The 41,482-nt window shown below is 50.0% G+C and carries 43 protein-coding genes, 1 tRNA gene and 6 pseudogenes (1 of these 50 cut by a window edge); 19 read left to right on the top strand and 31 right to left on the bottom strand.

Going from position 1 to position 41,482, the window contains the following annotated elements; translation table 11 throughout:
* A pseudogene (locus tag G434_RS13590) lies at positions 1-325 on the bottom strand (transposase); the annotation flags it as partial.
* Between the two features lie 56 nt (positions 326-381).
* Between G434_RS13590 and G434_RS31100 the strand changes: the two are divergent.
* Positions 382-528, top strand: a pseudogene (locus tag G434_RS31100) (IS3 family transposase); the annotation flags it as partial.
* Positions 529-826: 298 nt separating this feature from the next.
* Here G434_RS31100 and G434_RS13595 read toward each other — a convergent pair.
* Complete coding sequence (locus G434_RS13595) at positions 827-1,168, bottom strand: FxLYD domain-containing protein (RefSeq protein WP_001049880.1); 342 nt, start codon at positions 1,166-1,168, stop codon at positions 827-829.
* A 305-nt stretch (positions 1,169-1,473) separates the two neighbouring features.
* On the opposite strand from G434_RS13595, the pseudogene G434_RS27505 reads away from it, so the two are divergent.
* Positions 1,474-1,711, top strand: a pseudogene (locus G434_RS27505) (winged helix-turn-helix domain-containing protein); the annotation flags it as partial.
* A 252-nt stretch (positions 1,712-1,963) separates the two neighbouring features.
* On the opposite strand, the pseudogene G434_RS0125285 reads toward G434_RS27505, so the two are convergent.
* Positions 1,964-2,343, bottom strand: a pseudogene (locus G434_RS0125285) (GTP-binding protein); the annotation flags it as partial.
* A gap of 733 nt (positions 2,344-3,076) precedes the next feature.
* Between G434_RS0125285 and G434_RS13605 the strand changes: the two are divergent.
* Both G434_RS13605 and G434_RS13610 read left to right on the top strand, forming a co-directional pair.
* Positions 3,077-3,334 (top strand): hypothetical protein, encoded by a 258-nt coding sequence (locus G434_RS13605; protein ID WP_000116006.1) that lies wholly within the window; start codon positions 3,077-3,079, stop codon positions 3,332-3,334.
* 188 nt (positions 3,335-3,522) lie between these two features.
* Positions 3,523-4,083, top strand: a pseudogene (locus tag G434_RS13610) (phosphoethanolamine transferase domain-containing protein); the annotation flags it as partial.
* Positions 4,084-4,088: 5 nt separating this feature from the next.
* On the opposite strand, the gene G434_RS13615 reads toward G434_RS13610, so the two are convergent.
* The 3 genes from G434_RS13615 to tnpA are packed head-to-tail and all read right to left on the bottom strand — an operon-like array spanning position 4,089 to position 6,424.
* Positions 4,089-5,627, bottom strand: coding sequence for an IS66-like element ISEc22 family transposase (locus G434_RS13615; RefSeq protein WP_001530845.1), 1,539 nt, complete (start codon positions 5,625-5,627; stop codon positions 4,089-4,091).
* A 48-nt stretch (positions 5,628-5,675) separates the two neighbouring features.
* Positions 5,676-6,023, bottom strand: coding sequence for an IS66 family insertion sequence element accessory protein TnpB (gene tnpB, locus G434_RS13620; RefSeq protein WP_000612626.1), 348 nt, complete (start codon positions 6,021-6,023; stop codon positions 5,676-5,678).
* Complete coding sequence (tnpA, locus tag G434_RS13625) at positions 6,020-6,424, bottom strand: IS66-like element accessory protein TnpA (RefSeq protein WP_000839179.1); 405 nt, start codon at positions 6,422-6,424, stop codon at positions 6,020-6,022. Before tnpA ends, tnpB begins: the two co-directional genes overlap by 4 nt.
* Before the next feature lie 82 nt (positions 6,425-6,506).
* Between tnpA and G434_RS13630 the strand changes: the two are divergent.
* Positions 6,507-7,487 (top strand): annotated as a pseudogene (locus G434_RS13630) (phosphoethanolamine transferase); the annotation flags it as partial.
* Here the strand turns inward: G434_RS13630 and G434_RS30965 are convergent.
* The 5 genes from G434_RS30965 to G434_RS13650 form a co-directional block, all read right to left on the bottom strand.
* Entirely contained in the window at positions 7,474-7,704 is a 231-nt protein-coding gene (locus G434_RS30965; protein ID WP_001333708.1) for a hypothetical protein, read from the bottom strand. The pseudogene G434_RS13630 and the gene G434_RS30965 sit on opposite strands and share 14 nt — an antisense overlap.
* A gap of 142 nt (positions 7,705-7,846) precedes the next feature.
* Positions 7,847-8,890, bottom strand: a complete 1,044-nt coding sequence (locus G434_RS13635) for a tetratricopeptide repeat protein (protein WP_000147018.1) — start codon at positions 8,888-8,890, stop codon at positions 7,847-7,849.
* A 255-nt stretch (positions 8,891-9,145) separates the two neighbouring features.
* Positions 9,146-10,411 carry a tyrosine-type recombinase/integrase gene (locus G434_RS13640; protein WP_001530842.1) on the bottom strand — a complete coding sequence of 422 codons (1,266 nt, stop codon included), beginning with the start codon at positions 10,409-10,411 and terminating at the stop codon, positions 9,146-9,148.
* Positions 10,412-10,608: 197 nt separating this feature from the next.
* Positions 10,609-10,684, bottom strand: a tRNA-Phe gene (locus G434_RS13645).
* A gap of 105 nt (positions 10,685-10,789) precedes the next feature.
* Complete coding sequence (locus tag G434_RS13650; RefSeq protein WP_001530841.1) at positions 10,790-11,488, bottom strand: DUF554 domain-containing protein; 699 nt, start codon at positions 11,486-11,488, stop codon at positions 10,790-10,792.
* Positions 11,489-11,640: 152 nt separating this feature from the next.
* Here G434_RS13650 and G434_RS30475 point away from each other — a divergent pair, with 152 nt between their 5' ends.
* The gene (locus G434_RS30475; protein WP_212734243.1) at positions 11,641-11,724 is read left to right on the top strand and encodes a hypothetical protein; all 84 of its coding nucleotides are present in this window, start codon (positions 11,641-11,643) and stop codon (positions 11,722-11,724) included.
* A 162-nt stretch (positions 11,725-11,886) separates the two neighbouring features.
* Entirely contained in the window at positions 11,887-14,022 is a 2,136-nt protein-coding gene (speC, locus tag G434_RS13655; protein WP_000839808.1) for an ornithine decarboxylase, read from the top strand.
* Between the two features lie 45 nt (positions 14,023-14,067).
* On the opposite strand, the gene nupG is transcribed toward speC, so the two are convergent.
* From nupG to mutY, 4 genes are all read right to left on the bottom strand, one after another.
* Positions 14,068-15,324, bottom strand: a complete 1,257-nt coding sequence (gene nupG / locus G434_RS13660; RefSeq protein WP_001049791.1) for a nucleoside permease NupG — start codon at positions 15,322-15,324, stop codon at positions 14,068-14,070.
* 201 nt (positions 15,325-15,525) lie between these two features.
* Positions 15,526-16,605, bottom strand: a complete 1,080-nt coding sequence (gene mltC, locus G434_RS13665) for a membrane-bound lytic murein transglycosylase MltC (RefSeq protein WP_001336290.1) — start codon at positions 16,603-16,605, stop codon at positions 15,526-15,528.
* Positions 16,606-16,669: 64 nt separating this feature from the next.
* Positions 16,670-16,945, bottom strand: coding sequence for an oxidative damage protection protein (locus G434_RS13670; RefSeq protein ID WP_000091700.1), 276 nt, complete (start codon positions 16,943-16,945; stop codon positions 16,670-16,672).
* A 27-nt stretch (positions 16,946-16,972) separates the two neighbouring features.
* Complete coding sequence (gene mutY / locus G434_RS13675; RefSeq protein ID WP_001309725.1) at positions 16,973-18,025, bottom strand: A/G-specific adenine glycosylase; 1,053 nt, start codon at positions 18,023-18,025, stop codon at positions 16,973-16,975.
* Between the two features lie 160 nt (positions 18,026-18,185).
* Between mutY and trmB the strand changes: the two genes are divergently transcribed.
* The 5 genes from trmB to G434_RS13700 all read left to right on the top strand — a co-directional run bounded on the left by trmB (position 18,186) and on the right by G434_RS13700 (position 22,533).
* Positions 18,186-18,905, top strand: coding sequence for a tRNA (guanosine(46)-N7)-methyltransferase TrmB (gene trmB, locus G434_RS13680; RefSeq protein WP_000786911.1), 720 nt, complete (start codon positions 18,186-18,188; stop codon positions 18,903-18,905).
* Entirely contained in the window at positions 18,905-19,231 is a 327-nt protein-coding gene (locus tag G434_RS13685; protein ID WP_001107566.1) for a YggL family protein, read from the top strand. Before trmB ends, G434_RS13685 begins: the two co-directional genes overlap by 1 nt.
* 236 nt (positions 19,232-19,467) lie before the next feature.
* Entirely contained in the window at positions 19,468-20,187 is a 720-nt protein-coding gene (locus tag G434_RS13690) for a YggN family protein (RefSeq protein WP_000984791.1), read from the top strand.
* Positions 20,188-20,362: 175 nt separating this feature from the next.
* The gene (gene ansB / locus G434_RS13695) at positions 20,363-21,409 is read left to right on the top strand and encodes an L-asparaginase 2 (protein WP_000394132.1); all 1,047 of its coding nucleotides are present in this window, start codon (positions 20,363-20,365) and stop codon (positions 21,407-21,409) included.
* Positions 21,410-21,525: 116 nt separating this feature from the next.
* Positions 21,526-22,533, top strand: a complete 1,008-nt coding sequence (locus tag G434_RS13700; protein ID WP_001521259.1) for a DUF1202 family protein — start codon at positions 21,526-21,528, stop codon at positions 22,531-22,533.
* Positions 22,534-22,588: 55 nt separating this feature from the next.
* Here G434_RS13700 and G434_RS13705 read toward each other — a convergent pair whose 3' ends face one another.
* The 8 genes from G434_RS13705 to yggS form a co-directional block, all read right to left on the bottom strand.
* Positions 22,589-23,890 carry a TRAP transporter large permease gene (locus G434_RS13705; protein ID WP_001530837.1) on the bottom strand — a complete coding sequence of 434 codons (1,302 nt, stop codon included), beginning with the start codon at positions 23,888-23,890 and terminating at the stop codon, positions 22,589-22,591.
* On the bottom strand, positions 23,890-24,393 hold the full coding sequence (locus tag G434_RS13710) for a TRAP transporter small permease (protein WP_000577029.1): 504 nt from the start codon (positions 24,391-24,393) through the stop codon (positions 23,890-23,892). The genes G434_RS13705 and G434_RS13710 overlap by 1 nt, the downstream gene beginning before the upstream one ends.
* Positions 24,394-24,437: 44 nt before the next feature.
* On the bottom strand, positions 24,438-25,424 hold the full coding sequence (locus tag G434_RS13715) for a TRAP transporter substrate-binding protein (RefSeq protein ID WP_001530835.1): 987 nt from the start codon (positions 25,422-25,424) through the stop codon (positions 24,438-24,440).
* A gap of 312 nt (positions 25,425-25,736) precedes the next feature.
* Positions 25,737-26,873 (bottom strand): radical SAM family heme chaperone HemW, encoded by a 1,137-nt coding sequence (hemW, locus tag G434_RS13720; protein ID WP_000239986.1) that lies wholly within the window; start codon positions 26,871-26,873, stop codon positions 25,737-25,739.
* A complete protein-coding gene (locus tag G434_RS13725) occupies positions 26,866-27,459 on the bottom strand; it encodes an XTP/dITP diphosphatase (protein WP_001174738.1) in 594 nt (197 codons plus the stop codon). The genes hemW and G434_RS13725 overlap by 8 nt, the downstream gene beginning before the upstream one ends.
* A 7-nt stretch (positions 27,460-27,466) precedes the next feature.
* Positions 27,467-27,757, bottom strand: coding sequence for a DUF167 family protein YggU (yggU, locus tag G434_RS13730; protein ID WP_001277222.1), 291 nt, complete (start codon positions 27,755-27,757; stop codon positions 27,467-27,469).
* Positions 27,754-28,320 carry an osmotic shock tolerance protein YggT gene (gene yggT / locus G434_RS13735; protein WP_001094831.1) on the bottom strand — a complete coding sequence of 189 codons (567 nt, stop codon included), beginning with the start codon at positions 28,318-28,320 and terminating at the stop codon, positions 27,754-27,756. The genes yggU and yggT overlap by 4 nt, the downstream gene beginning before the upstream one ends.
* A gap of 17 nt (positions 28,321-28,337) precedes the next feature.
* Entirely contained in the window at positions 28,338-29,042 is a 705-nt protein-coding gene (gene yggS / locus G434_RS13740; RefSeq protein ID WP_000997795.1) for a pyridoxal phosphate homeostasis protein, read from the bottom strand.
* A 17-nt stretch (positions 29,043-29,059) separates the two neighbouring features.
* Here yggS and G434_RS13745 point away from each other — a divergent pair, with 17 nt between their 5' ends.
* Positions 29,060-30,040, top strand: a complete 981-nt coding sequence (locus G434_RS13745) for a PilT/PilU family type 4a pilus ATPase (RefSeq protein ID WP_001055632.1) — start codon at positions 29,060-29,062, stop codon at positions 30,038-30,040.
* 212 nt (positions 30,041-30,252) lie between these two features.
* On the opposite strand, the gene ruvX is transcribed toward G434_RS13745, so the two are convergent.
* The 8 genes from ruvX to metK all read right to left on the bottom strand — a co-directional run bounded on the left by ruvX (position 30,253) and on the right by metK (position 37,475).
* Entirely contained in the window at positions 30,253-30,669 is a 417-nt protein-coding gene (ruvX, locus tag G434_RS13750; RefSeq protein WP_000017106.1) for a Holliday junction resolvase RuvX, read from the bottom strand.
* Positions 30,669-31,232 (bottom strand): YqgE/AlgH family protein, encoded by a 564-nt coding sequence (locus tag G434_RS13755; RefSeq protein WP_001053178.1) that lies wholly within the window; start codon positions 31,230-31,232, stop codon positions 30,669-30,671. The genes ruvX and G434_RS13755 overlap by 1 nt, the downstream gene beginning before the upstream one ends.
* Positions 31,233-31,340: 108 nt before the next feature.
* Positions 31,341-32,291 (bottom strand): glutathione synthase, encoded by a 951-nt coding sequence (gshB, locus tag G434_RS13760; RefSeq protein WP_000593273.1) that lies wholly within the window; start codon positions 32,289-32,291, stop codon positions 31,341-31,343.
* A 12-nt stretch (positions 32,292-32,303) separates the two neighbouring features.
* Positions 32,304-33,035 (bottom strand): 16S rRNA (uracil(1498)-N(3))-methyltransferase, encoded by a 732-nt coding sequence (rsmE, locus tag G434_RS13765; protein ID WP_001300912.1) that lies wholly within the window; start codon positions 33,033-33,035, stop codon positions 32,304-32,306.
* A gap of 79 nt (positions 33,036-33,114) precedes the next feature.
* Positions 33,115-33,822, bottom strand: coding sequence for a deoxyribonuclease I (endA, locus tag G434_RS13770; RefSeq protein ID WP_000286500.1), 708 nt, complete (start codon positions 33,820-33,822; stop codon positions 33,115-33,117).
* A 94-nt stretch (positions 33,823-33,916) separates the two neighbouring features.
* Positions 33,917-34,414 (bottom strand): SprT family zinc-dependent metalloprotease, encoded by a 498-nt coding sequence (locus G434_RS13775; protein ID WP_000858396.1) that lies wholly within the window; start codon positions 34,412-34,414, stop codon positions 33,917-33,919.
* A 76-nt stretch (positions 34,415-34,490) separates the two neighbouring features.
* Entirely contained in the window at positions 34,491-35,885 is a 1,395-nt protein-coding gene (gene galP, locus G434_RS13780) for a galactose/proton symporter (RefSeq protein WP_001112301.1), read from the bottom strand.
* Positions 35,886-36,320: 435 nt separating this feature from the next.
* Positions 36,321-37,475 carry a methionine adenosyltransferase gene (gene metK / locus G434_RS13785; RefSeq protein ID WP_001062128.1) on the bottom strand — a complete coding sequence of 385 codons (1,155 nt, stop codon included), beginning with the start codon at positions 37,473-37,475 and terminating at the stop codon, positions 36,321-36,323.
* A 55-nt stretch (positions 37,476-37,530) separates the two neighbouring features.
* On the opposite strand from metK, the gene yqgD reads away from it, so the two are divergent.
* The 6 genes from yqgD to speB all read left to right on the top strand — a co-directional run.
* Positions 37,531-37,782, top strand: a complete 252-nt coding sequence (gene yqgD / locus G434_RS30960) for a protein YqgD (protein WP_001305310.1) — start codon at positions 37,531-37,533, stop codon at positions 37,780-37,782.
* Between the two features lie 110 nt (positions 37,783-37,892).
* Positions 37,893-38,036 (top strand): protein YqgG, encoded by a 144-nt coding sequence (yqgG, locus tag G434_RS30955; protein WP_001297404.1) that lies wholly within the window; start codon positions 37,893-37,895, stop codon positions 38,034-38,036.
* Between the two features lie 93 nt (positions 38,037-38,129).
* The gene (gene yqgB, locus G434_RS0125275) at positions 38,130-38,261 is read left to right on the top strand and encodes an acid stress response protein YqgB (protein WP_001297406.1); all 132 of its coding nucleotides are present in this window, start codon (positions 38,130-38,132) and stop codon (positions 38,259-38,261) included.
* 8 nt (positions 38,262-38,269) lie between these two features.
* Positions 38,270-40,246, top strand: a complete 1,977-nt coding sequence (gene speA, locus G434_RS13795; RefSeq protein ID WP_001295380.1) for a biosynthetic arginine decarboxylase — start codon at positions 38,270-38,272, stop codon at positions 40,244-40,246.
* A 145-nt stretch (positions 40,247-40,391) separates the two neighbouring features.
* Positions 40,392-41,123 (top strand): hypothetical protein, encoded by a 732-nt coding sequence (locus G434_RS13800; protein ID WP_000758897.1) that lies wholly within the window; start codon positions 40,392-40,394, stop codon positions 41,121-41,123.
* Between the two features lie 135 nt (positions 41,124-41,258).
* On the top strand, positions 41,259-41,482 hold the 5' end (the start) of the coding sequence (gene speB / locus G434_RS13805; RefSeq protein WP_000105561.1) for an agmatinase. It continues 697 nt past the right edge of the window; only the first 224 of its 921 coding nucleotides appear in the window; its start codon is at positions 41,259-41,261; its stop codon lies off the right edge, out of view.

The raw sequence follows: 41,482 nt of genomic DNA, 5'->3' as shown, positions 1-41,482 counted from the left end.
ATTTTTTCCAGAGGCGGTCGAACTCCGCCTTCGCAAAATAAGCGGAAGCCTGGCGAAGGATATCGTTACTGCGGCGCAGTTCACGATTTTCACGTTCCAGCTCTTTCAGACGCTGACGTTCAGCGGTGGTGAGCCCTCCATCACCGCCCCCGGTATCCCGCTCATGCTGGCGAACCCAGACACGCAGAGTCTCCGGCGTACAGCCAATCTTTGGAGCAATGGAACAAATTGTCGCCCATTGTGAGTCATATTCGCTCTGACTTTCCAGAACCATACGGACTGCCCGTTGACGGACTTCGGGGGAAAAACGAGTATTTTTAGTCATCCTGTTTACCTCTTTCTCAGGAAGTTTAGTCTCCAGGATTCCCGGGGCGGTTCAACCAGATGGGACGCTGGTTTGCTGGCAGGCTCATGAAAGAGCTGGGGTTGGTCAGCTGTCAGCAGCCGACTCACCGGTATAAACGTGGTGGTCATGAACATGTTGCTATCCCTAAAAGCAACAGCAAACAGCGACCACTGGGGAGCCCTGCATTGCGGGATTGTATTGTTCAGCGGGCCATGCTGATGGCGATGGGGCCGAGGAGAGTGATTTTCATACGCTCTCATATGGTTTTCGACTTGTGCGAAATGTCCACTACGCGATCCGCACGGTGAAACTGCAACTCACCGACTTCAGGGGAAACTCGGGGCCGCTGGGTAATCTCACATAAAAGTTCTTCGGTGTCATAAACAACGAGAGTATTTGATTCCTTTATGGCGGCCTGGTGCAGAGCTGCCCTTTCCCAGGACCTCCATATAATTTTTGTAGCGGCAGTCAGTGGCACACTCAGTTAACTACTTTCACTTCAGTGACTTTGAATGAGTCAGGGCTGCCGTTAAAGGTGTTAATGAAGGCTTGTATTTTCCACTTCTGGCCTGGTTCAAGATTGGATGCTGTGTCGATTGTTTGACCGATAACGACTCCATCTTTTAAAAGATTAAATTTTACATAAGCATTTTTGACAACAGAGTTTGATTTATTTTCAGCATAACCCACAATTGCCTTCGTCCCACTTGGGGTGTTTTCCACATGAAGGTTAGATAGCGCTATTTGAGAATTACCTACAGCCAAGGCATGACAACTAGCGATTGATAAAACAGTACTTAAAATTATATTTTTTAAATTCATATTCACCTCAAGTTAGTCGTTAATCGAGCTGGTTATTTTAACGCCTCAGATAACCTTGTTGAATAGTTTTTCATCGTCAGAAAATTTTCAGCTTTGTAAATAGAGTTTATCGCCGCCCCGTCACCCTGTCTTACGTATCCTGTACGCACTGTCTAATTCTAAGGGAGGTGCGAATGCTTTCTGTTCCAGCATCATCCTGTCGTCTGGTCGGTACTGTGGGGATGCTGTTTCTTTTCACCCTTGCCATACCCGTTCAGGCGGCTGAACGCCGAGGCTTAGGTCGAGCAGGGTAGTAGAGTGGTTTTTTTAACGGCTGGACACTTGATCCCGGACCGTTACGTCCTGGTTGATGCTCATCAACAGCCTGTAGATTTCACTCAAGGTGAATATGGGTTACTGCTGGCGTTGGCTCAAAACTCCCGACGAGTCTTAATCTGTGAGCAATTGCTGGATTTGATCCACGGTGAGACCACTGAGGTATTTGATCGCACCATCGATGTATTGATAATGCGTCTGTGTCGCAAAATAGAGATCAATCCCCATTGGTGTTTTGCAAGTCCGATACAACGGTTAGCCAGCTTCTGGTCGAACTTGAGCTGAAGGATCTTAAAACAGGTATCCATAGTGCTCCTGGATATTCTCTTTTTGGACATTGACGTCTCCATTGGTTTAAACACGGCAATGGAGACTGCGGTGAAAAGAGTTAATTCCCGGAGTGACTGGCTGGATGCCAATCAATGATCGGAAGCATGCCAAACTGTGAACGGAGATGGATGCCGCCAAATCATGATCGATTCAGATGCCATATTTGCAATATCGCGTTAATCGTCTGTTCAGCCGGGATATATTAGCGGGCCAGGGATCCGGGAAAATGCCACCTGATTGCCACCAGACAATTTTTTCTTCAGAAAGAAAACAGTTAATTAAGGCGGAGGTAAAATCATGGGCTTTATCAGAACGTCCTATAATCGTTAAATGGCATCTCCTGTCTCCAAACCGCCCCAGAGTTTCTGCAAAGCAGAGCGCTCTTCGTGGGTCAGGTGATTATCAGGGGCTGCCAATACACCGGAATTCCAGTAGCTGATAAACTCCAGATTGATGCTTCCTGCGGCCTGGTTCCAGAGCAGAGCCATGTCAGGTCTTCCTGGTAGCCAGAAAAAGCCTTTATTACGATAATTACGTAGCGTTCAGTGATGATCTGCTAATAATATTCTGTCGATCCGCTAAGTGTCAGTGTATGCGGTAAGCCCGCCCTTGAGTCACTATTTGGCAACTGCTACATCTAAGGTGACGTTATTCGCTGGCGCCGATATTTTCTCAATGGGAGATAACCCTGCACACTATGCAGTGTAATACTCGAGCTACTGCAAGGTTACGCAATTCAGTCTTTACTGCCGTTCTTACATTCGATTTGGGTATGAAGGCTTTCATCGTTTTAACACCTTTCTGCAATTCCATTGTTCTGAGAGCTTTCCACCGCTGTTGTACAAGGTACATGGCACAGTTGTGTCATTAACTTCTGTATTTCGTCAGTGAGAACCCGGTGATTACGTAGTTCATCTTTTGTCCAATGGATTGGTTGCCGTATAAAGGATCTTATCAACAAAGCACAGTTCCTCTATGTCAGCGACGACGTAGTGCTATGGCTCTTTCCCAAACGCCCATTTCTGACTGTTCCTGCAACGCCGGTTAGCTGTCACTATTTTTATGGATTCGATAAAAAATCTTCATCATGTATGATCGATTTTGTCGATCGATTCGATCGAATTTTCTCCTTTTACCCTGCCTTTTGCATGGTTTTAAAATAGGCAAAATTACTTGTCATTCGTGGAAAGTGATGGCGGAGATAACTGAGCTTAAAACGTTTCTCTTGTCTCCGTCACTTGCCATACCAGCCAGGAAAAGAAGATGTCAGTACAAGAAAAAACAGTACAGATTGATTCTTTTGATGCGAAATTTTTAGATATAAATACATTAAGCAGGCTTATTTATGAACGTAAGAGTTTTGTGATTGAAAATGTTTCTGATGTTAGTGAAACGGTAAAAAGAGTGGAGCATGAAATAGAGAAAACGAAATTAAGTCGTCGTGTATATACTGAGTACAGGAGTACAGCTTTAGCTGGTTCTTTATGGTCACCAACCCATCATGCTTGGTATGACTTATAACTTCTGACGACACTGCTCCTGAACGATAATTGCGTATATTCTGTAATTAAGATAATTGAATATCTTCTGCAATTAAACAGAAATACCCTGCAGTCTATTACTGCAGAGTTGTCTGTTATTTGTTTTACAGATAATTTCTGATTTTTATTATCCTGTTCTCTTCATAATAATGTTGTCGATATACTCCGATGAATATCAGAAAACTGTTTTGTCCGGGCAACACACCCCGGATTTTATTGTTTTTATTCTTTTTTGTTGTTTCTGCAATAACCACAATTGCATGCGGATACACTGAGAAGAATGCAACAGGAAATGTGCTGCTTCTGTTTCTCCTTCTGCTCCTTGCACACAGAAATACCCTCACATCCATTACAGCGCTGTTATTTCTGTTCTGTTGTGCACTGTATGCGCCTGCCGGTATGACGTACGGTAAAATCAACAACAGCTTTATTGTCGCGTTGTTGCAGACCACAACTGATGAGGCAGCGGAGTTTACCGGGATGATTCCTGTTTATCATTTTCTGGTCAGTGCCGCGATTCTGGTATTCATGGTGATTTTCTGGCGAACACACCACCGCGGTCACCGTAACTGGCTGGCACTGCTGCTGTTCGTATGATGCTCAGTAAACAGCTGGCCTTTGCGGATGGTTAAAGGAACTGTTGTGGGGACAACTGACACATTGCGTGAAATGCAGCGTTATAAACAACTGAATCAGCGTAAGCGTGCAGCAAGAACCGTATTGACGGGGATGTGTTATTCAGTCGGCAGTGCTACGCGCCAGGGGAGCAGTTCGCCGACCCGGTTTATCGGCCAGTCGGCTATGACGTCAAGGACATAGCGGAGGTAGCTTTCTGGCTCCACTCCGTTCAGTTTGCACGTCCCGATCAGGCTGTACAGCAGCGCTCCCCGCTCTCCTCCATGATCCGAACCGAAGAACAGGTAGTTTTTGCGGCCCAGACTGACCATCCGCAACGCATTTTCAGCGATGTTATTGTCCGCCTCAGCCCAGCCATCATCTGCATAGTACGTCAGCGCCGGCCACTGGTTCAGGGCGTATGCGAACGCTTTCGCCAGTTCTGAGTGTCGCGACAGGGTTTTCATCTTTTCACGCAGCCAGCTTTCCAGGGATTTCAGCAGCGGTTTCGTTTTCAACTGACGTTCGGCAAGGCGCTGCTCCGCCGTCATTCCCCTTATCTCTGCCTCGATGGCGTACAGTTCGCCGATCCGTTTCAGCGCTTCCTCCGTCAGGGCTGACGGGGTGCGAACGTGCACATCGTGGGTTTTACGGCGGGCGTGAGCCCAACAGGCGGCTTCCGTTATCCGGCCATCCCGGTACAGCTCGTTGAACCCGGCGTATGCATCCGCCTGCAGTACACCACTGAACCCCGCAAGATGGGTCTGCGGATGGATGCCTTTTCTGTCCGGGCTGTAAGCGAACCACACCGCCGGCGCCAGCGTTGACCCGGCGTTACGGTCGTCACGAACGTAGGTCCATAACCGCCCGGTCTTCGTTTTCTTATTGCCTGGCAACAGCACCGGGACAGGCGTGTCATCAGCATGGAGCTTACCGTCAGTCAGCACATAGCCATGAAGCGCCTCTTCCAGCGGAGACAGCTGCCGGCAGCATGCATCCACCCAGCCCGACAGCAGTGAACGGCTCTGCTCCACACCTTGCCGGCCGTATATTTCTGACTGGCGATACAGCGGGGTGTGCTCTGCATACTTCGAGGTCAGCACGCGGGCCAGCAGCCCCGGTCCGGCGATACCCCGCTCGATGGGCCGTGAAGGCGCGGGGGCCTGCACGATGGCATCGCACTGAGTACAGGCATGCTTTTCACGTACAGTCCGGATAACCCGGAAGGCGCTGCGCATCAGCTCCAGCTGTTCGGCGGCATCCTCACCCAGATAGCTCAGCGAGCCTCCACATTCCGGGCAGCATGACGCTGCCGGCAGCAGCCGTTTTTCATCGCGGGGGAGTGATTCGGGGAACGGTTTGCGGGTGCGGGTTTGACGCAGCGGGCGCTGCACGGCCGGGTCGTCAACCCGACCGGTAAGGGTATCACTTTCTTTCTGAAGTGCCTTCAGGTCAGCTTCCATCTGTGCGATACGACGGGAGACTTTTTCGGAGCAGCTGCCGACGTTCATCCGGCGCAGCTTATCCAGCTGTGCCTGCAGATGGTCTATTTCGCGTTCACGCTCGTTCAGCTTTTCCAGCAGGGCACGGTTCAGCGCCTCCTGTTCGGCAAGGAGACGTTTCAGTGCATTGATATCGTCAGGAAGTGAGCTGCTCATACCGGGTATATTACCAGGCTCATTCAGCGTCGACCAGGATAAAGAGGCTTACAACATAGTCAGGGACGTAAGCAGTCTTTTAGGCTGCCGCCAGTCGATACCTTCCAGCAGCATCGCCAGCTGTGCCGGTGTGAGGAACACTTTGCCATCCCGGGCTGACGGCCAGGCGAAGCGGCCGCGCTCCAGCCGTTTGGTCAGCAGACACAGTCCATCGCCGGTAGACCAGAGGAGCTTTACCTGACTGCCATTACGCCCACGGAAGATAAAAACGTGACCTGACATCGGATCGTCTTTCAGCGTCGTCTGCACCTTTGCCGCCAGGCCGTTGAAGCCGTTTCTCATATCGGTGATGCCAGCGACCAGCCAGATCTTTGTCCCTGATGGTAATGGGATCAACGTTTGAGCTCCCGTATCAGCAGGTTCAGGATATTTTCGCTGATGGCACCATTCAGACGGAGTGATCCGTGCCGGAACGTCACTTCACAGCTGATATTGAGTGATTCAGGTGTCGCAGCAGCTACAGGTTGTGACCGGGGGGAGGTTGTAGGGACAACATCTTCGGCATCAAGAGTTATCGGGAGCAGCTCAGGCACGTTGTTTTCTGTTGTTGAAGGAGGACGTAGTTTTCCTTCGCGCCAGTACTGGCGCCACTTGAACAGCAAATTATCGTTGATCCCATGCTCACGAGCGAGTTGCGCTACGGAGATCTCTGGTCGATGCGAGAGTTCAACCATTTTGATTTTGAACTCAACGGGATAATTAGGGCTTTTTTTACGCACTGCGGTTAATGATTTCATGGATAGCGTCCACCATATTTGGTGTCCACTATTCTCTCAGGAATTTCAGGATCTGCCAGACGGTGCTGAGACGACGCTTACGAATCAGCACGGGGCTGACAACTGGAAAATCCTGCCGGGAGCACCATTATATGACACGATTGTTATTGTTACTGGTGAGAGTGTCCGCAGGGATTATATGTCGGTATATGGTTATCCCGAGCCAACCACACCATGGCTGAATACGGCTCCCGGTTTATTTATTGACGGTTATACATCGGCAGCAGCCAGCACCGTGCCTTCCCTGAGCCGGACACTGATTTATGACTATGAGCAGAACCCTGATTCCGGCAACAACGTGGTGGCGCTGGCAGCAAAAGCAGGATACAGCACATGGTGGATATCCAATCAGGGAAAACTGGGAGAGCATGACACACGCATCTCTGTTATTGCTTCTGATGCGGACCATACTGTTTTCCTCAAGAAAGGCAGCTTTGCTTCCCGTAAAACGGATGACATGTTGTTGTTACAGGAAACAGAACGTGCGCTGGCAGATACATCCACTCCGAAGGTGATTTTCCTGCACATGATGGGGTCTCATCCGAACCCGTGTGATCGGCTTCACTCCTGGCAGAATAATTACCTGGAGCAGTATTCCCGAAAAATTGCCTGTTATCTTGCCAGCATCAGTAAACTGGATAACTTTCTTGGTCAGCTTGATGGTATCCTTCGCCGACACTCACGTCATTTCGCCATGCTTTACTTTTCTGACCATGGGCTGTCGGTCAGCGACAGTGCTAATCCTGTTCATCATGATGGTCATGTGCAGGGAGGCTACAGCGTGCCCCTGATTATTACCGCCAGTGATATAACCTCTCATCAGTCCCTCAGCAGAAAAATCAGTGCCCGTCATTTCACAGGTATTTTTCAGTGGCTGACCGGCATTCGTACTGAAAATATACCGCCATTCAATCTGCTGACAGACGAAGATAATGAACCCGTTATGGTTTTTAACGGAGAGAGGAATGTACTGGCAGACAGTCTGAAACCACAGCCTCTGATTCTTCCGGTCAAGGGAAAATAAGCGTAATGTTCATCACCAGATTATGTACGATGAGTTTTCCACTGTTTATAGCAATTATCTTGCTAATAACCAGACAGGAGTAACCAGACCAACCGAAAACACCGGGAAGGTGATTACCCGCTGGCAGAGGAAATCCGGTTTTTTTTGATGTCAGCCATAACGTGTTTGACAATAAAGCATCATGAAAGGGTGTTAATGAGTCCATGGGATAATTCATAAAAATAATTTACTGTGTTATCCTTTTCAAAAGAAATATTCAGAAGATAACCCCTGGCTGACAACCAGGGGAAGGGGGCATTAACAGTGTTATTATTGGTGGATAAATTATTACTTGTGTGCAGGATACACTAATGCAATATCTACTGATACTGTATGCCAGTATGTTTCATGCCTGCCGCTGAAAACGGCAATATCCAGGGCCAGACATATTCACCATTCATATTTCTGCATTTCTGTACAATTTTCTCAGAAAGCGTCTCATCAATTCTTTCACGCAACTTCTCCTGCTGTCTTAAAATACTTTCGCATATTTCGAAATCATCTTCCTGCATCAGCATTTCGGCGCATTTAATGATTTCTGCCCGTTCATGCAGCACAGAGGAATGATTATAGAGCCAGTTTACAAACAGCAATGCTTCCGGATATTGCCCCCATAACGGGTGGTATGTGGCATAATAATCTTCGGCAGTATCCGGACCGCCTGAAAAGTTATGCCATACAGCAAGTGGAAATGGATGCAGATTTCCGCACAGTATTTCTGCGATGTAAGTATTTGCCGCAAAGCCGCGACGAAATGCAGTTGCAGCTTTTACCAGTTCCCCATTAAGAAAATGCAGAAGGCCGAGTTCATACCAGTAAGGTGAAAATTCATCTGCATGTTCCTGCAGTATATGGCGTGCCTGTTCATGAGCGCCAGTGCGTAACAGTTCCGGTCCCAGTAGCCAGCGTGCACCATGATTATCTTCGGGATTGTAATCCAGTATTTTTTCAATGAGCATGATGGCATCCTGATGACGCTGTAAATGTGCATTTGCCAGGATTGCCGCATAGAGGGCACGAAGAAAAGGTCGGTTGTCAGGATGTATCCAGATGATTCTGCCACTGAAACCTTCAGGGATAAGACGATTGCCAATTGCCAGCCCTTTAAGGGCAGCATTCAGCGCCTTACGCGGGGCATTCTGCTCCAGAAATACGTATGCCAAGTGAGCGTGTACATCAATAAAGTCATTCTCCTGTCGGGCAAGGCGCCTGAGTTTGTTGATGTAACTTGTTTCGCTGATTTCATCCGCATCGTATGCATCAATCAGTTCTTCAAACTCATCCAGCAACGAGCCAAACCAGGTTTCCGGAAATATGAAACAGCCCTGGTTATCGTTCACTTCAAAGCGTAATTTGCCAGTCATATTCTGAACCTGTAAAAAAGGATGGACCATAACCTGCAGGCTATAAAAATTGTGATGCCTGGCATCGGTGTCCTTTTATTGTCCGGGATTAACGTTGCCCATGATAATACAGTGAATTCTGTTCTGTGGTAAGACGTTGAGTTATTGAATGAGAACCTCAGCCTGGCTGATGGTTCCGCCGGCATAAAAAAGAAATTGATTGAGGCGGGTGCTCTTCCCCTTAAGAGGAAGAGCATGTGTGTAAATGGCGTTCAGTCACCTTTTCAGTGGATTGTTAACTTTTGCATATTCAAACGGACTGATACACTCCTCCCTGTTTGCATCCAGAAAATCTGCCCACCATTGCAGCATAAGCCGACGTTCTTCCAGATGTTCTGCTTTATGAATATACGCGGCACGTACTCCGTTGCGCTCCTGATGACTCATCTGACGTTCAACCGCATCTCTTGACCATAAGCCGGATTCAATCAATGCACTGCACGCCATCGCCCGGAATCCATGGCCACAGACTTCCTTGGTTGTGTCATACCCCATCACTCTGAGGGCCTTATTTACGGTATTTTCACTGATTGGTTTACGTGGGTCGTGTGCTCCCGTAAAGATCAGACCATTTTCACCTGCCCATGTCTGAAGTTCTGCCAGTATGGCTACAGCCTGTTGGCTGAGTGGCACAAGATGTGGTGTTCGCATCTTGGAGCCCCGGTATGAAAATTTTACGCCTGGCAGAGGTTCGAGTTCGGCTGGAATAGTCCACATGGCATTGTCAATATCAATTTCAGACCAGCGGGCATATCTGAGTTCACTGGAACGAATAAAAACCAGTAAATTCAGCATAACTGCCAGTCGGGTGACAGGCTGGCCTTTATAACCGTCAATACGCGACAGAAGTTCAGGCAGGCGTGAAAGATCCAGAGCAGGGCGATGCTGGCGTTTTACCGTGGTCAATGCACCAGCCATATCCAGAGCCGGGTTATATCTGATGATGCCAGACTGTACGGCATAACGCATTACAGCAGATATTCTTTGCTGCAGACGACTGGCGATTTCATAAATTTGTTTAACTTCTGCAGCACGAACAGGGATAAGCAGATCCGGGGTACTGAGTGTTGTGATATCCCGGTTGCCGATAAAGGGGAAAACGTGAGTCTCGAGGCTTTTGAGTACTTTATCGCTGTGTGATTGTGCCCATTGTTTATTACTGGCATGCCAGCGTCGTGCAATATGTTCAAAAGAGAGCTGTAAATCAGGGACTACTTTTTTAGCTCTTTTCTGTTCGCAAGGGTCAACCCCCTCCGAAATCAGTTTTCGGGCCTCATCCCGTTTTGTACGAGCTTCGGAGAGAGAAACTTCCTGATACACACCAAGTGCCAGGGTTTTCTCCTTACCCAGAATACGATAATGGAGACGCCAGTAACGGGAACCATTAGGATGTACCAGCAGGAACATGCCAGCCCCGTCAGTGAGTTTATAAGCCTTGTCAGTGGGCTTTGCAGCCCGGATTTTTGCGTCAGTCAGTGCCATAGTTCAGCCTTCTGAATGCGTTAAAGAGGGTACAAATTCTGTCGAACTGGGGTATACCCGCAATTATACCCACACAATGGGGTTGATGTGGGGGGAATCTGGTTGAGTTCGGTAGAATTGATTTGGAGGCAGAACGCTTAAATTGTGGCGTTCTGAAACGAAAAACGGACCTCCGTGGAGGTCCGTTGATATGAATTTGGTGCCCGGACTCGGAATCGAACCAAGGACACGGGGATTTTCAATCCCCTGCTCTACCGACTGAGCTATCCGGGCAACGGGGCGCATTAAACCTGATTCGCCTCGTCTCGTCAATCAAATTTCTTCAATTTAGTGCAGACTGCACAATCTATCATCACTTTGCCGCTATTGCACGCATTGTCAGGCAAACCAGGCGGCGGAAAGCGGCATTGCCAGAAGGAGTGCTGGAAGCATGTTGACCACCGGGAACATTTTAATGCCACAGATGCGTAATCCGGTTGCCATCAGCAATAAACCGCCTACGGCGCTGAAGTCTGCCATCATCGACGGTGTGGTCAGCGGTAATATCAGCGCGGCAGCCCACGCCAGCGTTAACTGGATGATCAGTAATGGGATACTAATTACCGACACCGCAATACCCAGCGAGCAGGCGAAGATCATCGCCGTAAAGAAATCGAGAAATGACTTGGCGATTAAAATACTCGGATCGCCGGTCATCCCTTCGTTCATCGCCCCGAAGATCCCGGTGCCGCTGGCGCAAAACAGGACAATAATCGCGACATAATTCTGAATAAAAGATTCATGCGCTGGCTTCTTACGTGAGTGACGAAACAGATTTTGTGCTTTGGCGACCGCTGTATTGACGCCTTTTTCCAGCAGACAAATTTCGCCGATTAAAGCTCCGAGTAAGGTTGCTAAAACCATCGCCGGAAGGTTGGCGCATTTCACCACCAGTAAAATACCAATCCCCAGCGATGCCAGACCAAAAATTGATGTCATGGAGACGCGGATACGTTCCGGTAAGCGTTGGCTAAGGAGTGCGCCGAAAACGCCACCCAGTAAGACTGCACTTGCGTTGATAAAAGGGCCGATGACCACAAGAGTTCCTGTTAGCTGTATTGTTTGATTTTCTTATTATGAACTTTTGGCGCCGTCGATGGCTTGTTTGTTCGCAAAGTCCTGGCTTGCACGCTTTAGCGAAAGGTGCCATGATTGCGCGAATTTTCTCCTCTCTGTACGGAGTTTGCCCGATGCACGCCACCTCCTTACATTCTCTCGCTTATCGCCGTTTCGCGCGAAACTCTTCTCTTTTTATGCTACTGCTCATGCGGTGAAGTTAACGCACGCTCACTGCAGGACAACAGTAAAATCAGAGCGTTTCTGCTTTTACTGATGTCTGGTGGTCGGAGCTGGTGACCAGTTTGACCCATATCTCATGGGGCAGGGTTTTCCACCTTGTCCGGTATTCTTACTTCCCCTAAACGGGTTTTGCGCTTATGAAATCAATGAATATTGCCGCCAGTAGTGAACTGGTATCCCGACTTTCTACTCATCGCCGCGTGGTGGCGTTGGGAGATACTGATTTTACGGACGTCGCGGCAGTCGTCATTACCGCTGCGGATAGTCGCAGTGGCATTCTTGCGTTGCTTAAGCGCACCGGTTTTCATCTACCGGTGTTTTTGTATTCCGAACATGTTGTTGAATTACCTGCGGGCGTTACGGCGGTAATCAACGGCAACGAGCAGCAGTGGCTGGAGCTGGAATCCGCAGCCTGTCAGTATGAAGAGAATTTGCTGCCACCGTTTTATGACACGCTGACGCAGTACGTTGAGATGGGTAATAGCACTTTTGCTTGCCCTGGGCATCAACATGGTGCGTTCTTTAAAAAGCATCCTGCCGGACGCCATTTTTACGATTTCTTTGGTGAGAACGTCTTTCGCACCGATATGTGTAACGCTGACGTAAAATTGGGCGATCTGCTAATTCATGAAGGATCGGCGAAGGATGCGCAGAAATTCGCAGCCAAAGTCTTTCATGCCGATAAAACCTATTTTGTACTGAACGGCACATCGGCAGCGAATAAAGTGGTGACGAATGCGCTGTTAACGCGTGGCGATCTGGTGCTCTTTGACCGTAACAACCATAAGTCGAATCATCACGGCGCGCTGATTCAGGCGGGGGCGACGCCGGTCTATCTGGAAGCTTCACGTAACCCGTTTGGTTTAATTGGCGGTATTGATGCGCACTGTTTTAATGAAGAGTATCTGCGCCAGCAAATTCGCGACGTTGCGCCAGAAAAAGCTGAGTTGCCGCGCCCGTTTCGCCTGGCGATTATTCAACTGGGAACCTATGACGGCACTGTCTATAACGCCCGCCAGGTGATCGATACCGTTGGGCATCTGTGTGATTACATTCTGTTTGATTCCGCGTGGGTCGGTTACGAACAGTTTATCCCGATGATGGCGGATAGCTCGCCGCTGCTGTTAGAACTTAACGAAAACGATCCGGGGATCTTTGTGACCCAGTCAGTGCACAAACAGCAGGCGGGATTCTCACAGACGTCGCAGATCCATAAAAAAGATAACCATATCCGCGGACAGGCGCGTTTTTGCCCGCATAAGCGGTTGAATAATGCCTTTATGCTCCATGCTTCTACCAGCCCGTTCTATCCGCTGTTTGCCGCGCTGGACGTTAACGCCAAAATTCATGAAGGAGAGAGTGGGCGTCGGCTGTGGGCTGAGTGTGTTGAGATAGGGATTGAAGCGCGCAAGGCTATTCTTGCGCACTGTAAGCTGTTCCGCCCGTTTATCCCGCCCGTTGTTGATGGCAAATTGTGGCAGGATTATCCGACGTCAGTGTTAGCCAGCGACCGCCGTTTTTTCAGTTTTGAGCCGGGGGCGAAGTGGCACGGCTTTGAAGGATATGCCGTGGATCAGTATTTTGTTGATCCGTGCAAGCTGTTACTCACTACACCAGGTATCAATGCCGAAACTGGCGAATATAGCGACTTTGGCGTTCCGGCGACGATTCTGGCGCACTATCTGCGTGAGAACGGCATTGTGCCGGAGAAGTGCGATCTCAACTCCATTCTGTTCTTATTAACTCCGGCGGAAAGCCACGAGAAGCTGGCACAACTGGTGGCGATGCTGGCGCAGTTTGAACAGCATATTGAGGATGACTCGCTGCTGGCTGAGGTGTTGCCGAGCGTTTATAACAAATATCCGGTGCGCTATCGCGACTACACCCTGCGTCAGTTGTGTCAGGAGATGCACGATCTTTATGTCAGTTTCGACGTCAAAGACCTACAAAAAGCGATGTTCCGCCAGCAGAGTTTCCCGTCAGTGGTGATGAATCCCCAGGATGCGCATAGCGCTTATATTCGCGGTGAAGTGGAGTTGGTGCGGATTCGTGATGCCGAAGGGCGAATTGCGGCAGAAGGGGCGTTGCCTTATCCACCTGGCGTGCTTTGCGTGGTACCCGGAGAAGTCTGGGGTGGGGCGGTTCAACGTTATTTCCTTGCGCTGGAAGAAGGGGTGAATTTGTTGCCGGGATTTTCGCCGGAGCTGCAAGGTGTCTATAGCGAAACCGATGCAGATGGCATGAAACGATTGTACGGTTATGTGTTGAAGTAAGAAAAAAACGGGTCACCTTCTGGCGACCCGTTTTTCTTTGCGTAATTAGTGGCTCACCGTCTGTGTACCTGTCGGGACACGAACGTGTTTATATTTGAACATCGCCATGAACGCGAAGGCCAGAACCACGGAGTAACCAGCGAAAATCAACCATACGGTCTGCCAGTCGGTAATGCCGTTTTGGGTGTACATCTCAACAACTTTACCGCTCACGATGCCGCCAAGGATACAGCCGAAGCCGTTAGTCATCATCAGGAACATCCCCTGCGCACTGGCGCGAATTGCCGGGCTAACTTCTTTTTCGACAAACACCGAACCAGAGATGTTGAAGAAGTCGAATGCGCAACCGTAAACGATCATCGACAGTACCAGCAGCACGGTACCGAACGGAGTCGGGTCGCCGTAAGCAAACAGCGCAAAACGCAGGATCCACGCCACAATACTGATCATCATTACGTTCTTAATACCGTAGCGGCTTAAGAAGAACGGGATGGTCAGAATGAACAGGGTTTCAGAGATCTGCGAAATTGACATGATGATTGACGCATGCTGCACGATGAAGCTGCTGGCAAACATCGGATCTTTGTCGAAGCTGTGCAGGAAGGTGTTACCGAACATGTTGGTAATCTGCAGTTCCGCGCCAAGCAGCATTGAGAAGATGAAGAAGATTGCCATACGCTTGTTTTTAAACAGCGCGAATGCATCGAGGCCCAGCAGGGTTGTCCAGCTCTGATTCGCTTGCTGTTTAGCAACCGGAATATGCGGCAGAGTCAGGGTAAACAGAACCAGAATGGCGGAAAGTGCTGCGCCAATATACAGCTGCATGTGGCTTAATTCGAAGCCAGACAGGCTCACCACCCACATTGCCATGATAAAGCCGATGGTGCCCCAGATACGGATTGGCGGGAAGTCAGTAACGATATCCATCCCGGCATTTTGCAGGCGATAGTAAGAGATGGTGTTGATTAACCCAAGCGTTGGCATATAAGCAAACGAGTTAATCAATATCACAAGGAACATCGCTTCCGGCGTCGTGACCTGTGCCGCCATGAACAGCGTGATAGCGCCAATGGTGTGGCAAATGGCATATACCCATTTCGCACTTAACCATTTGTCGGCCACAATCCCCAGCAGCGCAGGCATAAAGACCGCGGCGATACCCAGTGAACTATAAACTGCGCCAATAGAAGCACCGTCAAACTTCAGGGTAACAAACATATAGGAGCCGAGGGTCGTCAGCCAACTTCCCCACAGACAGAACTGCAGAAAAGAGAGGATTTTCAGCTGCAGCTTAAGATTCATGTTAATTTCCTCACATCGTGATGCGGATGAGTGTTTGAAAAAGCACATTTGACCGTGCGAGATGATGGGATTCTATCAACTTCCCGGACTGGTTTTTTGTTACCTGTGGCAAATAATTGCAAACATTCCCAATTTGCAAAACGAAATTGTGATGTGGATAACATTTTTGCCCCTGAGCATCGTCAGGGGCGGTTAGTGGAATTATCGGCGGCGGTAGGATTTTTGCGCGGTATTCACTTTATAAAGATAACGGCGAGATTCCGCAGAAGGATGGCGGGTCGTCAGCGTCTGATAAACATCGCCCGGCGTCATGGTGTTAATAATATTGGCAGCCTGAATCTTATCATTCGAAAAGACTCGCAGCACGCTGCCTGCGCCGCCGTTATAGGCTGTGATGACGGCATAACGCCGCGATGTTGGGTTATCAATTCCGCCGAGATAAACATTGTTCAGCATCGCCAGATACGCGGTGCCGGTATCAATATTGCTGGCAGGATCAAACAAGAAACTGCGGCTCGGCGTGCCGGATTTCCCCTGCGAGCGGAACACATCTTTCCCGGCAGTATGTTGTACCACCTGCATTAATCCCAGCGCATCGGAACGGCTGACCGCATACGGGTTAAAGGAAGATTCAGTCTGCATAATTGCCAGAATCAGCGACTCATCAACGCCATATTTCCGTGACGCCTGGCGGACCATGCCGAGATATTTGTGCGCACGTTTATCAAGGTGGTTCGGCACCATGTTAATGGTGACGCTGTAGATGATACGCAGCCCGTTGCTGCGGCTCTTCAGACGGTTTTTCAGCAGATAATCCGCGAAGTTGCTTGCGCGACCTTCCCAGCGAATCGGCTGCCCGGTGTTGTCCACCACCTGACCGTAAAGGAAAGGTTCTTTCGAAATCGTAATATCATCAACATCGGAATAGAGATCGACCGAACCCGGATCGTCACCCATCAGCAACGTTTTAATAATTGCCCGACGCAGATGCGCGGCAGGTTCTGTCCCGGCGATGGTTTCGATAGTGATCGTACCGTCATCGAAGTTGATGTGGCTGCGGGTCTGATATTGATCGGTGTATTTCACGTAGTCCTTAGGACCGGCGATCACCACCTCTTTGAATCCCCAGATGTTCTCAATATTGTGGGCAAATTGCCCCATCAGAATATCAAAACCGTTGGTGTCTTTGACCCAGGCTTCGTTATAGGTATCGCCTTTTTTGGTCGTCGAACAGGAGATGAGCAACGGCGCAATCAAAGCCAGCACGAGATATTTTTTCATCATTCCGGGTGCGTGTTGTGTTTGTTTTTATGCAAGTTGCCGGAGGCGACCTCCGGCACTGTTTTTATTTTTTATCTTCCGGCGTATAGCCCTCGATATGCACCTCTTTACCCTCGAACAGGAAGTTGACCATCTCCTGCTCCAGCAGCTTGCGGTGCTCGGCATTCATCATGTTGAGTTTCTTTTCATTAATCAGCATGGTTTGTTTGTGCTGCCACTGCGCCCAGGCTTCTTTGGAGATCTCGTTATAGATGCGTTTTCCCAGCTCGCCGGGGTACAGCTGAAAATCCTGACCTTCTGCTTCACGTTGCAGGAAAGTACAAAAAATCGTTCTGCTCATAAATCATCCTCTTTATCGACTCACGCGCTAAACCGGCGCGCCAGTGCGTAACTGCTGTAACAAACGCTCCACGGGAGCCGCCAGGCCAACTGACGGCGGTTGCGCTAAGTTATACCAGAGCGCATTGCCTTCATCCATGCAGCCGGTGAATGACGACACGGGAAGCCACATAGGCACAATATCTAAGTGGAAATGGCTGAAGGTATGCCGAAACGCGGTCAGCTGCGTCAGGTTATCGGCAGAAATCTGTCGTTGCGCCAGCCACTGCCGCAAACTTTCTTCATCGGCAAACTGCGGGAAACAGTATAAACCGCCCCACAATCCGCTCGGCGGACGCTGCGCCAGCAATACTTCATCTTCGTGCTGTAACAGCAAAAAGTAGCCGGTGCGCTCTGGCAGCGTCTGTTTCGGTTTTTTGCCCGGATAAAGCGACCAGCTATTGTTGGCGGCGGCAATACATCCGTTTTGTAGCGGACAGAGCGAACATTTCGGCTTAGAGCGCGTACAAATCATCGCGCCCAAATCCATCATCGCCTGATTAAACCGTTCCACGCCAACCGCGGGCGTCACCTGCTCGCTCAAACTCCACAGTTTATTCTCGACCTCTTTTTTCCCAGGCCAGCCGCTTACAGCATAGCAGCGCGCCAGCACGCGTTTGACGTTACCGTCGAGAATCGGAAAGTGCTTACCCAGAGAAAGCGAGAGAATCGCGCCTGCGGTGGAACGCCCGACGCCCGGCAGTGCTGCAACTTCCTCAAAGGTTTCCGGGAATTTACCGCCGTGTAAGGTCGCCACTTGCTGTGCCGCTTTATGCAGATTGCGCGCGCGGGCGTAATAGCCAAGCCCGGTCCACAAGTGGAGAACTTCGTCGAGCGGCGCATTGGCGAGATCGGTCACCGTTGGGAAGCGCGCCATAAAGCGTTCAAAATAGGGGATAACGGTCGCAACCTGAGTTTGTTGCAACATCACTTCTGAGAGCCATACTTTGTAGGGCGTCTTGTCAATTTGCCAGGGCAGCGTTTTCCGCCCGTATTTATCGTACCAGTCCAGAACCTGGGCTGAAAATTGCGACGCTTGCATGGTCACCGAATTCACTGTTGTTGGGGGCAAGATTGCAGCACAGCGACGGCAGGGTGTAAACCGGAACTTTCCGCAGCCACGGCCTTATCATGCTTGCATCCGGCAACTAACTTTGGATAATGCCCGTTTTCAGAACACTTTCACAAGCGACTAAATCTTTATGAAAAACGACGTCATCTCACCGGAATTTGATGAAAACGGCCGCCCACTGCGCCGTATCCGTAGTTTTGTGCGCCGCCAGGGGCGACTGACCAAAGGCCAGGAACATGCGCTGGAAAACTACTGGCCGGTGATGGGCGTTGAGTTCAGCGAAGATATGCTGGATTTCCCTGCGCTTTTTGGCCGTGAAGCGCCGGTGACGCTTGAGATTGGTTTCGGCATGGGGGCGTCGCTGGTGGCAATGGCTAAAGATCGCCCCGAGCAGGACTTCCTCGGCATTGAAGTGCATTCACCGGGCGTTGGTGCGTGCCTGGCTTCTGCGCATGAAGAGGGCTTAAGCAACCTGCGCGTGATGTGTCACGATGCGGTTGAAGTGCTGCATAAAATGATTCCTGACAATTCATTGCGCATGGTGCAGCTCTTTTTCCCTGACCCGTGGCACAAAGCGCGCCATAATAAACGCCGTATCGTTCAGGTGCCGTTTGCCGAACTGGTAAAAAGCAAACTGCAACTGGGGGGCGTATTCCATATGGCGACCGACTGGGAACCTTATGCGGAACATATGCTTGAAGTGATGTCTTCTATTGACGGTTATAAAAACCTGTCAGAGAGCAATGATTACGTACCGCGTCCGGCATCACGTCCGGTGACGAAATTTGAACAACGTGGTCATCGTCTTGGTCACGGAGTATGGGACTTAATGTTCGAGAGGGTGAAATAATGGCAAAGAACCGTAGCCGTCGTCTGCGTAAAAAAATGCACATCGACGAATTCCAGGAATTAGGATTTTCGGTGGCATGGCGATTCCCGGAAGGTACATCGGAAGAACAGATTGATAAAACCGTTGATGACTTTATTAACGAGGTTATCGAACCGAACAAACTGGCCTTTGACGGCAGCGGTTATCTGGCCTGGGAAGGTCTGATCTGCATGCAGGAAATCGGCAAATGCACCGAAGAACATCAGGCGATTGTGCGTAAGTGGCTGGAAGAGCGCAAACTGGGCGAGGTACGCACCAGCGAACTTTTCGACGTTTGGTGGGACTAAGAAAACATACGGGCGATGACAAAGTTAAAAAAAGCGCTCGGATAGTCCCCTCGCCCCTCCGGGGAGAGGGTTAGGGTGAGGGGAACAGACCAGCACTGGCGCGATTATTTACCCTCACCCCGACCCTCTCCCTAAAAGGGCGAGGGGGAAAACCGTGCCCCTTTTGACTTTTAAGCCAGTTTGTTATCAATCTGGGGCCAGCAAATGCTGGCCTGATTTGTTCTTGAGGGAAGACTATGATGCGCAAAATGCTGCTGGCGGCAGCACTTTCAGTGACGGCAATGACCGCTCACGCCGACTACCAGTGCAGCGTCACGCCGCGTGACGATGTGATTGTCAGCCCGCAAACCGTGCAGGTGAAGGGCGAAAACGGCAATCTGGTGATCACGCCAGACGGCAACGTGATGTATAACGGTAAGCAATATTCCCTGAATGCCGCCCAGCGCGAGCAGGCGAAGGATTATCAGGCTGAACTACGTAACACGCTGCCGTGGATTGATGAAGGCGCGAAAAGCCGCGTCGAGAAAGCCCGTATTGCGCTGGATAAAATTATCGTTCAGGAGATGGGCGAAAGCAGCAAAATGCGCAGCCGTCTGACCAAACTTGATGCGCAGCTGAAAGAGCAGATGAACCGCATTATCGAAACGCGCAGCGATGGCCTGACGTTTCACTATAAAGCCATTGATCAGGTTCGCGCCGAAGGCCAGCAATTAGTGAATCAGGCAATGGGCGGAATTTTACAGGACAGCATTAATGAAATGGGCGCGAAAGCGGTGCTGAAAAGCGGCGGTAACCCATTACAGAATGTGCTGGGAAGCCTGGGCGGTCTGCAATCCTCAATCCAAACCGAATGGAAAAAGCAGGAAAAAGATTTCCAGCAGTTTGGCAAAGATGTTTGTAGCCGCGTTGTGACTCTGGAAGATAGCCGCAAAGCCCTGGTCGGGAATTTAAAATAATCCTCTATTTTAAGACGGCATAATACTTTTTTATGCCGTTTAATTCTTCGTTTTGTTACCTGCCTCTAACTTTGTAGATCTCCAAAATATATTCACGTTGTAAATTGTTTAACGTCAAATTTCCCATACAAAGCTAAGGGATAATGCGTAGCGTTCACGTAACTGGAGGAATGAAATGGAGTTTTTCAAAAAGACGGCACTTGCCGCACTGGTTATGGGTTTTAGTGGTGCAGCATTGGCATTACCCAATATCACCATTTTAGCAACCGGCGGGACCATTGCCGGTGGTGGTGACTCCGCAACCAAATCTAACTACACAGCGGGTAAAGTTGGCGTAGAAAATCTGGTTAATGCGGTGCCGCAACTGAAGGACATTGCGAACGTAAAAGGCGAGCAGGTAGTGAATATCGGCTCCCAGGACATGAACGATAATGTCTGGCTGACACTGGCGAAAAAAATTAACACCGACTGCGATAAAACCGACGGCTTCGTCATTACTCACGGTACCGACACGATGGAAGAAACCGCTTACTTCCTCGACCTGACGGTGAAATGCGACAAACCGGTGGTGATGGTCGGCGCAATGCGCCCGTCCACGTCCATGAGCGCAGACGGTCCATTCAACCTGTATAACGCGGTAGTGACCGCAGCTGATAAAGCCTCCGCTAATCGTGGCGTGCTGGTGGTGATGAACGACACCGTACTGGACGGTCGCGATGTCACCAAAACCAACACCACCGACGTAGCGACCTTCAAGTCTGTTAACTACGGTCCTCTGGGATACATTCACAACGGTAAGATTGACTACCAACGTACCCCGGCACGTAAGCACACCAGCGATACGCCATTCGATGTCTCTAAGCTGAATGAGCTGCCGAAAGTCGGCATCGTTTATAACTACGCTAACGCATCCGATCTTCCGGCTAAAGCACTGGTAGATGCGGGCTATGATGGCATTGTTAGCGCTGGTGTGGGTAACGGCAACCTGTATAAAACCGTATTTGACACTCTGGCGACCGCCGCGAAAAACGGCACTGCAGTCGTGCGTTCTTCCCGCGTACCGACGGGCGCTACCACTCAGGATGCTGAAGTGGATGATGCGAAATACGGCTTCGTCGCCTCTGGCACGCTGAACCCGCAAAAAGCGCGCGTTCTGCTGCAGCTTGCTCTGACGCAAACCAAAGATCCGCAGCAGATCCAGCAGATCTTCAATCAGTACTAATCACCTCGCCCCGGTAACGTGCCGGGGCTTTTTCACTTCAGACTTACGTCCATTGCCAATTTTCATTACCCTGATGATAATCACTGGAATAAATTATTCCGCGAGAGGGTTTTCGGGTGAAAAAGCAATGGATTGTTGGCACGGCGCTGCTTATGTTGATGACTGGTAATGTCTGGGCAGATGGCGAACCGCCAACTGAAAATATCTTAAAAGATCAATTCAAAAAGCAGTATCACGGCATTCTCAAGCTTGATGCTATCAGCTTAAAAAATCTTGATGCTAAGGGTAATCAGGCCACCTGGTCAGCGGAAGGCGATGTCTCTTCCAGTGACGATCTCTATACCTGGGTCGGTCAGTTGGCAGATTACGAACTGCTCGAACAGACCTGGACGAAAGATAAACCGGTAAAATTCTCGGCGATGTTAACCAGTAAAGGAACGCCCGCGTCTGGCTGGTCGGTGAACTTTTACTCTTTTCAGGCGGCAGCCAGCGATCGTGGGCGGGTGGTCGACGATATCAAAACGAATAATAAATATCTGATCGTGAATAGCGAAGATTTCAATTATCGCTTTAGTCAGCTTGAGTCTGCGTTGAATAACCAGAAGAACTCGATTCCTGCGCTGGAAAAGGAAGTGAAAGCGCTTGATAAGCAAATGGTGGCGGCGCAGAAAGCAGCGGATGCATATTGGGGAAAAGATGCAAACGGTAAGCAAATGACCCGCGAAGACGCCTTTAAAAAAATTCACCAACAGCGTGATGAGTTTAATAAACAGAACGATAGCGAGGCTTTCGCGGTTAAATATGACAAAGAGGTTTATCAACCGGCGATTGCGGCATGTCATAAACAGAGTGCAGAGTGTTATGAAGTGCCGATTCAGCAGAAGCGAGATTTCGATATCAACGAACAACGGCGACAGACTTTTCTGCAATCACAAAAACTTAGCCGTAAATTGCAGGATGACTGGATAACGCTCGAAAAAGGGCAATATCCGTTAACGATGAAAGTTTCAGAAATAAACAGTAAAAAAGTCGCTATTTTGATGAAAATTGATGATATCAACCAGGCTAATGAACGCTGGAAAAAAGATACCGAACAACTGCGGCGCAATGGAGTGATTAAGTAACTCATGTTAAGTACCTTTGCCGGATAATATAAAAAGTTATCCGGCAAATTATTTTTTACATTAGCCCTAGTAGCTGTGGAATGAACAAGGATATTTGCGGGATGTAAGTGATCATCATCAACGCGATTAACAATACGGCATAAAATGGCAGCAATGGTTTGATCAAATGTTGAATCTTCACACCTGAAATAGAACAACCAACAAATAGCGCACTACCCACCGGCGGTGTTAACAGCCCAATACAAAGGTTAGCCACCATCATAATACCGAAATGTACCGGATCCATTCCCAGCTCTTGTGCAATCGGCAAGAAGATTGGTGTGAAGATTAGTACAGCCGGTGTCATGTCCATAAAGATGCCGACAATTAATAAGACGATATTAATCAGCAGCAATATGATCAGTGGGTTATCAGAAATCCCCATCAACGCGTCGCTGATCATATAAGGAATATCAGCATTGGTCATTGCCCAGGACATGCCCACGGAAAAACCGATCAACAGTAATACAATCGAAGTGGTAACAACCGATTCCAGAATCAGTTTGGGTAAATCGCGCCATTTTACTTCCCGGTAAATCAGCACCGAGAGAATAAATGTGTAGACAACGGCAATTGCTGACGCTTCAGTTGCGGTAAAAATGCCGCCCAGAATGCCGCCCATTACAATGAACACCAGAAGCAAACTTGGTAAGGCATCCAGAAACGCTTTACAGGCCTGAGCAAAGGTTGCTCTTTCTGAAAGTGGGTAGCCACGGCGTTTAGCAATAATGCCGCAGACTATCATTACCGCAAGACCCATTAAGATCCCTGGCAAATATCCCGCCATAAATAGCGATGCTACAGAAACGCCGCCAGCTGTCAGGGAAAACACAATTAACACGTTTGAGGGCGGTATCAGTAATCCAGTAATACAAGATGAGACGTTTACAGCGGTAGAAAATGCCGGATCATAACCTTCTTTGGTCTGAATGGGATTCAGTGTGCCACCAACGGCAGCAGCTGCCGCAACGGCTGAACCAGAAATGGAACCAAACATCATATTCGCCAGGACGTTCACATGACCAAGCGAACCAGGAACGCGGCCAACCATTACCTGGGCGAGGTTAATCAAACGTATCGCAATACCGCCGCTGTTCATCAGCGTTCCGGCAAAGATGAAAAAGGGGATTGCCAACAGGGCAAAGTTATCCAGTCCATTAGCCAGTCGTTGCGAAACAGTGATTGCCGCGATATCCCAGGGAAACATCAACAGCATTGAAGCTACAGTGGCAATACCGATTGAGAACGAAATGGGCACACCAATAAAGACCAGCACAAAAAAACAGCCAAATAGTGTAAGCGCGATATAACTATCCATTAACTGGCCTCCTGCGCAGGTTGTTTCAGTTGTTGAATGCTTTGATTAATAAAACACAAGGCATAAAACATCATCACCACTCCACTTAATGGCAGAATGATATATACGTATCCCATCGGTATTTGCATCGCGGCAGATACTTGTGATGTTGCCAGCGTTTTATCAATTAATTTCAGGCCACCAGTCACAATGACCGAACCGGCAAAACCTAAAATGAGAATGTTAATGACTATACTAAGAAGTAATTGCTTGCGCTTATTCAGGGCGAGAGCAAATAAATCGATAGAGAGATGTCTCTGCGCGCCGACGGTATATGCAGCACCTAATAATCCTACCCAGATCATCAAAAAGCGTGCCAGCTCATCGGTTAATGTACTTGGCTGGTTAAGTATGTAGCGGCTAAATACTTGCCAGACTACGCATACAACCAGAGCAAGCATTACGGCGACAGAAAACGCGGCAATGACGCGGTCTACCGCAAGTTTCAGGCGGTTAAATATCATTGTAAGCATCCTGGAAAATCAGGGCCAGAGACTGGCCCGAAATATTATTGAGCAGCGTTGTCGAATTTCTCTAACAAAGCAGCTTGTTTTGGATCTTTTTTGAAGTCGTCAAACAGAGGTTGAACTGCGGCACGGAATGGGGCTTTATCAACCTTAACGATTTCACCACCCATAGCTTTCGCCTGAGCACGTGTGTCAGCGTCAATTTTTTCCCACAATTTTTGTGGATAAGCTTCGGATTTCTTCGCCGCTGTTTCGAGGATTTGTTGCTGTTCTGGGGTTAATTTATTCCATGTTTTGGTGGAGATAACCAAAAAGTCAGGAATTGAGGCATGTTCATCTTCAGAAAAGACTTTGGCAATTTCGATATGTCGAGTCTGCACCCAGGAAGGCACGTTATTTTCTGCGCCATCTACTACACCTTGCTGCATCGCAGTATAAACTTCGCCAAATGAAATTGGAGTGGGTGAGCCACCCATCAGTTCAATCATTTTGATGGTGGTCGGGCTTGGCTGAACACGAATTTTCAGCCCTTTAAGATCTTCTGGCTTAGTAATCGGTTTTTTCGCATAGAAACTGCGTGTACCCGCTACATAAGCTGATAAAGCAAAAAAGCCTTTATCTTTTGTTGAATCCATAATTTCTTTACCAACTTCACCAAAAACCACTTTGTTGAAGTGCGCCTGATCTTTAAATAAGAACGGCAAATTATAGATAGCATAAATATTATCAAAAGACTCCAGATCACTGGCGGAACCTTTGGTCATATCCAGTGCACCATTTTGCAACAACTCCATAGTTTCTCGCGCATTACCCATCTGGCTGCTGGGGTAAATACGGATCACCATATTACCTTTTGACAGCTGTTTTACTTCTTTCGCCAGCTCTTCAAAACTCTGATGTACAACATGACTTCTTTCCAGGTTGTGTGCTAACTTTAACGTCACTTTTTCTGCGGCGTTTACGCCAGTGCTAACCAGAGCCAGCAAGGATGCGCAGACTAATGAGCGGGTAAATGACCTCATTTTCATAAAAAAACTCCCTGTTGAAGAATGGAAATTGGTTGATATCTAATTGTGCTTATCAGTGCTTTGTGCGACAAATTGGTTAACCTGTCTGACAACTTGTCTATGTTTATCACAACTTGAAATAAAGTCAGAAATTAAATATTAATTTTGTGCGCCAGGTTGTACATGTTTATAATCAATAAATGATGAGTAAATATTCACTAAATATATATAATAAATATCGTCGATATTTATTCAGTAAGAAATATATTTTTGCCGAAGTTAATTAACGGGGGGTAAAAGAAGTGATTAATGCGCCCGCAGGCGCATTAATGATTACTCAGCGAGGAATAATTCAAGAAGTGAGTTTAAGAATAATTTACCATGTTCCGTTATCTGCCAGTAATCCGCACATTCTGTGAGATAACCCTGAGCGATGGCCTCGTCTAACTGAGAGCGAATAACTTCTTCAGAAAGGCCAGTATACTGGCTAAACTCCACGCGCGGCGCGGCTTCCAGCAGACGGAAGCGATTCATAAAGAACTCAAACGGCTTATCTGCGGCTTCGACATCACGCTGGCTTTCCAGATATCTTCCCTGCATAAAACCACGCGGATGACGCGTTTTGGTGGTACGCAGAATGCGCCCATCCGGGAAGGTCACTTTGCCGTGCGCGCCGCAGCCAATACCGATGTAGTCGCCAAAACGCCAGTAGTTGAGATTGTGCTGGCACTGATAACCTGGTTTGGCGTAAGCGGATGTTTCATACTGCTGATAGCCCGCTGCGGTTAATAACTGATGCCCCTGTTCGAATATATCCCACAACGCATCGTCGTCCGGCAGCACCGGCGGGCGAGAGCCAAACAGCGTATTAGGTTCGATGGTCAGTTGATACCAGGAAAGATGCGGCGGATTCAGTTCAATAGCCTGGCGCAGATCGCCTAGCGCCTCTTCCAGTGATTGATCCGGCAGCCCATGCATCAAATCAAGGTTAAAGCTACGTAACCCTAAACCGCTCGCCAGCTTCGCAGCTCGTTTCGCTTCTTGCGGGCCATGAATGCGCCCAAGTCGTTTCAGCTTTTCTTCGCTAAAACTCTGCACACCAATAGAGATGCGGTTCACACCAGCACGCTGATAATCGACAAAGCGATCTGCTTCTACCGTACCAGGGTTCGCTTCCATCGTAATTTCTGCATCCGCTGCCAGCGGCAAACGCGCACGCACGCCGTCCAGCAGCGTTTGCATCGCCGGGCCGGAAAGCAGGCTCGGCGTACCACCGCCAATAAAGATTGTCTTTACTTCACGGCCCTGAGCGTAAGCCACATCGTTGTCCAGATCGCTAAGCAGATGCTGAACATAATCGTCGTGCGGCACTTCTCCTTTCAACGCGTGAGAGTTGAAATCGCAGTACGGGCATTTCTGCACGCACCACGGGATGTGAATGTAGAGACTCAGCGGCGGTAATTTAACCATTACGTAAAGCGTCCAGCAGCAGTTTCAATGCCTGACCACGGTGGGAAATGGCGCTCTTTTCTTCGCGGGTCAGTTCGGCAGCGGTTTTCCCTTCGGAAGGTACGAAGAAGATTGGATCATAACCAAAGCCACCAGTGCCCGCTGGTTCACGAGTAATCACGCCTGGCCAGCTACCGTGGCATACCAGCGGAGTGGGATCTTCCGCGTGACGCAGATATACCAGCACGCAGTGGAAACGCGCCTGACGTTGGTCGTCCGGTACGTCTTTCATCGTTTCCAGCAGTTTTTGCAGATTCTTTTGATCGGTCGCGTCTTCACCGGAATAACGCGCGGAGTAAATACCCGGCGCGCCACCCAGCGCATCTACCGCCAGACCGGAGTCGTCGGCAATTGCCGGTAAACCGGTCACTTTTGCCGCATGGCGCGCTTTCAGAATCGCGTTTTCAATAAAGGTCAGGCCGGTTTCTTCAGCGGAATCTACGCCGAGGTCTGTTTGGGCCACGATATCAAGACCGAAGTCGCTAAGCAGCGACGCCAGCTCACGCACTTTACCGGCATTGCCGGTTGCGAGGACAACTTTTTGCATAGGATACCTAATTAATTAACGCCGCGATTTCTGGCGGGATTTGTTGCGGATTAATGATTTTAATTTGTTTGTGGCGGCCAAGTTCGCCTTTTTCAATCACCACCTGACTTTTGGCAACCCGGAATTGCTTACCGAGAAACTTCACCAGATGGCTGTTGGCCTGGCCGTCAACCGGCGGCGCGGTAATGGCGACTTTTACCTCGTCGCCATGTAAACCGACAATAGAATCACGGCTGGCTTTCGGCTGAATATAGAGCCGTAAAACCAGACCGTCATCATTAACTGTTACGGCACTCATAACGCCATCCACAGCCCCGGCAGCAGCATATTTCCGGTCGCCTGCAAGACTTCTGCGACACCCATATTGATGACATACAGCAGCAGAACGAGGATCATCGGCGAGAAATCAATCCCACCCATTGCCGGTAGCAGGCGGCGAATCGGGCGCAGCAGCGGATCGGCCAGCTGAATCAGCACGTATTCAATCGGGCTACGACCCTGGCTTACCCAGCTCATAATCGCCATCACGAGCAGGACCCAGAAAATCAGCAGGCCGATGGTTTTCAGCAGAATCAGTAAACCGGCAATCCAGATGATTGGCAGGAAGGTCACCACTTTAAACAGCACGATGGCTTTGATAAAACTGAGAATGTACGCAACCAGCAGCGAGGCGCTATCAATGGGACCCATTGCCGGAATAACGCGGCGCAGTGGCCCGATAATTGGCTGCGTTACCTTCACTACAAACTGTGAGAAGGGGTTGTAAAAATCACAATGAGCCCACTGCATCCAGATGCGTAATAACAGCACCATGGTATACAGCTCAATGACCGTTGAAAGCAGGAAAGTCAACGTATTCATGGCGTTCCTTTAATTCCTTATTTTTTAGAGTAATCACGCGCACCAAAAATTGCAGTGCCGATACGAACCATCGTGCTACCTGCCGCAATAGCGGCTTCCATATCGTCCGACATTCCCAGAGAGAGCGTGTCGATATGCGGGTAGCGCGTTTTCAGTCCGGCAAATGCTACAGCCATTTGGCGTGCAACTTCAAACTGCCTTACATATTCTGACTCAGGCGCAGGGATTGCCATCAGCCCGCGCAGACGTAAACGCGGTAGTTCAGCGACCGCAGCTGCCAGCTCGTCCAGTTCTGCCAGTTGAATCCCGGACTTACTGTTTTCATCACTAATATTAATTTGAATCAGTACGTTAAGAGGGGGAAGTTCTGCCGGGCGCTGATCGTTGAGGCGGGTAGCAATGCGCAAACGGTCGATGGTATGACACCAGTCGAAATGTTCTGCCACCAGGCGGCTTTTATTAGACTGCAACGGGCCAATAAAATGCCATTCTAATCCTGTTACGCCCAGTTCCTGAAAGTGGCGAATTTTATCTACCCCTTCCTGAACGTAGTTTTCACCAAATTGACGCTGCCCGGCATCAATGGCTTCTGCGATGGCGCTCGCAGGTTTTGTTTTACTGACTGCAAGCAGCGTAATTTCTTCTGGAGAACGGCCGCAACGCGTTGCAGCCGCTGAGATTTTGTCCCGGACCTGTGCCAGGTTATGCGCAATATCGTTCATTTTCCGAGGATCTTAGTATGAATATGGAAGAAATTGTGGCCCTTAGTGTAAAGCATAACGTCTCGGATCTACACCTGTGCAGCGCCTGGCCCGCACGATGGCGTATTCGCGGGCGAATGGAAGCTGTGCCGTTTGATGCGCCGGACGTCGAAGAGCTACTGCGGGAGTGGCTGGATGACGATCAGCGGGCAATATTGCTGGAGAATGGTCAGCTGGATTTTGCTGTGTCGCTGGCGGAAAACCAGCGGTTGCGTGGCAGTGCGTTCGCGCAACGGCAAGGTATTTCTCTGGCATTACGGTTGTTACCTTCGCACTGTCCACAGCTCGAACAGCTTGGTGCGCCACTGATATTGCCGGAATTACTCAAGAGCGAGAATGGCCTGATTCTGGTGACGGGGGCGACGGGGAGTGGCAAATCTACCACGCTGGCGGCGATGGTTGGCTATCTTAATCAACATGCCGATGCGCATATTCTGACGCTGGAAGATCCTGTTGAATATCTTTATGCCAGCCAGCGATGTTTGATCCAGCAGCGGGAAATTGGTTTGCACTGTATGACGTTCGCATCGGGATTGCGGGCCGCATTGCGGGAAGATCCCGATGTGATTTTGCTCGGAGAGCTGCGTGACAGCGAGACAATCCGTCTGGCGCTGACGGCAGCAGAAACCGGACACCTGGTGCTGGCAACTTTACATACGCGTGGTGCGGCGCAGGCAGTTGAGCGACTGGTGGATTCATTTCCGGCGCAGGAAAAAGATCCCGTACGTAATCAACTGGCGGGTAGTTTACGGGCAGTGCTGTCACAAAAGCTGGAAGTGGATAAACAGGAAGGACGCGTGGCGCTGTTTGAATTACTGATTAACACTCCCGCGGTGGGGAATTTGATTCGCGAAGGGAAAACCCACCAGTTGCCGCATGTTATTCAAACCGGGCAGCAGGTGGGGATGTTAACGTTTCAGCAGAGTTATCAGCAGCGGGTGGGGGAAGGACGTTTGTGAGGCTAAAGTGATTGATTAGTTTAGTAAATATGCCTGATGCGCTACGCTTATCAGGCATACAAACGCAGCATCCGGCAATAAACGTCTGATGCGACGCTAACGCGTCTTATCAGACCTACAGCCGCTGCCAGATGTGTGCTGGATAAGGCGTTCACGCCGCATCCGGCAAGATGGCGGGATGGTACGACTATCCGCCAGGCTTTTAAATCGCCTTAATATCCCTGCTCGAAATAACTTTCGAGAATGATAACCGCAGAGGCAGAGTCAACTTTGCCTTTGTTGAGCGCCCGATAGCCGCCCTGTTCAAACAGACCGGAACGTGCCTCCACGGTGCTAAGACGCTCGTCATGGAGCTTTACTTCAACACCGAAACGACCATGAATACGGTTGGCAAATTTACGCGCTCTGGCGGTTAACGGCTGTTCGGTGCCGTCCATATTCAGCGGCAAACCGACGATGATTTCGTCCGGCTGCCACTCTTTCAGTAAACGCTCGATAATGTTCCAGTCCGGCGTACCGTCCTGTGCTTTAATTGCAGGCAATGGGCGAGCGGTGCCGGTAATGCGTTGGCCGACCGCTACACCAATGCTTTTGGTACCGAAGTCGAAGGCGAGTAAGGTTCCACTCATCAGGCGTGTCCTGCCACACCAGGCATGGTGAGAATATCCACACCAATCAGTTTTGCCGCCTCGCGCCAGCGGTCGGCAATCGGCGTTTTGAACAGAATATTCAGATCTGCCGGGGCCGTTAGCCACGCGTTATCGAGAATTTCTTGTTCCAGTTGACCTTTCTCCCAGGAGGCATAGCCCAGAGCCACCAATACGTCAGACGGTTGTTTATCGGTGCCGAGCGTTTCCAGCACATCGCGGGAAGTGGTCATTACCGTGTTGTCTGAAATGCGAATGCTGGAAGCAAAATTGGAGGGCGGAGTATGCAAAATAAACCCGCGATCTTCAGCCAGCGGACCGCCGAGCATAACCGGTTTATCCAGACGGATTGATTCATCACGCGGCTCCGGCGTGATCTTCAGCTTTTCCAGAATCCCTTCAATTTTGAGATTTTCCAGCGGCTTGTTGACGATGATCCCCATTGCACCATTGGTATTATGTTCGCAAATGTAGACCACGGAACGACGGAAAATCGGATCCTGGAGAGCAGGCATGGCAATAAGAAAGTGATGCTGTAAATTCATTGTCAGAGGTTCTGTTTCCTGGTTCAAAAAAGCAACAGCGCCCAGTATGCGTGGAAAGAAGGGCGCTGTCACTCAGAGTCTCAACGAGATCCTTCTCGCTAAGGTGGGTTACTGCTGCTGTAAACGTGCTTCGATGGCATCCATTAACATTCCGGTGATCGACACCGGAAACTCTGCTTCAATCTCACGAATACAGGTTGGGCTGGTGACGTTAATTTCAGTCAGACGGTCGCCGATGATATCCAGACCAACAAAAATCAGCCCTTTTTCTTTCAGCGTCGGCCCGATCTGACGGGCGATTTTCCAGTCACTTTCCGTCAGCGGACGAGGTTCACCGCGACCACCGGCAGCCAGATTGCCACGGGTTTCGCCCCCCTGCGGAATACGCGCCAGGCAGTACGGTACCGGCTCGCCATCTACCACCAGCACGCGTTTGTCGCCATCTTTAATGGCTGGCAGGTAATTTTGCGCCATGCAGTAGCGAGTGCCATGCTCAGTCAGGGTTTCGGCAATCACGCCGAGGTTTGGATCGCCTTCTTTCACGCGGAAAATCGACGCGCCGCCCATACCGTCCAGTGGCTTAAGAATGATGTCGCTGTGTTTCTCCCAGAACGCTTTTAGCTGCGCTTTATTGCGCGTAACCAGCGTTTCTGGCGTTAAGTCAGAGAACCAGGCAGTAAACAGTTTCTCGTTACAGTCGCGCAGGCTCTGCGGCTTGTTAACGATCAGCGTCCCTTTCTCTTCGGCACGTTCCAGAATATAGGTCGCGTAGATAAACTCGGTATCAAACGGCGGGTCTTTACGCATCAGGATCACATCGAGATCGGCCAGCGGCAGATCCTGTTCACCGACGAACGAAAACCACTCTTCGTAGTTCTGCTTCACGTTCAGCGTGCGGGTATGGGCGCGGGCTTCGCCATTGATCAGATACAGATCGCCCATCTCCATATAGTGAAGTTCGTAACCACGACGCTGTGCTTCCAGCAACATAGCGAAACTGGAATCTTTCTTGATGTTGATGTTTGCGATGGGGTCCATCACGATGCCGAGCTTGATCATTATTCTTCTCCGTTAGCCCAAATCGCCAAATCGTACTTGTAGCGCGGTAATGGCGGTGAGCGCAGTTGTCTCTGTACGCAAAACGCGAGGTCCCAACAGGATATCAGTAAATTGATAGCGGGCAGTCATGGCAATTTCATCTGCCGATAAACCGCCTTCCGGGCCAATCAGCAGGCGGACGCGTTCAACCGGTAACGGCAACGTATTGATGCTGTTACTGGCGCGCGGGTGAAGATTCAGTTTCAGTCCTTCATCCTGCTCTGCACACCAGGCTTCCAGATCCATCGCTGGACGGATTTCCGGCACCCGGTTACGACCACACTGCTCACAGGCAGCAATTGCAATCTTCTGCCACTGCTGGAGCTTCTTGTTCAGACGTTCACTATCCAGTTTAACGCCGCAGCGTTCAGAAAAAAGTGGCGTAATGAGGCTTACACCGAGTTCGATCGATTTCTGGATAGTAAATTCCATTTTTTCGCCACGCGACATCACCTGACCGAGGTGAATATGCAGCGGAGATTCACGATCGTCGAGTTGGCCTTCCAGCACTTTCACTTCCACGCTTTTTTTACTGGCGCTGGTAATTTCGGCGTCAAAGACCTGGTTGCTGCCGTCAAACAATTGCAACGCCTGCCCCGGCCCCATGCGCAGTACGCGCCCGATATGGTTGGCGGCATCTTCGCAAAGCGCGATGTGAGAATGGCTGGTCAGTGGTTCAGGATGATAAATGCGGGGGATACGCATAGTTAAAAATCCGCGTCGTCTCCCCACGCGGTTGTACGCGTGGGGTAGGGGGTAACAAAAAGAATCCCGCTAGTGTAGGTTAGCTCTTTCGCGCCTGGCAAGCGCGTTGCACATACGGGTTATGATTGCCCTGCACCTTCGCGATGCGTTCATCACGCTCGCACTCCCAGTCGGTAACCGGATACATCTTGTTCCATGCGTTGAACAGCTGCGTTTGCTGGCGGGAGAGTGTCAGGTTGTATTGGTCGCGCATATAGAAGTAGGTGCGCGCAATGGCACCGCGTGCACGCGCTGGTGGTTCGGCAGCTTTTTCTTTGAAATCGACCTTCATGGCGCATTGACCGTACTGGCCTTCGCCGCCATTCCACTGGCTGTACATAAAGTTGCCGCGATCGCCATTCACCTCGCCGACTGACGGTTGCAGGTTATGCATATCGCTTTCCATCTTGCGATAGACCGGATCTTTGGCGCAATTTTTACGTCCACCGTCCTGCCAGCACTGGCGCTGGTGACCGAATTGCCAGGCGGGAACGACGTGTTCCCACTCTACGCGGCTGGCGCGGTTTTCATTTTTGCGCACCTGATAGCCGCACGATTGCAGATCAACAACGCCTTTTTTGCCCTGCCAGTTAATTTTACATCCGCAATAAAACGTACCGGGCGCGTCAGCGTGGACTTTTACCGCCGCGGCTTTCGCCTGAGAAAAACTATTGATACCTTCGGCCAACGCCGGGCCGGAAAATGCTGCGCTCAGTACCACCGCAGCAATAGACAAATAACGGTACATCACTTACTCCGTGTTAAAACGAGCCAGCAACGTAGCGAAAGTTGTTTTAGTATGCAATCAGCCAGATCAGGAAAGTTCCTGATAGTTCAGGTGGTTACTTTGCAACCAGCTGTTCGCCGCAGTGAACACAGCGATAGACGGCTTCGCCACGAACTACGCGATTATGACGGCGTACGGTAAGCTGATGCTCCTGGCACTTGCAGCGGTAGGGGAAGGTGTTGCGGCGCACGGATTGCAGTTCGAACTGATGCGTACGGCGGGCGGGAACGCCCAGCACGCTTTCCATCATCCACTTCCACTCTTTGCCATGTGGCGCTACGCGGCCGAAATGTTTCCATACCAGCAAATGTGCCAGTTCGTGCGGCACCACTTCTTCAATAAAGGCTTCACTGTTTTCCAACAGCAAAACGGGATTGAGGCGGATTTCATAGCTTTCCAGCCAGGCTGTTCCGGCGGAGGTGCCGCGCTGGGTGTAAGAGAGTTTTGGCTCCGGGTAGTTACGCCCTAGCTTCAGGTTGGCCTGGGCGAGTTTTTCCCGCAGGCGACGCATAACGGCCTGTTGGATGGCGATAGGGAGACGGGATGTTTTCATAGCGGCAGAGGATAGAGCGAAGAAAAGATGACTGCAAGAGGTGGCTTCCTCCGCGACGGGAGGAAGCCTGAGGAGATTAATCGTGAGCGCCGATTTCGCGCAGTTTACGACCTTTCATCAGATTACGTTCAATATGTTCCAGCGAAACGTGTTTGGTTTCCGGCACCAGCCACAATGTCAGCAGGATAAACAGTACGTTCAGAGCCGCATACACCCAGAAGGTGTTGGCGTTACCCAGCGTGTTGAGCATGGTCAGGAACGTTGCGCCAACGATCATGTTGGCAATCCAGTTGGTGGCGGTGGAGCAGGTGATGCCAAAATCGCGGCCTTTCAGCGGCTGAATTTCGGAGCACAGTACCCAAATCAGCGGACCGGCACTCATGGCAAAGCCGACAATAAACATCAGCAGCATGGCGATAGCGAAATACTGCGCCGACGGAGAGTGGATACCGATATGCATCATTGTACCGAGTACGCCCATGCCAGCAGCCATCACCAGGAAGCCCAGCGTTAGCGTTGGTTTACGTCCCCAGCGGTCAACAAGGCCGATTGCGATAAAGGTGGCGAGTACGTTAGTCAGGCCGACGATCACCGTCCCCCACATTTGCTCGGTAGTGTTGGTATAACCCGCCAGTTCGAAGATTTTCGGCGCGTAATACATGATGACGTTCATCCCGGTGAATTGCTGCATTACCTGCAACAGTACGCCAAGGAACACCGCGCGGCGGAAGTTGCTGTTCTCTTTAAACAGCGCCCAGCCACTCTGTTTAACCTGCAAACTTTCACGGATTTCATCCAGTTCACGTTTCGCTTCCGCGCTGGTGTCACGCAGGCGCAGCAGCACGCGTTCGGCATCAACAAAACGGCGTTTGGCGGCAAACCAACGAGGGCTGTCTGGCAGGAAGAAGACACCAATCAGCAGCAAAATTGCCGGGATGATAATCACACCCAGCATCCAGCGCCATGCACCGGTGTAGCTGAAGGCGGTATCAGAAAGATAAGCACCGAGGATCCCGATAGTGATCATCAACTGATACATCGAGATCATACTGCCGCGAATTTTTTCCGGCGCAATTTCAGAGAGGTACAGTGGTGCGGTATAAGAGGCCACACCCACCGCCAGCCCCAGCAGAACGCGGGAAAGAATCAGTACTTCAACGTTTGGCGCAGCCGCAGAGAACAGTGAACCGGCAACAAACAGGATTGCGCCGATCATCAGGCTCTTTTTGCGCCCGAGTTTAAAGGAGAGCCAGCCGCTGCCCACCGCACCGACTGCCGCACCGAACATCATGGAGCTTACGACCCATTCTTGCGTGTGCGAAGTAATCTGGAATTCATCTGCAATAAACGGCAGTGCGCCAGCAATTACACCGATATCCAGGCCAAAGAGTAATCCCGCCAGAGCAGCAAGGAAGCAGACGAAAAACGTCATTGCCTTGTTTGACCGCCCCTGTTTTTTAGCGTCAGGCATGATGCCCTCCAATATGGTTATTTTTTATTGTGAATTAAGATAGGTGAGTACGACGTAAAAAGATGTGAAGCAAATCACATCAGTGTAATCGCTTACACTAACATTTATCTTAGTTATGATTTAAGTGCATGAAAATAATTGAGTTATATCATCATAGATTAAACGCTGTTATCTGCAATTAAGACTTTACTGAAAAGAAATGTAACAACTGTGAAAACCGAATAATAATATGAAAATATTACAAATCTTTGTCTGGTGTGGTTGGTGTAATCGGTTTCAGTAGCGATGATAATTTGCGGTAAAACGTGTTCAGGAAGAATGATGTTATTGTGCGGGCAGCTTTTTGCCGGATGCCGCGTGAACGCCTATCCACCGCGGTGAGGTAAAAGAAAAAGGCCAGCGCGAGGCTGGCCTTTGAAAGCAGGTGAAGAAAGATTACTTCAGACCGGCAGCATCGCGCAGCAGCTGCGCTTTGTCGGTTTTTTCCCACGGGAAATGTTCGCGACCAAAGTGACCGTATGCTGCGGTTTCTTTGTAGATCGGGTGCAGCAGATCCAGCATCTGAATCAGACCGTATGGACGCAGGTCAAAGAACTCACGTACCAGCAGAGTCAGTTGTTCAGAAGGCACTTTCTCGGTACCGAAAGTTTCCACCATGATAGAGGTCGGTTCAGCCACGCCGATTGCGTAGGAAACCTGAATTTCACAACGATCGGCCAGGCCAGCAGCAACGATGTTTTTCGCGACATAACGTGCTGCGTACGCTGCGGAACGGTCCACTTTTGATGGATCTTTACCAGAGAATGCACCACCACCGTGACGTGCCATGCCGCCGTAGGTATCAACGATAATTTTACGACCAGTCAGACCGCAGTCACCCATCGGGCCACCGATAACAAAACGACCGGTCGGGTTGATGAAGAATTTGGTGGCAGAAGTCAGCCATTCAGCCGGCAGAATCGGCTTGATGATCTCTTCCATTACCGCTTCTTGCAGCGATTTCTGGTCGATTTCTTCAGAGTGCTGAGTGGAAAGCACGACAGCATCGATACCAACGATTTTGCCGTCGTCATACTGGAAAGTCACCTGGCTTTTCGCGTCCGGGCGCAGCCACGGCAGAGTGCCGTTTTTACGCACTTCAGCCTGACGCTGTACCAGACGGTGTGCATAGGTGATAGGCGCTGGCATCAGCACGTCGGTTTCATTGGTTGCGTAGCCAAACATCAGACCCTGGTCACCCGCGCCCTGTTCCAGCGGATCGGCACGGTCAACGCCCTGGTTGATGTCAGGAGACTGTTTGCCGATAGCGCTCAGAACCGCACAGGAGTTAGCGTCAAAGCCCATGTCGGAATGTACATAGCCAATTTCGCGAACGGTGTTACGGGTGATCTCTTCGATGTCTACCCAGGCGCTGGTGGTGATTTCGCCGCCAACTAAAACCATGCCAGTTTTTACGTAGGTTTCGCAAGCAACGCGTGCTTTCGGATCCTGTTCGAGGATCGCGTCTAAAACGGCATCAGAGATTTGGTCAGCAATTTTGTCAGGATGCCCTTCAGAGACGGACTCGGACGTAAAAAGGTGTTTTGCCATATTTAATATCACCTAAAGAGAATTTGGTTAGCTCAAACTGTTGTGTGGATTTTCTGTGGTAGCGGATCCTACCACGACTCTGCAGGTTAAAAACACTGGCAGTCTGAGTGTTAATCGGTATGGATGGATTAACATCTGGATGGCTATTTTAGGTCAGTTCTTCACCCAATTTCCACTTTTTTTTGAATCGTGTCTCATTCTGTTAAAAACGTGGCTGGAAATTTTTCCTGACAATGCTGGCATTCTGCGTATTTATCTTTTGCAATTTTCTGCCATTGTGGGGTATAAAACGCGGCGCGCGGCTTAAATAAAAAGCACACGACGTTTCTTTCGTGTTGCCACTTCCAGCCGGGTTGAAATCAGAGTTTTGGCTTGTGGGTTCGTCTTAACAGGCGGCCGTGGAGGTGATACGAAATAATGAACCGTTGTCTGCTGCTTAACCTGTCTCACCGTTCTGGTGAAGATTCGTTCCCCGCACTCTGCATCTCTGCTTTGCATACCTGCCGATGTTATACCCATCTCGGCGCTTCTCAGGATTCAAGAGCTGGTTACAGTTACTGAGGACTGAACAAGGGCGCTCTTGTAAAAACAAGAGTTTTCTCGTGGTTTCGCCGAACTGTCACACTTATGTTCGGTTATGTGCTTAATAATGTTATGAAAAAGAAACCGGTTGCGCAGTTGGAGCGTCAGCATTCACTGCTGGAAAATCCATGTGCGTATGGGTTGTTATCGCAGTTCCAGGCTGCGATAGTCGTTAACTGTTTTACACTTAATAAAATAATTTGAGGTTCGCTATGTCTGACGACATGTCTATGGGTTTGCCTTCGTCAGCGGGCGAACACGGTGTACTACGCTCCATGCAGGAGGTTGCAATGAGCTCCCAGGAAGCCAGCAAGATGCTGCGTACTTACAATATTGCCTGGTGGGGCAATAACTACTATGACGTTAACGAGCTGGGCCACATTAGCGTGTGCCCGGACCCGGACGTCCCGGAAGCTCGCGTCGATCTCGCGCAGTTAGTGAAAACTCGTGAAGCACAGGGCCAGCGTCTGCCTGCACTGTTCTGTTTCCCACAGATCCTGCAGCACCGTTTGCGTTCCATTAACGCCGCGTTCAAACGAGCGCGGGAATCCTACGGCTATAACGGCGATTACTTCCTCGTTTATCCGATCAAAGTTAACCAGCACCGCCGCGTGATTGAGTCCCTGATTCATTCGGGCGAACCGCTGGGCCTGGAGGCCGGTTCCAAAGCGGAGTTGATGGCGGTGCTGGCACATGCTGGCATGACCCGTAGCGTCATCGTCTGCAACGGTTATAAGGACCGCGAATATATCCGCCTGGCATTAATTGGCGAGAAGATGGGCCACAAGGTCTATCTGGTCATTGAGAAGATGTCAGAAATTGCCATTGTGCTGGATGAAGCAGAACGTCTGAATGTCGTTCCTCGTCTGGGCGTGCGTGCACGTCTGGCTTCGCAGGGCTCGGGTAAATGGCAGTCCTCTGGCGGGGAAAAATCGAAGTTCGGCCTGGCGGCGACTCAGGTACTGCAACTGGTTGAAACGCTGCGTGAAGCCGGGCGTCTCGACAGCCTGCAACTGCTGCACTTCCACCTCGGTTCGCAGATGGCGAATATTCGCGATATCGCGACAGGCGTTCGTGAATCCGCGCGTTTCTATGTTGAGCTGCACAAGCTGGGCGTCAATATTCAGTGCTTCGACGTCGGCGGCGGTCTGGGCGTGGACTATGAAGGCACCCGTTCGCAGTCCGACTGTTCGGTGAACTACGGCCTCAATGAATACGCCAACAACATCATCTGGGCGATTGGTGATGCGTGTGAAGAAAATGGTCTGCCGCATCCGACGGTAATCACCGAATCGGGTCGTGCGGTGACTGCGCATCACACCGTGCTGGTGTCGAATATCATCGGCGTGGAACGTAACGAATACACGGTGCCGACCGCGCCTGCAGAAGACGCACCGCGCGCCCTGCAAAGCATGTGGGAAACCTGGCAGGAGATGCACGAACCGGGAACTCGCCGTTCTCTGCGTGAATGGTTACACGACAGCCAGATGGATCTGCACGATATTCATATCGGCTACTCTTCCGGCACCTTTAGCCTGCAAGAACGCGCATGGGCTGAGCAGCTTTATTTGAGCATGTGCCATGAAGTGCAAAAGCAGCTGGATCCGCAAAACCGTGCTCATCGTCCGATTATCGACGAGCTGCAGGAACGTATGGCGGACAAAATGTACGTCAACTTCTCGCTGTTCCAGTCGATGCCGGATGCGTGGGGGATCGACCAGTTGTTCCCGGTTCTGCCGCTGGAAGGGCTGGATCAAGTGCCGGAACGCCGCGCTGTGCTGCTGGATATTACCTGTGACTCTGACGGTGCTATTGATCACTATATTGATGGTGATGGTATTGCCACGACAATGCCAATGCCGGAGTACGATCCAGAGAATCCGCCGATGCTCGGTTTCTTCATGGTCGGCGCATATCAGGAGATCCTCGGCAACATGCACAACCTGTTCGGTGATACCGAAGCGGTTGACGTGTTCGTCTTCCCTGACGGCAGCGTAGAAGTAGAACTGTCTGACGAAGGCGATACCGTGGCGGATATGCTGCAATATGTACAGCTCGATCCGAAAACGTTGTTAACCCAGTTCCGTGATCAAGTGAAGAAAACCGATCTTGATGCTGAACTGCAACAACAGTTCCTTGAAGAGTTCGAGGCAGGTTTGTACGGTTATACCTATCTTGAAGATGAATAATTAAGATTATTCCGCTGGCGGGTCGATTTATTTACGTAAATCGGCCCGCTTTCTTTTTATATATTCTTAAAAATAATTTAGCTGCTTTTCTTATTAAATAATCCCCCTACAATCGCTGCATTAATTAAATACAGAGGGAACGGTTATGAAAAAATGGAAAGTACGTAGCGCGTTGATAGCATTAGTCGTGCTGCTGGCCGGTTGTTCCAGTAATGCGCAGTATAATAGCAGTACATCGGGCAATGTCGGCACCGCCTGGGGTGGGGATGTGCACTCATCGGTTCAGGGCGTATCTGCTGAGCGAGCCTGGCGCGATCCGGCAGAGATGATCGTTATTAGTTATTCGACTACTGTTCCTTCGGGCTACGACCGCGTTTATAGCATTCGTATTAACGAACTGGAATATGCTATTCGCGATGGTAATTTTAATTCTCTACCTATTACGCGGGTTTATGATTCATCCAATAATGAACCACGCTATATTGTCCATGCCAGAATCGGAATGAATTATCAATTATATATCCGTAATTACAGTCGTAACACCAACTACGAGATCGTTGCTACGGTTGATGGCCTGGATGTGCTGAACGGCAAGCAAGGTTCGCTGAATAACAATGGCTATATTGTGAATGCCGGAGATTCGTTAGCGATTAAAGGATTCCGCAAAGATAAACATACCGAAGCGGCTTTTCAGTTCGCCAACGTTGCTGATTCCTACGCAGCCAATTCGGCGCAAGGCGATGTGCGTAATACCGGTGTAATCGGCTTTGCCGCCTTTGAATTACAAGGCACGGCGCAAAACGCGCTGCCACCGTGCTCTGGACAAGCGTTTCCGGCGGACAACAATGGCTATGCGCCGCCACCGTGTCGGAAATAGTAACCTCGCTTGATGCCTCGCCCATTTAAGGCGATAATTAGCACAAAATTGTGTTTCGCAAATCCAACCCTTCCTCGTCGGGCCTAACGACGCGGAAGGGTTTTTTTATATCGACTTTGTAATAGGAGTCCATCCATGAGCACCTTAGGTCATCAATACGATAACTCACTGGTTTCCAACGCCTTTGGTTTTTTACGCCTGCCGATGAACTTCCAGCCGTATGACAGCGATGCTGACTGGGTAATTACCGGCGTGCCGTTCGATATGGCCACTTCTGGTCGTGCGGGTGGACGCCACGGTCCGGCGGCGATCCGTCAGGTTTCGACGAATCTGGCCTGGGAACACAACCGCTTCCCGTG

The sequence above is a fragment of the Escherichia sp. KTE172 genome, from assembly GCF_000408845.1.
Classification (GTDB): Bacteria; Pseudomonadota; Gammaproteobacteria; order Enterobacterales; family Enterobacteriaceae; genus Escherichia; species Escherichia coli.
The sequence above is the reverse complement of the archived record's forward strand: the minus strand, read 5'-3'. Positions and strand labels throughout refer to the sequence as shown.

Coding starts and splice junctions, on each gene's coding strand:
- G434_RS13595 (WP_001049880.1), bottom strand. CDS start 1,168: ATGAATTTAAAAAATATAATTTTAAGTACTGTTTTATCAATCGCTAGT.
- G434_RS13605 (WP_000116006.1), top strand. CDS start 3,077: ATGTCAGTACAAGAAAAAACAGTACAGATTGATTCTTTTGATGCGAAA.
- G434_RS13615 (WP_001530845.1), bottom strand. CDS start 5,627: ATGAGCAGCTCACTTCCTGACGATATCAATGCACTGAAACGTCTCCTT.
- tnpA (WP_000839179.1), bottom strand. CDS start 6,424: ATGAAATCATTAACCGCAGTGCGTAAAAAAAGCCCTAATTATCCCGTT.
- G434_RS30965 (WP_001333708.1), bottom strand. CDS start 7,704: ATGAATTATCCCATGGACTCATTAACACCCTTTCATGATGCTTTATTG.
- G434_RS13635 (WP_000147018.1), bottom strand. CDS start 8,890: ATGACTGGCAAATTACGCTTTGAAGTGAACGATAACCAGGGCTGTTTC.
- G434_RS13640 (WP_001530842.1), bottom strand. CDS start 10,411: ATGGCACTGACTGACGCAAAAATCCGGGCTGCAAAGCCCACTGACAAG.
- G434_RS30475 (WP_212734243.1), top strand. CDS start 11,641: ATGCACGCCACCTCCTTACATTCTCTCGCTTATCGCCGTTTCGCGCGA.
- speC (WP_000839808.1), top strand. CDS start 11,887: ATGAAATCAATGAATATTGCCGCCAGTAGTGAACTGGTATCCCGACTT.
- nupG (WP_001049791.1), bottom strand. CDS start 15,324: ATGAATCTTAAGCTGCAGCTGAAAATCCTCTCTTTTCTGCAGTTCTGT.
- mltC (WP_001336290.1), bottom strand. CDS start 16,605: ATGAAAAAATATCTCGTGCTGGCTTTGATTGCGCCGTTGCTCATCTCC.
- G434_RS13670 (WP_000091700.1), bottom strand. CDS start 16,945: ATGAGCAGAACGATTTTTTGTACTTTCCTGCAACGTGAAGCAGAAGGT.
- mutY (WP_001309725.1), bottom strand. CDS start 18,025: ATGCAAGCGTCGCAATTTTCAGCCCAGGTTCTGGACTGGTACGATAAA.
- trmB (WP_000786911.1), top strand. CDS start 18,186: ATGAAAAACGACGTCATCTCACCGGAATTTGATGAAAACGGCCGCCCA.
- G434_RS13685 (WP_001107566.1), top strand. CDS start 18,905: ATGGCAAAGAACCGTAGCCGTCGTCTGCGTAAAAAAATGCACATCGAC.
- G434_RS13690 (WP_000984791.1), top strand. CDS start 19,468: ATGATGCGCAAAATGCTGCTGGCGGCAGCACTTTCAGTGACGGCAATG.
- ansB (WP_000394132.1), top strand. CDS start 20,363: ATGGAGTTTTTCAAAAAGACGGCACTTGCCGCACTGGTTATGGGTTTT.
- G434_RS13705 (WP_001530837.1), bottom strand. CDS start 23,890: ATGGATAGTTATATCGCGCTTACACTATTTGGCTGTTTTTTTGTGCTG.
- G434_RS13710 (WP_000577029.1), bottom strand. CDS start 24,393: ATGATATTTAACCGCCTGAAACTTGCGGTAGACCGCGTCATTGCCGCG.
- G434_RS13715 (WP_001530835.1), bottom strand. CDS start 25,424: ATGAAAATGAGGTCATTTACCCGCTCATTAGTCTGCGCATCCTTGCTG.
- hemW (WP_000239986.1), bottom strand. CDS start 26,873: ATGGTTAAATTACCGCCGCTGAGTCTCTACATTCACATCCCGTGGTGC.
- G434_RS13725 (WP_001174738.1), bottom strand. CDS start 27,459: ATGCAAAAAGTTGTCCTCGCAACCGGCAATGCCGGTAAAGTGCGTGAG.
- yggU (WP_001277222.1), bottom strand. CDS start 27,757: ATGAGTGCCGTAACAGTTAATGATGACGGTCTGGTTTTACGGCTCTAT.
- yggT (WP_001094831.1), bottom strand. CDS start 28,320: ATGAATACGTTGACTTTCCTGCTTTCAACGGTCATTGAGCTGTATACC.
- yggS (WP_000997795.1), bottom strand. CDS start 29,042: ATGAACGATATTGCGCATAACCTGGCACAGGTCCGGGACAAAATCTCA.
- G434_RS13745 (WP_001055632.1), top strand. CDS start 29,060: ATGAATATGGAAGAAATTGTGGCCCTTAGTGTAAAGCATAACGTCTCG.
- ruvX (WP_000017106.1), bottom strand. CDS start 30,669: ATGAGTGGAACCTTACTCGCCTTCGACTTCGGTACCAAAAGCATTGGT.
- G434_RS13755 (WP_001053178.1), bottom strand. CDS start 31,232: ATGAATTTACAGCATCACTTTCTTATTGCCATGCCTGCTCTCCAGGAT.
- gshB (WP_000593273.1), bottom strand. CDS start 32,291: ATGATCAAGCTCGGCATCGTGATGGACCCCATCGCAAACATCAACATC.
- rsmE (WP_001300912.1), bottom strand. CDS start 33,035: ATGCGTATCCCCCGCATTTATCATCCTGAACCACTGACCAGCCATTCT.
- endA (WP_000286500.1), bottom strand. CDS start 33,822: ATGTACCGTTATTTGTCTATTGCTGCGGTGGTACTGAGCGCAGCATTT.
- G434_RS13775 (WP_000858396.1), bottom strand. CDS start 34,414: ATGAAAACATCCCGTCTCCCTATCGCCATCCAACAGGCCGTTATGCGT.
- galP (WP_001112301.1), bottom strand. CDS start 35,885: ATGCCTGACGCTAAAAAACAGGGGCGGTCAAACAAGGCAATGACGTTT.
- metK (WP_001062128.1), bottom strand. CDS start 37,475: ATGGCAAAACACCTTTTTACGTCCGAGTCCGTCTCTGAAGGGCATCCT.
- yqgG (WP_001297404.1), top strand. CDS start 37,893: ATGAACCGTTGTCTGCTGCTTAACCTGTCTCACCGTTCTGGTGAAGAT.
- yqgB (WP_001297406.1), top strand. CDS start 38,130: ATGAAAAAGAAACCGGTTGCGCAGTTGGAGCGTCAGCATTCACTGCTG.
- speA (WP_001295380.1), top strand. CDS start 38,270: ATGTCTGACGACATGTCTATGGGTTTGCCTTCGTCAGCGGGCGAACAC.
- G434_RS13800 (WP_000758897.1), top strand. CDS start 40,392: ATGAAAAAATGGAAAGTACGTAGCGCGTTGATAGCATTAGTCGTGCTG.